The organism is Martelella sp. HB161492 (assembly GCF_013184775.1).
Lineage (GTDB): Bacteria > Pseudomonadota > Alphaproteobacteria > Rhizobiales > Rhizobiaceae > Martelella.
This window is the reverse complement of the sequence record NZ_JAATVV010000010.1, coordinates 115,344-171,293: the sequence shown is the minus strand read 5'-3', so window position 1 is coordinate 171,293 and position 55,950 is coordinate 115,344. Positions and strand designations below refer to the sequence as shown.

Genomic DNA, 55,950 nt, shown 5'->3' with positions numbered 1-55,950 from the left:
CTGGTGCGGGATGGTGCGGGCCGGGCAATTTTCTATGTCGATACGGTTTCCACCAATGGCCGGATGATCGTCTCGTCTCTGGATCCGATGTTTCACCACGGCTCGCATTTCATGCCGGCAACGACCCGGTTTCTCGATCGCTTCATTCCCAATCTGAAAGCCTTCATCCATGCATGACACCATCACCGTTTGCGAAAACGGCACTGAACTGACCTTCTCATTCGATGACATCCTGGCCTATCACGGCGGCGGCTTTCCCGGTGGGGTGGTCCATGGGCTGAAGGCCATGCAGGCCGCCTTTGCGCTGCTGGACGACACGCCGCCCGAACGCCGCGAGATCGGGATCGTCACCGCATTCACCGGTCCGGGTGGCCGCGATGCGCTGGAAATGGTGACGCGTGCGCTCACGGACGGGCGCCTGAGCGTTGAACGCAGCCTTGGCGGTCGCGATGTCATTTCCGATCCGCCCGGCCCGTATCTTTTCCGCTTCAGCTATCGTGGAAAAACCGCCGAAGCCGTGATCAGGCCCGGTCACGTGCTGGAGGAATTCGTCACGCTCGGCGCGAAGAGGGACAAGAGCCCCGCCGAAATCGCTCGTCACGAAAATTTGAAGCGCGAGATGGCAGACCGCTTGCTGCCGCTTGCCGCCAGCGAAATCTACACCGCAAGGCTTTTGCCCGGCTGAAACGCCTCTGCTCTTGCTTTCAGTCAAGATGACGACGCCGGCGCTGCTGCGCCGGCTTTGTCATGGCGCGGTTTTATCGATGCCATAAGGGTGTAAGCGCTAACTTTCATTAATGCAGCCTTTACTAAATTAGGCCGAGCTGCTTTATTTTTGCCTGTTTTCTTTTCTAGAGCGAAAATGCGGCAGGGGTGACACCATCACGCCGCATCACAAAGGACAGACAACTAAGGACAACGGAATGGCGGACTTATTGTTCCGCGCCGGCCGGAAAAGACGGTGCGTGTTCAGAGCAGTCATACATCGCATAAGGATTTATTTACCCTGTTTCTCTTATCCTCATCTCGGCGGCTGGTTCGCCACCTTCGAGTAATGCGTAGAGAGTTTTGCGACGTGGCGTTGAAAAACAACGAAATCCCGGGACGGACCCGAAAAGCGAAAAGCGGCCTGATGGGCCTTGCCGCCGCAGCATCCGCCTTTATCGTGGTCGGCGGTGCGTTTATCACCATAGCGGCAGCGCCCGTGCTGATCGGCAGCGTTGCCGGGCGCGGTAGCGAAACGGCCGGCCTCTCGCGCCTGATGATCACCCCTTCCTTCCGCGCGCCCGAACGGGCCCAGAGCGACAAGTCGGCCCGCCTCGTTGCCGCCCGCTCCGGACAGGATCGCGTCGGTGGCCTGACGGCTGACGAGATTCGCACCTCGGCACTTGAGAAGCAGCTGGCCCAGTTCGGCCAGATCGCCCTTGCCAATCACCAGCGCGACGCCATCAACAAGCAGGTCGAGGAAAACGGGGCAGCCGTGCAGCTTGCCCTGGCCAGTCCGCCGCCGGAGCTTCAGACCAGGTCCACAACCAGCCGCACCATTGCCGAAAGCAGGCCCGCGGCTGCCCCTGCCGCAAAGGCCGAACCCGAAACGGCGGCGACCGCGCTCGTCGCCAGTGCCGATACCGGCACCGATGCAGGCAATGCCTTCAAGCTGGTCCTGCAGGGGGCTGACAAGAACCGCATGGCGCCAGGCGAGGTCCCCGTCCCCGAGCCGCGGCCGGCCGGAACGGCTCTGGCCTATGCCGCGCTCAAGACCGACAGTCTTGGCACGCTCTTCAACGCCGTGCCTGAAACGACCACCAAGGTCGCCGTCTACGATATCTCCACCGCAAAGGTCTATATGCCCGATGGCACTGTTCTCGAGGCGCATTCCGGCCGCGGCAAATATCGCGACAACCCGGATTATACCCATCTGAAGATGGCCGGCGCCGTGCCGGCAGCAACCTACAAGCTGACCTTGCGCGAATCGCTGTTCCACGGTGTCCAGGCACTGCGCATGACCTCCGTCGACGGCACTGATCCGCTTGGTCGCACAGGGCTTCTCGCCCATACCTATATGCTGTCAACGCCCGGCGATTCGCACGGCTGCCTCGTGTTCAAGAACTACAACAAGTTCCTCGAAGCCTTCAGAAAGAACGAGGTCGATTACATCGTCGCGGTTCCAAGCTTGCAGAAGAGCATGCTGGCGCAGCTGAACCGCCGCACGGTCTGATCTTCTCCTGCCTTCATGACAAACGCCGCCCCCGACCGGGCGGCGTTTTTGTTCGTCTGGCGCCTTCTACTTCACCGCCGCCAGCATGCCGACCGTCGCGCCACCGTCGATGACGAATTCGGTGCCCGTCGAGAAGGTCGCTTCCGTGACAAGAAAGCGGACCAGACGCGCGACCTCCTCCGGCTTGCCGAAACGCGGCAGCGGCTGGCCCGCAAGCGCGGCCTCATTCATGCCTTCCGTCATCGCCGTGGCGATGGGGCCGGGATGAATGGAGCAGACGCGGACATTGTCGCGCGCCAGATCCAGCGCCGCTGCCTTGGTCATGCCACGCACCGCGAATTTCGAAGCGGTATAGCCGATCAGCGAGGCATAGCCCTGCAGGCCCGCCGTGGAGGAGGTGTTGACGATCGCACCGCCGCCGGCGCGGATGATGGCGGGTGCGGCAAAATGCATGCCGTAAAACACCCCATTGGCATTGATGTCCATGATCTTGCGGAAATCCTCGGGCGTGGATTCCACCACGCCGGTGAAGAAGGAAATTCCGGCATTGTTGAACAGGGCATTGATGCCGCCAAAGGCCTCTTCCGCGGCGGCAACAATTGCCTCCCAGTCTTCCGGCCGGGTAACATCGAGATGGCAGAATCGGGCGTTCTCACCAAGTTCGGCAACCAGCGTCGCTCCGGCTGCGTCATTCAGGTCACCGATCATGACCTTTGCACCTGCGGCCACCAGAAGCCGCGCCGTCGCCGCGCCAATACCGCCCGTGCCACCACTGATGATGATCTTGATGTCGCTGGTCTCGGCCATGATGGGTCTCCTTGTTTTTCTGTCTCTAAGGCGTGAAAGCCGATCCGCCTCTCCGGTGATGTCACCATCATGCGCTACCGAGGCTTCCGGTCTTTGATTCCCGTCAACTAATATGACAGAAATCGCTGACATTTCCGGTTTTCGGCAAAACCACATTCTGATGAATGGCCAGACGTCAAAAGGCCCGCCAATGGCGGGCCCTGATCGTCAAATCGTCGGATCAGACAGAAGGATCAGAAATCCCAGTCCTCGTCTTCGGTCGCAACAGCCTTACCGATGACATAGGACGAACCCGAGCCGGAGAAGAAGTCGTGATTTTCATCGGCATTGGGGGAAAGCGCAGAGAGAATGGCCGGATTGACCTTGCAGGCCTCGGCCGGGAACAGCGCTTCATAACCGAGATTCATCAGCGCCTTGTTGGCATTGTAATGCAGGAAGGCCTTCACGTCCTCGGTCAGGCCGACACTGTCATAGAGCGCCTCGGTATATTTGGATTCGATCTCGTAGAGTTCGAACAACAGGGAGAAGGCGAAATCCTTGATTGCCTGCTGCTCGGCCTCGCTGACCTTCTTCAGGCCCTGCTGGAACTTGTAGCCGATATAATAGCCATGCACGGCCTCGTCACGGATGATCAGGCGAATGAGGTCGGCGGTATTGGTCAGCTTGGCGCGGCTCGACCAGTACATCGGCAGATAGAAGCCCGAATAGAACAGGAAGCTTTCCAGGAAGACGCTGGCAACCTTCTTGCGCAGCGGATCACCGGCGCGATATTCCGACAGGACAAGCTTTGATTTTTCCTGCAGGAAAGCATTTTCCTCCGACCAGCGATAAGCATCATCCACCTCGGCCATGGAGCAGAGCGTGGAGAAGATCGAGGAATAGGAGCGGGCATGGACCGCTTCCATGAAGGAAATGTTCGACAGCACCGCCTCTTCATGCGGGGTCACCGCATCGGGCATCAGCGTGATCGAACCAACCGTGTTCTGGATCGTGTCGAGCAGCGTCAGACCGGTGAAAACGCGGATGGTGAGCTGCTGCTCGTTTTCCTTCAAGGTCGCCCAGGAGGGAATGTCGTTGGACAGCGGCACCTTTTCCGGCAGCCAGAAATTGCCGGTCAGACGGTTCCAGACCTCAAGGTCCTTGTCATCCTCGATGCGGTTCCAGTTGACCGCGCGGATGCCGGCTGAGGGTTTGACCTGAAAATTCATGTTTCTCTCCGTCAATCAGGTCTTACAGGCTGCAGGAAACGCAGCCTTCAACCTCGGTGCCCGAAAGCGCCATCTGACGCAGGCGGATGTAATAGATGGTCTTGATGCCCTTCTTCCAGGCATAGATCTGCGCCTTGTTGACATCGCGCGTGGTCGCGGTGTCGCGGAAGAACAGCGTCAGCGACAGGCCCTGATCGACATGCTGGGTGGCAGCGGCATAGGTGTCGATGATCTTTTCCGGCCCGATCTCATAGGCATCCTGATAATAATCGAGATTGTCGTTCGACATGAACGGCGCCGGATAATAGACGCGGCCGATCTTGCCTTCCTTGCGGATTTCAATCTTCGAGACGATCGGATGGATCGAGGCGGTCGAGTTGTTGATATAGGAGATCGAACCCGTCGGCGGCACGGCCTGGAGGTTGCGGTTATAAAGCCCGCCCGCCATGACATCGGCCTTGAGCTGTTCCCAGTCGGCCCGCGTCGGCAGTTCGATGCCCGCCTTCTCAAACAGCGCCCGCACGGTTTCGGTCGCCGGTGCCCAGTCCTGCTCGGTATATTTGTCGAAATATTCACCGCTGGCATATTTCGAATTCTCGAAGCCTGAAAAACTGACGCCGCGTTCAACGGCGATGCGATTCGACGCCTTCAGCGCGTGATAGGTCACGGCATAGAAATACATATTGGTGAAATCGACGCCTTCTTCCGAGCCGTAATAGATGCGCTCGCGGGCGAGGAAACCATGCAGGTTCATCTGGCCGAGGCCGATGGCGTGGCTTTCATCATTGCCCTTCTCAACGGAGGGAACCGACGAAATGTGGCTCATGTCGGAAACGGCGGTCAACGCCCGGATGGCGGTATCGACCGTCCTGCCGAAATCAGGCGTGTCCATGGCCATGGCAATGTTCATAGAGCCAAGATTGCAGGAAATATCCTTGCCGAGATGGGTGTAGGACAGATCATCGGCAAATTCGGATGCTTCCGAGACCTGCAGGATTTCCGAGCACAGATTGCTCATCGAAATCCGGCCGGCGACCGGGTTGGCGCGGTTCACCGTGTCTTCGAACATGATGTAGGGATAGCCGCTTTCGAACTGAAGTTCGGCCAGTGTCTGGAAAAAGGCGCGGGCATTGATCTTCTTCTTGCGGATTTCCGGATTATCGACCATTTCGCGATATTTTTCGGAGACCGAGATCTCGGTCATCGCCTTGCCGTAGACGCGTTCGACGTCATAGGGCGAGAACAGATACATGTCCTCGTTGTTGCGGGCGAGTTCGAAGGTGATATCGGGAATGACGACACCGAGCGACAGCGTCTTGATGCGGATCTTCTCATCCGCATTCTCGCGCTTGGTATCGAGGAAGCGCATGATATCGGGATGGTGGGCATTGAGATAGACCGCGCCGGCGCCCTGGCGCGCACCGAGCTGGTTGGCGTAGGAAAACGAATCTTCCAGAAGCTTCATCACCGGAATGACGCCGGAAGACTGGTTCTCGATCTTCTTGATCGGCGCGCCGGCCTCGCGGATATTGGTGAGCGACAGCGCAACGCCGCCACCGCGCTTGGAGAGCTGCAGCGCCGAATTGATCGAGCGGCCGATGCTTTCCATATTGTCTTCGACGCGCAGCAGGAAGCATGAAACGAGCTCGCCGCGGCTCTTCTTGCCGGCATTGAGGAATGTCGGCGTTGCCGGCTGGAACCGGCCCGACAGCATTTCATCGACAAGCGCGCGCGCCAGCTCTTCATTGCCAGCGGCAAGCGACATGGCGACCATGCAGACGCGGTCTTCGTAGCGCTCGAGATAGCGCTTTCCGTCAAAAGTCTTCAGCGTATAGGCGGTGTAATATTTGAAAGCGCCGAGGAAGGTCTGGAAACGGAACTTCTTGTCATAGGCGTAATCATAGAGATCGCGGACGAAATTGAAGGCATATTGATCAAGCACTTCCTGCTCGTAATAGCCCTCATCGACCAGATAATCGAGCTTTTCGCGAAGATTATGGAAAAACACCGTATTCTGGTTCACATGCTGCAGAAAATACTGCTTCGCCGCCATCCGGTCCTTGTCGAACTGGATGTGACCATCAGCGTCGTAGAGGTTCAGCATGGCGTTGAGCGCGTGGTAATCGAGCGCCGTGCCCTGCGGCTTGGCGGTCTTTTCCGTGCGCTTCGGCGCTTCGGCGCGGCTTGCCGTCGTCAGTTCTGCCGTTTCCAAAATTCTTCCAGTCCCTGTCTGACGTTGATTACATCCTCTTGCGTTCCCAAAAGCTCGAAACGGTAGAGGTACGGCACCTGGCATTTCTTTGCGATGATATCGCCGGCAATGCCAAAGGTTTCGCCGAAGTTGGAATTGCCGCCCGCGATCACACCTTTGATGTGAGCGCGATTTTCCGGCTTGTTGAGAAATTGGATGACGGGCTTGGGAACAGCGCCCCGCCCGTCTCCGCCGGCATAGGTGGGAACCACCAGCACATAAGGCTCATCGACCTCGCTCGTCTCTCCCTGCGGCGGCAGGCGCCGAGCCTTCAGCCCGGTCTTTTCGACGAAGCGATGGGTATTGCCCGTAGCGCTGGAATAATAGACGAGAAGCCCCGCCATTGCCGTTCCCCGATCTGCCGTTTCAATTGTATCAGGCGAGCGAACCGATCATGTCGGGACGGAAGCCGGACCAGTGCTGTTCACCGGCAACCACGACCGGAACCTGGCGATAGCCCATGCCGACGACATAGTCATAGGCGTCACTGTCGACCGAAACGTCGATGATCTCATAATCCAGCCCCTTTCGCTCCAGCGCGCGGGTGGTGGCGTTGCACTGCACACAGGCTGGCTTCGAATAGACAGTGATCTTCATTTCGTCCTCGCAAATTTTATGCATCAACAAGCGGTGACCGTCTTGAATGGCGGTTGTCCCGAACCCGGCAACAGACCACACGCTGAGCGCGATCACGCTTCATGCTGCAAGCCCATCCCCGGCATTGCCCGATCACTCCAAGATCCGTCCCGAGCCACGCAAAAGGCGGCAAAAACCCGCAGGCGGAGAACCGAATACTCGCTACCGCCTGAAAAAGACCGCCGCACACATCACAAAGGGAAGCTGGTGGTCACACAAGGTTACGCTGGGACGAATCGACAGGAACCATCGACAACACAAGATATCGTAATACACCATGCCTGAAGGTCAACATGTTGTTTTAGCGATTATCATATTTCACACAATTCGGTAACAGGAAGATGAATTTTGGCGATTGCGGGTTGAAACGCCGCGGCCGCCTCAAGCCCCCTTCGGAAAGGGTCGCGAATCACCTGACCGGCGATTTTGGCCTGCATGACAGGGACTTGATTTCAGTCATGACCCGTTGTCGCTCCACACCCCGCCCGCACTCCACCGACTGCAGGTTGAACTCACAAAAGGAGGTCAAAAATCCTCCTTTTCCACATGGGCGCCGCTTTGCGCTGATCCAGCTGCACCGAAGAGCGCATTGCAGCAGGCGGCGGCCGAGAGCATGCTTGACAGGCGGGCAGCCAGTGTTTTTATAGCCGCCTGTTTGATGGCGCCGCATTCCCGCAAGAAAAGGCCTGAAACCGGCGCCCTTCCCCTGCTTTTCAATATCAGGCGACACCCTTGCCGAGGATCGATATCATGAGCGCAGACAGGCTGCCGAAGATCTTTGATGGCCATAATGATTTCATGCTGCGGATCTTGACCCGCGCCATCACCATCGACCAGGCGATCGAGGGCGTGGACAGCGGCCAGATCGATCTGCCGCGTGCACGCTCCGGCGGCTTTGGCGGTGGCTTCTTCGCCATATGGGTTCCCTCAAAAGCCGCAGGCGGCCGCTCGAGCAACGAGGCCATGGCCGGCCTTCGCTACGACGTGCCATTGCCGCCAATGGTCGAATGGGGTGATGCCATCAAGACCGTGATCGGCGAGATCGCCGTTTTCCGCCGCCTCGAGGCGGCCGGGATGATCACCGGCTGCACCACCACGGCCGAGATCCGCGCGGCGCTTGAAACCGACCGGCTGGCTGCGATCCTGCATCTGGAAGGCGCCGAAGCCATCGACCCGGATTTCGATACACTGGAGACGCTTTATGCCGCCGGGCTGCGCTCGCTGGGACCGGTCTGGAGCCGGCCGACCATCTTTGCAGATGGCGTGCCCTTCCGTTTCCCGTCGACCGGCGACACCGGCCCGGGCCTCACCGACCTCGGCAAGGAACTGGTGCGCCAGTGCAACCGGCTGAAAGTCATGCTGGACATGTCGCATCTGAACGAGAAAGGCTTTGATGATGTCGCCGCCATCACCGATGCACCGATCGTCGCCACCCATTCCAACGCCCATGCGGTCTCGCCGCATGCCCGCAATCTGACCGACCGGCAGCTTGACGTGATTGCCGAAAGCGACGGCATGGTCGGGCTCAACTTCGCGACCGCCTTCCTGCGCCCGGATGGCCGCATGGTCTCCGAAACGCCGCTGGAGGTGATGCTGCGCCATCTCGACCACCTGATTGCCCGCCTTGGCGAGGACCGGGTCGGTTTCGGTTCCGATTTCGACGGCGCCATGGTGCCGAATGCAATCGGCGATGTCGCCGGCCTGCCGAAACTGCGCGCGGCGATGAAAGCGCATGGCTATGACGACGCGCTGATGAAGAAGCTGTGCCAGGACAACTGGCTGCGGGTTCTGGCCAAGAGCTGGGGCGAGGCCTGAACGGCCTCGATCTGCCCTAATTCACCGGGCCTCTGATCTGAAGCGCCCGATGCGCTAGTGATCGCCGTGCACCAGCCGTCCATCGACAAAGACACGGGCGATATTGGCGCGGCCCGCGGTATAGACGATCTTCTGCAATATGCCTTCCGCGACATCGAGCCCGTCGAACAGACGGATCGTGCCCTGCCTGGCCCTTGTATCCACCACCACGGCATCGAAATGACAGCCTGGCTCGAACCGTCCGACCGGCAGATCCAGCGCTTCAGCGCCACCCGCGGTGGCGATATGGAAGGCATGGCGGAAATCGATCCGCGCCGGCGCGCCGCTGGCCCGCTTCTCCGGGCTCACATCCGGGTCCACGCCGGTCTCCAGCATCCGCGACGCCATGACGGCAGCACGGGCATTTTCCAGCATGAAAGCGCTGGGTCCACCGGAAATATCCGTCCCCAGCCCGACATGAACGCCCTTTTCCAGAGCCCGGCGCAGGGGAAAGACCGCCCCGGCAAAATAGGCATTGGAGAGCGGGCAATGGGCAACAGCGGCGCCGCGCGCCTTCACCCGGTCCATATCGGCAGGTGACATCAGGTTGGAATGGGCCAGCATGGTCTTGCGCGTCAGAAGGCCGAAACGGTCGAGGCTTTCGGTGTCGCTGACGCCGTGCCGTTCCAGCACGTAGCCATGCTCCCAGTCGCTCTCGGAACAATGGGTCTGGACATGGCAGTCGCATTCGGCCGCCAGCTTTCCAAGCCCTTCCAGCGCCGCATCGCTGCAGGCGGGGACAAAACGCGGCGTGACGACGGGCAGAACCCGGTTCTCGCGGTTTTCGGGGTGATTGCGGATGTAATCGATCAGCCGCCGCGTGCCGGCAATGGCAGCCTCGGGCGATGCATCGCGGTAGAAATCGGGGCAGCTTTCGGCATTGTCCATCGCCACCTTGCCGATCAGCGCACGCTGGCCTTTCCCGATGCAGAGATCAGCCAGCAACTCGGTCGCTTCCGCATGTAGGGTGGCGAAATAGAGCGCTGTCGTGGTGCCGCCGGCAATCAGGTCATCGACCAGCAGACGATAGGCCGTTCTGGCAAAATCCAGATCGGCATAACGGGCTTCAAGCGGGAAGGTATAGGTCTTAAGCCAGACTTCGAGCGGGACATCGAGCGCATTGCCGAGCTGGGGATATTGCGGGGCATGAACATGGCAATCGACGAAGCCCGGCAGCAGATATTGCCCGTCACCCAGCCGTTCCAACCGGGCGGACGCTTCCGCTGCGGCCAGCCGCGCGGCATAGTCGGGCGCATCCGGCCGCGTTACCGCGGTGATCACGCCTTTGCCGTCAATGGCGATCAGCACCTTGTCCAGCACATCCACCGCGCCGGCGACGGGGGCATGAAAACCATCGGCGAGGATGAAGCCTCCGCACAGATCCATCGCTCTCAGTCCTCGTCTTCCGGGTCCCGCACCGGCTTGCCCCAGACACCGAACTGGCGCAACACGACGCCGTAGACGATCAGCGTGCCGAGCGCCATGCCGAACCAGGTGATGACATAGCTTAAATGCGCATTGCGGAAGGACACCACCGTCAGCCCGCCGATCGGATAGGTACCCGGATTGGGCGTATTGTCGGCATCGATGAAATAGGGTGCGACGTCGGAAAGCCCCTTGGCCTTGGCGATCGCGCCGACATCACGGCGGTACCAGCGACCTTCCTGCGGCTTGTTGTCCTGCGAAAACAGCCAGCCATGATCCTCCGACATGCGCAGCAGCCCCGTCACGGTCGTTTCGCCGGATACCGGCTGACGCGTCGAGGGATCGCGCTTTTCCTCCGGCACATAGCCGCGATTGATCATCACGATCGTGCCGTCATCGCGCTTCAGCGGCGTCATGACGAAATAGCCAGGACCAAGCGAGGTCGAGTAATAGACCTGTACCTCATCATCATTCAGATAGCTGCCATGGACCGTCACATGGCGGTAGCTGTCCTTTTCGCTGGTGATCCCGGCCCATTCCGCCTTGCCCGGTGCAGGCTGAGCCGGGGCGGTGACGCGGGCATCGACGCGAGCAATCAGATCCAGCTTCCACTGCAGCCGGTAGATCTGCCAGATGCCGAGGCTGGCGAAAACCGCGAAGAAGAATGCGGCAAGCAGCGTGGCAACGGCGATGCGGCGGCGGTTGTTGATGCTGGCAGACATGAGAATTCCTTATCGGTGACGGCGCTGAAATGGCTTATAGCGGCCCGCTGGAGAGAGGGCAAAGCCGATCGGGCCGGCGGACGATTTGCCGCTTCAAACAAAACGCCTCCCCGCGGACGGACCGAAGGGAGGCGCAAGATCGATGGGCCGAAGCAAGCCTTACTGGGCAGGCTTGACGACGATATTGCCGGTAACACCTGCATCGCGCAGCTGCTGTGCGATTTCCGGCGTTTCGCAGATGATCGTGCCATCTTCGAGATAGGTCACGCCCTGCGACGGGATCGGCATCATGTTCTCGTTCATGTTGTGCATGACCCAGAGCGAACCGGCGAGGATGATCAGCAGCAGGATCAGCGCCAGAAGCGCCGCCGCCATGGTGAAGCCTTCTTCCTGCGACGAGGACAGAAGCAGGAAATACTTCAGATGCACCAGGATCTGGGCAACGGCGCAGATCATGATCACCGTCAGCAGGAAGGCCTTGCTGGAGATCGCATCGGCCATGACCAGGCCAAAGGGGATGATGGTGAGCACGATGGCCAGCACAAAGCCGGTCATCAGGCTCTTCATGCTGCCATGGCCGTGGGAAGCGTGTTGGTTGGCACCACTCATAGAACAACTCCCGTGAGGTAGACGAGCGAGAAGACACCAATCCAGACCAAGTCAAGGAAGTGCCAGAACATCGACAGCGTCGCGACGCGGCGGCGCATGGCCTCGCTCAGATTCTTGCGCGACAGCTGAACAAGAAGAATGATCAGCCAGATCGTGCCGAAGGTCACGTGCAGGCCGTGGGTGCCGACCAGGGTGAAATAGGCCGACAGGAAGGCCGAACGGTCAGGACCGGCGCCGATCTCGATGAAGTGATGGAATTCATAGAGTTCCATCGCCAGAAAGCCGATGGCGAAGAGCCCGGCAATCACCAGCCACTTCATCAGGCCGGCCTTGTCGCCCTTGTCCATCTTCAGCATGCCGACGCCGAAGGTGACCGAGGAGAACAGCAGCAACGCGGTTTCAATCAGCGCGAAGTCGAGTTCAAACAGGTCCTGCGGCGCCGGGCCGCCCGCATAGGCGCGGCCGAGCACGGCATAGGTTGCGAAGAGCGTGCCGAAAATCAGGCAGTCGCTCATCAGGTAGATCCAGAAGCCGAGCGCCGTCGGGCTTTCGTGATGGCCCTCGTGCTCGTCGTGGTGAGCGTCAGCCGTGGCGTGTGCACTCGTCATACGTAAGCCTCCTTGGCCTTGGCTTCGGTCTCGGCGACCACTTCGGCCGGGATGTAATAGTCACGATCGAAATTGAAGGTGTGGGCGATGATGGAACCAATCGCACCGAGGAAGGCGACGATCACGAGCCACCAGATATGCCACACCAGAGCAAAGCCGAGGATGAGGCAGATACCCGCCGGGATGATACCGGCCCAGGTGTATTTCGGCATGTGGATCGGCTTGTAGTCGGTCGGCCACTTGAAGCCGTCCTTCTTCATCTGCCAGAAGGCGTCACGGCCATGGACCTCGATGTCGCCCGGAAAGTTGTAGGGCGGGCAAGGAGACGCCGCTGCCCATTCGAGCGTACGGCCGTTCCACGGATCGGGACCACATTTCAGCTGCTCGCGGTTCTTGATCGAGACGAAGAGCTGAATGACCGTGCAGGCGATGCCGCAGGCAATCAGCAGTGCACCGAAGAAGGCGATGACGAAATAGATCTGCCAGGACGTATCCGAGTAGCTCTGCAGGCGGCGGGTGACGCCCATCAGGCCGAGGACGTAGAGCGGCATGAAGGCAAAATAGAAGCCGACAAACCAGAACCAGAAGGACCGGCGGCCCCACTTGTCGTCAAGGCGGAAGCCGAGCATCTTCGGCCACCAGTAGGTATAGCCTGCCATCAGGCCGAAGACCACGCCGCCGATAATGACGTTATGGAAGTGGGCGATCAGGAACAGCGTGTTGTGCAGCTGGAAGTCAGCCGGCGGAACAGCCAGCATGACGCCGGTCATGCCACCGATGGTGAAGGTGATCAGGAAGCCGACCGTCCAGTACATCGGGGTCTCGAAGCGAACCTTGCCGCGATAGAGCGTGAACAGCCAGTTGAAGATCTTGGCACCCGTCGGCACGGCGATGACCATCGTCGCGATACCGAAGAAGGTATTGACGTTGGCGCCCGAGCCCATGGTGAAGAAGTGGTGGAGCCAGACGATAAACGACAGAACCATGATGCAGGCCGTTGCATAGACCATCGAGCGATAGCCAAACAGCGGCTTGCCCGAGAAGGTCGCAACCACTTCGGAGAAGATACCGAAGCAGGGCAGGATCAGGATGTAGACTTCCGGGTGGCCCCAGATCCAGATGAGGTTCACATACATCATCGGATTGCCGCCCATGTCATTCGTGAAGAAATGCATGCCGAAATAACGGTCAAGGGCGAGCATGGCGAGCGTTGCCGTCAGAACCGGGAAGGCTGCGACGATCAGAACATTGGCGCAAAGGGTGGTCCAGGTGAAGACCGGCATGCGCATCAGCGTCATGCCAGGCGCGCGCATCTTGAAGATGGTCGCGATCATGTTCACGCCCGATAGGGTCGTACCTATGCCCGCTATCTGTAGCGCCCATATGTAATAGTCGACACCCACATCCGGTGAATAGGCAATCCCCGACAGTGGCGGCATGGCGAGCCAGCCGGTGCGCGAGAACAGGCCGATGAACAGCGACAGGTTGATCAGGATCGCGCCGGACACCGTCATCCAGAAGGAGAAGTTGTTCAGCCACGGAAAGGCAACGTCGCGCGCGCCGATCTGCAGCGGCATGGCCACGTTCATCACCCCGACCAGCATGGCCATGGCGAAGAAGAAGATCATGATCGTGCCGTGGGCCGAGAAGATCTGGTCAAAGTGGTGCGGCGGCAGATAGCCCTGCGCCCCGCCGGCGGCAATCGCCTGCTGGGCACGCATCATGATGGCGTCCGTAAAGCCGCGGAACAGCATGACCAGGGCCAGAACGATATACATGATACCGATCTTCTTGTGGTCAACCGAGGTGAACCACTCGCTCCAGAGATAGCCCCACTTCTTGTAGTAGGTGATCACGCCGAGGACGGCGAGACCGGCAATGACGACACCGGCAAAGGTGAAGTCGAGAATCAGGACATTATAGGGGATCTGTGACCAGTCCAGCTTGCCCAGCAAGAGGTGTTGAAGGTTTTCAGAGCTCATTCCTGCCTCGCCTTGTCATTGTTGAGCGTCGTGCCGTTCTTGATCAGCATGGCGGTCTGGTCGGGATTGCGGACATCGAGCGGGCCCTTGGTCGGCTCATCAGGATTGCCATGAAGCGTTTCCTGGAACTCGTGGCTGTCAAAGCCTTCGCCAGGGGTAAACTCGTCATAGACGTATTTTTCCTTGTCCTTGATGCCATCAAGGCCACCGCCGCCCATCATGTCCTGCATCATCATGTCACCGAGGCAGACCTTGCCCGGATCGACGCAGAGACCGACGATCTTGTCGAACAGGCCATCAGCAACGCCATTGTAATAGGAAACGCTGTTGGCAACGGAGGGCTTTTCAAGCACGCGGTAATTGTCGATCGAAAGATCAGAGCCCTGGCTCTTCACCTTGTCGACCCAGCTGTTGAAATTGTCCTCGTTCACCGCATAGGTCGTGAAATCCATGTGGGCGAAACCGGGGCCGGAATAATTGGCCGAGCGGCCATAATATTTGCCCGATTCGTCAGCGACGAAATGCAGCTTCGTCTCCATGCCGGCCATGGAATAGATCATGCCGGCGAGGGCCGGAACCGAGAAGGTGTTCATGACCGAGGTCGAGGTCAGCGACATGTTGACCGGACGGCCCGTGGGAACCACCAGCTCGTTGACCGAGGCAATGTTCAGCTCGGGATAGATGAACAGCCATTTCCAGTCCATCGATACCGCTTCGACCTCGATCGGCTTGGCGTCGATATGGGTGAGCGGCTTATAGGGATCGAGCTTGTGGGTGTAGATCCAGGTCAGCGCGCCGAGCGCGATGATGATCAGAACAGGTACGCCCCAGATAAAAGCTTCGAAGACGGAAGAATGTTCGAATTCAGGATCGTAATCATCGGTATTCGGACGCGAGGCGCGATAGCGCCAGGGCATGTAGACGCCCATGATCAGCACCGGAATGATGATGATCAGCATCAGGATCGTCGAGACCACCAGAAGGTCGCGTTCCTGTGCTGCTACCCAACCCGCAGGATTGAGAAGCACCAGCTGACAGCCCGAAAGGAGAAGCGCAAAAGGTAGAAGCAGCGCCGGTTTCAAAAACTTAAGAAGGTTCACAATCGTCTTCACTCTCTAGCGACATGCCGGAACCGCGCGGAGGATCCGGACTGGGTTGTCCCTTAGCACTTGACACTTTCGCGACCGCCGGTCCCCGCGACGGCTGCCATCATGCCAGAATGCACGTGAAAGTTATAATAAAGCCTGTCCCGCCATTCGGAGAGACAAGCGCTTTGCGGCCTCTTACCGCAGTTTTCAAGAAAACGTGAGTCCCGCCACTGTGGCATTTTGGCACAAGGCCGCATTTTCGTCATCCTTGTGACCGGATTTCATCACTCTTTTTCCTGTTTTAAAAGGCGGACTTGACCGATATCAGGAATTTTTCGTTCGTCCACACCTACGATATCGGTCAGCATTGACCCACATCAACCTTAAAGCTGCCACTCTTTGTCGTTCCGGCAAGGCCCATTGCTGCTTACATTTGCAGCGAAATGCTCCGGATTTGACGTTCACGTCATAATAATCGACAAGCGCGCACGGATGTGCGACAATCTGACACATGCGACGATCATCGCATAACAAGAACATCGGGAGGAATTGAAATGTCTGGACTTTTCTTTTTGCCCTATGCGACCAGCGCTGCGGGTGTTCTGATTGGTGTCTTTCTGACGACCGGGAAGTATAAATACAACCGCACCGATTATATTCTGCGCGCCGGGCTGATCTTTGTCGTCAATCTGGTGATTTCCTATCTGCTTGATTTTGCCTTTCCGCTGGAAAGTGCCGTCGGTGGCACCGGCCTGGCACTGTCGACTGCCTATTATGTCGGCCTTTCGGCCTATGCCATCATTCCCGGTCTGGCTTTCGGGCGCTTCACCGTTTTCCGGGCCAATGATATGGGGCACCACAAGGATATCTGCTATCTCTCGGCAATCCCCTTCTTCTTCATCTATTTCATGCTGTTCGCGCACCGGCGCGATGCCGAGGGCAATGCGCATTCGAGGCTGAAGAAGGTCTGAAGCGCCCTTTTTGAACAGGCGGCGCGTGCCGCGCGCCGTTCCACCTTGGGAAAAAGCCCTTTCACCTGGAAAGACCGCGCCATGGGGAGCCTCCGCACAAGCGCGTCAGGCCGCCCCTTTGCCGCCAGAAAAGACGATCGCGGGCTTGATTTTGTCGTTATGGCTGCCTTGAATGTCATGGCGTAAAGGTATTTATCGTTCCGAAGCTGACATTTGTCCATTCAATCGGTTTAATTACAGTCTAGAATTGCAGCGATCTTCCGGCAATTTCCCCGGACATTCCCAAGGAGCTTTCCCATGGACGCAATCATCCAAGAGCTAAAGACGGCCGCCGAAAAGACCGGCGCGACCGACCTGCGCGCCGCTTTTGCCGCCGATCCTGGCCGGTTTTCGCGCTACAGCATCCGTTTTGACGATCTGGTGATGGACTTCTCCAAATCGGCGGTCAATGACGAGATCCTCGCGCTTCTGGAAACGCTTGCCGACAAGGCCGACGTTGCCGGCAAGCGTGCGGCGATGTTTGCCGGTGAGAAAATCAACCTGACCGAGGATCGCGCCGTTCTGCATACCGCGCTGCGCAACCGCTCGAACACACCGGTTCTGGTCGATGGCGCCGATGTGATGCCGGACGTCAATGCCGTGCTCGATGCCATGGGCGTCTTTGCCGAAGCCATCCGCTCCGGCGCCCTGTCAGGTGCCACCGGCAAGGCCTTCACCGATGTCGTCAATATCGGCATTGGCGGCTCCGATCTCGGCCCGGCCATGACCACGCTGGCGCTGGCGCCCTTCCATGACGGCCCGAAGCTCCATTATGTTTCCAATGTCGATGGCGCCCATATCGCCGATACGATCAAGGAACTTGATCCGGCAACGACCCTGTTCATCGTTGCCTCCAAGACCTTCACCACCATCGAGACGATGACCAATGCCAAGACGGCGCGCGCCTTCATCGCCGATGCGCTGGGCGAAGAGGCCGTCGGCGCCCATTTCGCAGCCGTGTCAACGGCACTCGACAAGGTGGCCGCATTCGGCATCGCTTCGGACCGGATCTTCGGTTTCTGGGACTGGGTCGGCGGGCGCTACTCGATCTGGTCGGCCATTGGCCTGCCGCTGATGATCGCCATCGGCAAGGCGGATTTCCTCGCTTTCCTTGACGGCGCCCATGCGATGGACAATCATTTCCGAACCGCGCCGACACGTGAGAACCTGCCCTTCATGCTGGGCCTTCTCGGCTTTTACCAGCGCGTCGTGCTCGGCTATCCGTCGCGCGCGGTCATTCCCTATGACCAGCGTCTGTCGCGCTTTGCCGCCTATCTGCAGCAGCTCGATATGGAATCAAACGGCAAGTCGGTAACGATCGATTCCAAGGATGTCACGACGCCGACGGGCCCGATCGTCTGGGGCGAGCCCGGCACCAATGGCCAGCACGCCTTTTTCCAGCTGCTGCATCAGGGCACCAATATTATCCCGATCGAATTCATGATCGCCGCCAATGGCTTCGAGCCAAAGCTGAGGCATCAGCACCAGCTGTTGATGGCCAATTGCCTGGCCCAGTCAGAAGCGCTGATGAAGGGCCGTTCGCTGGAAGAGGCCAAGGGCCAGCTTCTTGCCAAGGGCGCCGATGCGGCAACGGCAGCAAAGATCGGCCCGCACCGGGTCTTCTCCGGCAACCGCCCGTCGATCACCTTTGTCTATGACAGCCTGACGCCCTTCGCGCTTGGCCGACTGATCGCCCTTTACGAACATCGCGTCTTTGTCGAGGGTGCACTGTTCAACATCAATTCCTTTGATCAGTGGGGCGTGGAACTCGGCAAGGAACTCGCCACCGGACTTCTGCCGGTCGTCTCCGGGACCGAGACCGCCGATGGGCACGACAGCTCGACAAAGGGTCTGGTCGCAACCCTGCTTTCAATGGCGCGATAGCACATACGGAAACAGCCCGTGGCGGTTTCCCGCCACGGGCTATCCCCAGGAGATGAAAAAGACGGCGTCTGCCGCCTTTTTCCAAGGACCACCTGGCAGGCCGGCACGTTCAGTGGCACACCAGGTGATCAATTCAGTCCCTCAACGCATCGGGTCGAAAGTCGGAATCGATTTTCGAAAAGAACGATGCGTCGATTCAATAAGTTAAAGCGTCCTGATGCGTCCAAAAGGACGCACGCCGCCTTAGTCGTTGGTCTGCTGAGCCTGATAGACAAGCTTCAGCGAACCGTCCTGCTGGACCTTGTAGACGTAGTTGGTCGTGTTGCCGAACTGGTTCTGACCGGAGATCTCGACGACGCTGCCAGCGGGGGACTTGGTCAGGTGCGTCGCATTCGGGGCAACCGGCTGAGCGGCAAAAGCGGCAGGGGCGGCGATGAGGCCAGCAACGAGTGCGGCCGAAGCAATCTTCATGTTCATGTTCGTTCTCCTTGGGTGCTCCCACCCTCTGTGACCGGGGCTTGATCGGGAGCCGTACTGGTTCTTGGTTCGGGGCCGGCGGTCATCCGCCGTCGCCGATCAGTTATCGCTGTCGGTAACCGTGTTCTGGAACTCGAGTTTCAGCGAACCGTCCTGCTGAACCTTGTAGACGTAATTGGTTTCATTGCCGAACTGGTTCTGGCCAGTGATTTCGACAACGCTGCCGGCAGGGGACTTGGTCAGGTGCGTCGCATTCGGAGCAACCGGAGCAACCGGCTGAGCGGCAAAAGCGGCAGGGGCGGCAATGAGGCCGGCAACGAGTGCGGCCGAAGCAATCTTCATGTTCATGTTCGTTCTCCTTGGGTGCTCCCACCCTCTGTGACCGGGGCTTGATCGGGAGCCATATTGGTTCTTGGTTCGGGACCGGCGGTCATCCGCCGTCGCCGATCAGTTGTCGCTGTCGGTAACCGGGTTCTGGAACTCGAGCTTCAGCGAACCGTCCTGCTGAACCTTGTAGACGTAGTTGGTTTCATTGCCGAACTGGTTCTGGCCAGTGATTTCGACAACGCTGCCGGCAGGGGACTTGGTCAGGTGCGTCGCATTCGGGGCAACCGGAGCAACCGGCTGGGCGGCAAAAGCGGCAGGGGCAGTGATAAGGCCAGCGGCAAGCGCGGCCGATACAATCTTCATGTTCATTTTATCTCTCCTTGGGTGCTCCCACCCTCTGTGACCGGGGCTTGATCGGGAGCCATCGAGGCGACGGGGATCTTTGCAGGGCCAGAGCCCTGAAGATCAGCGGTCGCTGTCGTTGATCGCTTCCTGGAAGATGAGCTTCAACGAGCCATCAGGCTGGACGCGATAGTAGAAATTGGTCTCATTACCGGCGTTGTTCGTGCCGACGATCGTGACCAAGCTGCCCGGAGGCGATTTGGTCAGATGTGCCGCATCCGGTGCCACCGGGTTGTCTGACTGGGCGGCAAAGGCGAACGGGGCTGCGACAAGAGCGGCAGCAAATGCAGCGGATGCAATCAGCTTATTCATGATGATGCTCCTTATTTGCCTCGCTGTTCCATAAAACGGGGCACAGCGATTAGAGTTCCGATTTGTTACAAGATCAATCAGTCGTTCTGCTGAGCCGCAAAGACGAGCTTCAGCGAGCCGTCCTGCTGAACCTTGTAGACGTAATTGGTCGTGTTGCCATACTGGTTCTGGCCGGAAATCTCGACGACGCTGCCAGCGGGCGACTTGGTCAGGTGGCTGGCATCGGGGGCAACCGGGGAAACAGGCTGAGCGGCGAAAGCAGCCGGAGCAAGCGCAATGCTTGAGACAACGGCGAGCGAAGCAATAATCTTGGTCATTTCCATCTCCTTGGGTGTGCAGGCTCGGTTCGTGCCGTGCTGCACTTGTTCGTTTGTTCGATTGATTAAATAGGAAGGGGAAGCTGCCTTAACAAGTCGAAAATTGTAACCGCATTGTTCACAAAATCTGTGAATGCGCCCAAAGAATAAGCAAATGCACGAACTATGGTCACGCGCCTACGCCACGCCCTCATCCGCTATATTACTGATTCTAAATATTTAATCTGCAATTGCCAAAGATGTGAACAGCAGCACCTGACAATAGCTGGCCAAGCTTGAAAAAAATCAGATCTGGCAAAAAAAACCTGAAATCCGGTTGATCGGGATTAAAAAAAGGCCTGACGAAAACCGTCAGGCCCTTCGATTTGTTACCGAACTTTGCTGAAATCAGGCATCAAGCTTGGCAGAAACGATGGTGCGCAGCTTGCCGAGGTCCTTGGCAAAGTTGCGGATACCCTCTGCCAGCTTCTCGGTGGCCATGGCATCCTCGTTCAGCATCCAGCGGAACGTCTTCTCGTCCATGTCGACCTTGGGCTCGTCGGTGATCTTTTCCGGCGACAGCACCCGCGGCAGATCGCCCTGGTCATTGGCGAGCTCTTCAAGCAGGTTCGGCGCGATGGTCAGACGGTCGCAGCCGGCCAGACCTTCGATTTCGCCGATATTGCGGAAGGAAGCGCCCATGACGACGGTCTTGATGCCGTTGGACTTGTAGTAGTTGTAGATCGAGCGGACGGAAAGCACGCCGGGATCGGTTTCGGTCGTGTAGGTTTCGCCAGTGTCCTTCTTGTACCAGTCGAGGATGCGGCCGACGAAGGGCGAGATCAGAAATGCGCCGGCATCAGCGCAGGCAATGGCCTGGCACTTGGAGAACAGCAGCGTCAGATTGCAGTCAATGCCTTCCTTCTGCAGCACTTCGCAGGCGCGGATACCTTCCCAGGTGGAGGCAAGCTTGATCAGGATGCGATCGCGGGTAATCCCGCGCGCCTCATAGGCAGCGATGATTTCATGCGCCTTGTCAATCGACGCCGCGACATTGAAGGACAGGTCGGCATCAACTTCGGTCGAAACGCGGCCGGGAACGATCTTGACCAGCGCTTCGCCGACATCGATGGCAAGACGGCTGGCGACGGCGCCGATGACAGCTTCCTTGTCGCCGCCCTGGCTTTTGCCCCACTTGACAGCACTTTCAACGGCATCGGCGAACATTTCGGTCGAAAGCGCCTTCAGAACGATGCTGGGATTGGTGGTGCAATCGACCGGCTTGATCCGGGCAACCGCTTCAATGTCGCCGGTATCGGCAACAACCGTGGTCATTTCGCGCAATTGGTCAAGTTTAGAGGTCATGATGATTTCCTTCATATCTCTTGCCGGCAAACCCATTTTGAACGGTCGGGCGCGGCGAGCCTCCCGGGCCGCTATAACAGCAGCAACGCCCTATCCGAGGGATAGCGCGCTGTGATGTTTGTTGCATGACTGTTGGCAATAAAAGGCGCCGGACGCAAGGCCAGGTTTGACAACAAACGGCATCGGGCGGGCGGCTCTCCCGTCATTTCCAAGTCAACGCATCATATCAATCGATTTAGATGACTGTTTGACCGCGCTCAAGTCCATGTAGGGAAATTTTCACCTCACAGATGTCCCTGTTCCCAGCCGAGCATTGCCCGTTTGCGGGTGATACCCCAGTGATAGCCGGTCAGCGCCCCGCTTTTGCCGAGCGCGCGGTGGCAGGGCACGACGAAGGAAACGGGATTGCGGCCAACCGCCGCGCCAACCGCTCGCGAGGCCCTGGGCTGGCCGATATCACCGGCAATAGCGGAATAGGTGACGGCGCGGCCCATGGGGATCTGCAACAGCCGCTCCCAGACTTTCACCTGAAAATCGGTTCCGATCAGCACCACACGCAGCGGCTTGTCTGCCGACCATTCGGCCGGATTGAAGATGCGGGCAGCATAGCCGGCGGCAAGCGCATCATCGGCGATATAGGTCGCCTCCGGCCAGCGGCCCGCCATGTCGTCAAAGGCGGCCTGTTCTTCGCCCGGATCGGCGAAGGCAAGGCCGGCAAGGCCGCGCCGGGTCGCCATGACAAGCGCCTGGCCAAAGGGCGAGGCAGCAAAGCCATAGCGGATTTCGAGCCCGGCGCCGCGCGCCTTCCATTCGCCGGGCGACATCGCCTCATGGGTGACGAAGAGATCATGCAGCCGGCCGGGACCGGACAGGCCGAGCTCATAGGCGGTTTCCAGCAGCGGCAATTGCTCAGCCCCCAAAAGCCGTTTGGCATGGTTGAGCGTCACGGCCTGCAGAAAGGCCTTGGGCGAAAGCCCGGCCCAGCGGCTGAAGGTTTTCTGCAGCACGCTTTGACTGAGGCCGAGACTGGCCGCAATTTCCTCAAGGCCCGGCTGATCGCGGTAATCCTCGCTGATCAGTGCGATCACATCGCAGATGATCCGGTAATCATCGCCGGCGGGCGTAATATCCGTTGCTGGGCCTGTCATGCGTTCCAGATGCGCATTCATCTCACGTTCTCCTGCGGGAATGCGAGCAAAGCACGCCGGTGAACATGCCGCCACCCGTTTCTTGCCGAAGGCTCAGATCCGCCGCGTTACGCTGGCAAGCGCAGTCCGGAAGGCACGCGCGAAGCTCTCGCGATCGGCCGGGTTGAGAAAGGCGCCGATCTCCGTCCCCTCACCTCTTGCCGTGATCCGCATGGCGACGATGCCGATGCCGGCCGAGCGATCGATATCCAGCCGCGCGCCGAAGGGATTGAAGCGCATCTCTTCCAGCCGCCCGGAGGGAAAATGGCGGCGCACCAGAATGGTCTCGCGGCTGACAAAAACGGCCTCGCGCATGCGCGCCGCGCGGTTGGAGACGGCAAAGGCAATGATGATCGCCGCGACCGGCAGCATCGAGAAAAGCGCGATCGGCCAGGCGCCCTGATGAAGAAAGGTGCCGAGCTCGGCCAGAGCGACAAGCCCCGAAACCCCGATCAGGGCGCGAAAACCCTTGCGCCCCAGCGACCGATGGGGGAAAAGTTCCGCCGAAAAGACGGGCGGCTCGCCGGAAATGTCGATAACGTGCTCGCTCATGGGAACTTGAGAATGATCAAAAAAGCCAGACCCGTATCCAGCACCGCCGCCACGCGAAAGTCAAATCCTGCAAGGCGTTCATCCGCAAGGACGAAGCTGACATCCTATACGCCTGAGGAAATCCGCGAGATCTTTCGCCGGTTTTCGATCCAGCGGCCGGAACCCAAGGGCGAACTGGACCACACCAATGCCTTCACGCTTCTGGTGGCGGTGGCGCTTTCGGCGCAGGCCACCGATGTCGGGGTCAACAAGGCGACGCGGGCGCTCTTTGCCGTGGCCGACACACCGCAGAAAATGCTCGATCTCGGCGAGGAACGGCTGATCGGCTATATCAAGACCATCGGGCTTTACCGCAACAAGGCGAAGAATGTCATCGCCATGAGTGAGAAGCTGATGACCGATTTCGGCGGCGAAGTTCCGAAGACGCGAGAAGAACTGGTGACGCTGCCCGGCGTCGGCCGCAAGACCGCCAATGTCGTCATGTCGATGGCCTTTGGCATTCCCACCATCGCCGTCGATACCCATATTTTCCGGATCGCCAACCGGATCGGCCTTGCACCCGGACCAACCCCGGACAAGGTGGAGGCGAGCCTCGAACAGGTGATCCCGCCGGATTACCTGTTTCACGCCCATCACTGGCTGATCCTGCATGGCCGCTATTGCTGCAAGGCGCGCAAGCCGGACTGTCAGGCCTGCGTCATCGCCGATCTCTGCAAGGCGGCGGAAAAAACATCCGAAATGCCAGCGCCGCTGGTTCCGCTTGCCTGATCCTCAGCCATCCAGCAGCGATTGAAGCGCGGCGGCAAGGCCTTTGCTGCCGGGTGGCTGCGTCTCGCGCGGCATGGCTCCAGTTGCGAAAACGGCCTCGGCGCCGGCCTGCAGGCAGTCCACTGCGGCAAAATCCAGCCTTTCGGCGAGGCCTGCCATGGCTGCGCCGCCTAGAATGACCTTTTCAGCGCCCTGCGCCTGCAGCCGCTTCGCCGCCGCGCTGATCTGAACAAGCGCGCCATCGGGATCATTGCGGACATCAAGGCCGTTGCCGCTGAGGATTTCAATCCCCGCACAGTCGTCTTTCCCGCCGGAAAGCGCGATCTGCTCGCAAAGCATGTCCTTCCACGCCGCGCCCGCCGTGACGATGCCGAAGCGGCTGCCCGAAACAGCCTGGAGCGATGCCGCCAGAAGGCCGGTCACGGGAATGCCGGAAAGTGCCCTGAGTGCCGCGAGCCCCGGATCGCCAAAACAGGCGATCACCGCCGCATCGACGCGGCCATGATACGGTGCATAGGCCTCCAGCACGGCGTGAGCGGCAATGGCAAAGCCTGCGCGTGAGGCGATCACCGGCGGACCAAAAGGCGCCGTCTCGGCCAGGATATCTGTGCCTGCGGGAAAATGCGGCGCCATGGCGTCGACGATCGTCGCGGTCATGGCAGCAGTGGTATTGGGATTGATGATCAGCACCCGCATCGGCAAACCGTCAGACCTCTTCAGCAGAAAAGCGGGACTTCGCCGTCTCCACCCCGGTTTCTTCGACCAGCAATCTGGCGATCTCGACACGCAGCAATTCCTCAAGATCGCGACCGTCCTCCGATTGGGACGCGGGACGAAGCCGTGTCTCGATCAGCGAGAGATGCGAGGTCATGGCCCTCACCGCGCCCATGGTTTCACGGCCCTTCAGCGCCGAGACGATGCTGGCATGTTCGCTGCAGGCGCAGCCCGACAGGCTGCCATGTTCGTAAAAGGCCACCAGCATGGCGGTGCGGGACACGAGTTCCTGCATCTGCCGGCCGATGAGATCGGACCCCGTCATCTCGGCCAGACGAAGATGAAAGGCACCAGACAGACGGATTGAAGCCGGGCGGTCGCCGGCTTCCACCGCGCGCGCCTCCTCGGCCACATGCGCCTCAAGCGCCGCTATGTCCCGGTCAGACAGGCTGTCTGTCAGCTTGACAACAATACCGGCCTCGACGACCCGGCGGGCATCATAGATCTTGCGCGCCTCATCCAGCGTCGGCTCAACAACGAAAGCGCCGCGATTGGGGATCAGTTCAAGCAGGCGTTCATGGCCGAGCCGGTGCAAAACCTTGCGGATGCGCTCCCGCGAGACACCGAAAACCCGGGCGATCTTCTGCTCGACCAGCTTGGTGCCGGGCGGCAGGCGGCCGCCAAGCAGAAGCTTTGAGAGAATATCGAAAATCTGCGTCTCATTCACTGCCGTTATCCTGAGGCCTTATCCAAGCTTGTCCATTTCGGCGCGCCAATGGGCGGCAATGGCCGCCCTCGGGGCAATCCAGACATCGCCCTTGCGGCGCATATGCGACAGGATCGTCTGCAGCGCGCCAATCCGTCCCGGCCGGCCGATCATCCTCAGATGCAGGCCGATGGAAAGCATTCGCGGCCGCGTCTTGCCCTCACGCCACAGCCAGTCGAAGGCATCGCTGACATAGGTCGCGAATTCCCAGCCCGTTGAAAAGCGCTGGGTATGCTGAAACTGCATGTCATTGGTGTCGAAGGCATAGGGAAGCACGAGGTGACGATGCCCGTCTATGTTGATCTCATAGGGTGTGTCATCATTATAGGCATCGCTGTCATAAAGAAAACCCGCCTCCACCAGGAGCCGCCGCGTATTCACGCTTGCCGCCGAGCGCGTATGCCAGCCGACCGGGGCAATACCGCATGCCGCTTCGATCGCCTGGCGCGCGGCAGCGATGCGCTGGCGCTCCTCACCGATTTCAAGGCCGGCATGGCTTTCCCAGCGATAGCCATGGGCAGCGATCTCATGGCCACGTTCGCGGGCGTCATGCACCAGCCATGGCGAACGCTCGGCCGCCCGGCCACAGGCTGAAACGGTGATCCTGGCCTTGTATTTCTCCATCAGCTCCATGATCCGCCAATAGCCGACCCGCGTGCCATATTCGAAATGGGACTGGATGCAGCCGTCGGCAACCGGCAGCCCGTCGATCACCTCATAAACGCTTTCATTGCGGTCATCGCCGTCGCCAATGGCAAATTCGCTGCCCTCTTCGAAATTCAGGACAAAAGATACCGCCACGCGGGCGCCGCCCGGCCAACGGACCTGCGGCAGATCGCGTCCGTAACCGTAAAAATCTCGCATTTGCGACCTCATTGACCAATCATGGTTTGCGGGAGAAACAGAACAAGCTCGGGCACCGCCGTGATCAGCACGATGGCGGCGAGCATCAGCATGAGAAAGGGCAGCGACGCCCGGGTGACCGTGGCGATATCGCGCCCTGTCAGCGCCTGAACGATGAAAAGATTGAAACCGACCGGTGGCGTGATCTGGGCGATCTCGACGATGATCACCACGAAAATACCGAACCAGACCGGATCGATGCCGACGGCAGCCACCATCGGCATGACCACCGAAGCGGTGAGCACGATCATCGACACGCCCTCAAGAAAGCAGCCGAGCACGACATAGAGCACGGTCAGCGCCAGCAGCAAGCCGATCGGCCCAAGCTGCATGGCGGTGACGAATGCGGCCACCTTGACCGGGATCTGCGCATAGGCAAGCGCGGTTGAAAGCACCGCAGCGCCCGCCATGATCAGCATGATCAGCGCCGAGGACCGCACCGCCGCCATGAAGCTTTCCAGCAAGGTCTTCAGCGTCAGCGCCCGCTGCGCCAGCGCCAGAAGAAAGGCACCGGCAACGCCGATGGCGGCCGATTCCGTCGGCGTTGCAAGGCCGCCATAGATGGAGCCGATCACGGCAATGATGAGAACAACGGGCGCGGCAATGCGGGCGAGATCAGCCAGCCGCGTTTCCTCGCCCGCCGGGTGCACCGGCGCCCGGTCGCGATGGATCAGCGACCAGATGGCGACATAGCCCATGAACAGCACCACCATGAGAAGGCCCGGCACGACGCCAGCCAGAAACAGCCGTGCCACCGAAGTCTGGGTGGAAATGCCGTAGACGATCATCATGATCGACGGCGGAATCAGCAGGCCGAGCGTTCCGGAACCGGTCAGCGTGCCAATCGCCATGCGCTCATCATAACCACGGGCTTTGAGTTCCGGCAGCGACATCCGACCAACCGTGGCGCAGCAGACCCCCGATGACCCGACGATGGCCGCCAATATGCCGGAGCCGAGAATATTGACATGAAGCAGACCGCCCGGCAGCCGGCGGGTAAGCGGCGCGAGGCCCCTGAACAGGTCTTCGGAAATCTTCGAGCGAAACAGGATCTCGCCCATCAGCAGAAACAGCGGCAACGCCGTCAGCGGCCAGGAATTGATCGCGGAAAACAGCGTCGAGCCGATCAGCCCGCCAATATTGGGCGCGCCCATCAGAAAAAGCCCGGTGATGCCGGTGGCGACCAGCGCAAGACCGACCCAGAAGCCAAGCGACAGAAGCACAGCCAGAACGGCGATCATGAAGAGAAAGACGGCAAGAGCACTCATGCGCGGTCTCCATCGCCGGAGCGGGCAAGCGCCAGCGCCTCGTCCTCATCGCTCAGCGTCGCGGCTGCCGCGCCGCCGCGGATGATCAAAACGGCTTCGCCAAATGTGGCGAGCGCAAACAGCGCCAGGCCGATCGGCACCACACTCATGGGGATCCACAGATGGATCCGCATCACCGTGTCGGTCATGTCGTTGAAGCGCCAGGCGGTATGGACGAGCTTTGCCGATGCAAAGGCCAGCCAGGCGAGCAGCACCGTTGCGCCGATCAATGACAGACATTCGAGCCACCGGCGCGGGCCCGCGGCAAGATGCCGGGTCAGCAGCTCCACCCGGATATGCTTGCCGGAGAGAAAGGTATGAACAAAGCCGAACCAGGCAACCGCAACCATCAGGAAGGTGGCGATGTCGGCGGCGGAATGAATGATCATGCCGAAGGGCCTAACGATGATTTCCGCCAGCAGGATCAGCACCATGGCGGCCAGGCAGAGCGCTGCGACGATGCCGGAGGCATTGGAGAGGATTTTCATGTCATGCTGGCGCAGACGCGCCGCTCCCTGTTGCGACAACCGGCAAGCCGGCAGGCGGAAGCGGGCCTCGGACAAGGCCCGCTTTGAGCACGATTTCAGCCCTTATTTCATCGCCTTGTAGTCTTCGATGACCTTGGCCTGTTCCGGCGTTGCCGCCTTCATCCATTCATCCAGCATGGTGGCGCCAACTTCGCTCATCTTGGTCATGACCGCTTCATCGGCATCACTGACCGTCATCCCCTTGGAAGCGATCAGCGCCAGCTGGTCCTTGGCAAGCGACTGCATCAGCGCAAAGCCGTTCTTCTCGGCATCGGCGGCAGCCGCCAGGATCGCATCCTGGTCTTCCTTCGGCAGGCCGTCAAAGACATCGGCGTTGATGGAAACGAGCTGTTTGGTGAACAGCGCACCGACCATGGTCAGATCCTTGGTGAAATCCCAGGCCTGGGTATCGATACCCGTCTGCGGGCTGGTGAACATCGAGTTGATCAGACCGGTGGAGAAGGCCTGCGCCACTTCAGAAAACGGCACTTCCTTTGGCTCGGCCCCGAGAAGTCCAGCCATCGTCGAGGTTCCGGTGGAATAGATGCGCATCTTCAGCCCGTCGAAATCCTCGGCCGTTTCCAGCGGTTCTTCCGTGAAGAAGCCCTGCGGCGGGTTCCACATGGCAAACAGGACCTTGAGGCCGCGTTTGGCGAAACTGTCGGTGAGATAGGGCCTGGAAGCATCCCATAGCTCCAGCGCGCTGTCATAATCGCCCGCCAGATTGGGGATGGCATCAACCACATAGACCGGATCGTCATTGCCGTAATTGCCCAGACGGACATCGGCCATGGCCACCTGCCCCGTCTGCACGGCACGGATCATGTCGGGCAGCTTCACCAAAGTCTGGTTGTTATGCAGCGTGATGGTGACATCGCCATCGGTGCGCTTTTCGACATCGGCAATAAAGGCCTGGACGGTCTGGGTGAGGAAATTGGTATCGGGATAGCCCGACGCCATCTGCAGCTCCACGGCATTGGCTGCGGCCGGAAGGGCGAACAGGGCAAGGGCCGCGGTCAAGCCACCGAGATGGCGGGCGGGGCGAAATGAAAATGCGGTCATATTGGCTCTCCAGTAAGCGTTTGCGTAAAATTTGAACACGTCACTTTCAAATTGTGCTCATTTCTTATTATTTTGTGCACAATTTCAAAAGCTGACGATCTCGCTGCAATCCGCGTGCCAGATTGCAGGCTGACAGCCGGCAAGGAAAGCCCGACATAACGCTGAAAGCGGCATGCTTCGATATGCCGGGGTGACAAAGCGTCTCTGCTCGGTCATTGAACGGTCAAGGATCATTCCTATGCTCGGAGAAAACGGGAGGACCTCATGGCCGAATTCAGCGATCTCACCGACATGGACGATCTGTGGAGCTTGCATGACCGCGTCTTTGCACTGCGCGGCATGGTGCTGAGCGAGGCGCAGGCGATCCTGACCGGTTTCGGCCCGGACGCCGCCGCGATGCCGGGAATACGCAATCTCGCCCATTATCTGGCGCTGCGCCATCACGACCTCCGCCCCTTGCAGAAGGCGTTGATGCGCCATGGCCTTTCCTCGCTCGGCCGGCTTGAAGCCCGCGTTCTGCCGACGCTTGATGCGGTGCTTGTGGCGCTCGCCGCCCTCGCCGGCCGCGACAGCACCGCTATTTTGCCGGACCAGGGCGATTTCTTTGACGGCGAGCGGCGTCTGGAGGAGGCGGCAGATCTGATGTTTGGCCGGACGGGCGGCGCGCGACGCAGCCGCATCATGGTGACCCTGCCTCAGGACGCTGCTACGGACCCGGCGCTTCTCAGCGATCTTGCCCGGCGCGGCATGGATATTGCCCGGATCAACTGCGCCCATGACAGTGCGCAGGACTGGGAAGCCATGGCGGAAAACCTTGAGACCGCCCGCATGGCGACCGGCCGGCAGCTGCATCTGATGATGGATATTGCCGGACCGAAAATCCGCACCGGCGACGTGGCGATGGCGGAAAAGAAAATGAAGCTCCAGACCGGCGAGAGGATCCGCCTTCTGACCGGCGATGTGCCGCGCATTGACGAGACCATCCGTTTTTCCGCCTGTGTTTCACTGCCGGAAATGGTGACCCGGCTGAAGGTCGGTGACCGGCTGCTCTATGATGACGGCAAGATGGAAGCGGTGGTCGAAAGCATCAGCGACAATGAGGCGATCATCCGCGCCGTGCGGGTCAAGGCCGGTGGGGTGAAGCTGAAACCGGAAAAGGGGCTGAACCTGCCCGACACGGCGCTCGGCCTGTCGCCGCTCACCGCCAAGGACGAGGCGGACATGAAAAGCGTGATCGGCCTGGCCGACATGATCGGCTATTCCTTCGTCTCGCGGCCGGAAGATCTCGACCTTCTCGACCGGGAACTGTCTGCCGGGGGCGCGGCCAATCCCGGCCTTGGCGTGGTGGCCAAGATCGAACGGCCGGAAGCGGTGAAGAACCTGCCGGCGCTGATCGCACGCGCTGCGGGCAAACGCCCCTTCGCGGTGATGATCGCGCGGGGTGATCTGGCCGCCGAAATCGGTTTCGAACGGCTGGCGGAGATGCAGGAAGAGATCCTGTGGATCTGCGAAGCGGCCAGCGTGCCGGTGATCTGGGCCACCCAGGTGCTGGAAAGCCTGGTCAAATCCGGCGTGCCCTCACGCGGCGAGATGACCGATGCCGCCATGGGCGCACGCGCCGAATGCGTGATGCTGAACAAGGGCCCGGCGATCGGCGAAGCCGTTTCCGTGCTCGACCGTCTGCTCACCCGCATGGACGCCCATATCTTCAAGAAGACGCCCGAATTGCGGGCCCTGAAGAGCTGGTAGAAACTTCAACAACAGACCTCCGCCGCCCTCGATCCAAAATTCGGAAAGGCTGCAGCCATGCATTGCTTGCGCATCTATGCCACGCCAGACGGGGAATCTCATTTCGGCGAGATCGATCTGCCGACGACCAAGACCGCCGTGCATCCGGATGCGGTTGCTTTCGACGTCACCGCCAGCTATCCGGCATCGCGTATGCGCATTACCCATATTCCGGCCGGCATGCGCGAAGTTGCCTGGCACACCGTGCCGGAACCGGTTCTGACAGTACGGCTCGACGGTGCGGTTGAATATGAAACAAGCGACGGCGCGGTTCGCCACGTCACCGCCGGAACATTCGTGCTGGTTGAGGACACGCATGGCAAGGGACATCTCTCCCGTCATTCGCCAGAAGCGCAGACCGTGATCTGGATTTCACTGCCGAATGGCCTGGCCCCGCCATCCGCCTGAAACGCTGGGGAAAATTCCTCATCACCCCCTGAGGCTGACCTTTGACAGGGCGGCGAGGTCCTCATTGCCGCGTCCCTCGTCGATACCTTGCGCGATCCGGTCACGCAGAAGCGCAATCAGCGGCACGTCGGCATCGGAACCGGCCGCCGCCAGCGCCAGACGGATATCCTTGGCGGCAAGGGTGAGCGTAAAGCCGACGCTGTCATCGCCGCTGATGATCTTGGCGCCATAACCCTTGTAGACCGGCGCCGAAAACAGCGTATTGAGCATGATATCGAGAAAGGCGGCGCGCGAGACACCATGGGTCTCGGAAATGGCCGCGGCCTCGGCCATCGCCTCCACCGCATTGACCAGCATGGCGTTGCCGGAAAGCTTTACCGCGCTTGCCATTTCGGGTCTTTCGCCGACGACATAGGTCTTCTGGCCGATCAGGTCGAGAACCGGCCTTGCCCTTGCGATGACCGCAGCATCCCCGGCGGCGATGATATTGAGCTTGCCAGCCGCTGCCACATCGGGCCGGCCGAAAACCGGCGCCATCAGAAATTCGAGACCGAGACGGGCATGAAGGCCGGTCAGTTCAGCGGCAAATCCGGTCGAGATCGTCGACATGACGATGTGGATCGCGCTCTTGCCCGCCTTTTCCAGAGCGCCGCTGTCGAGAAGAGCGGCACGGATTGCATCATCATCGGACAGCATGGTGATCACCACATCGGCATCAAAGGCATCGACTGGGTCGCCAAGCACCGCCACACCATCAAGCGTGACGCCGGAGCGGTTCCAGGCGCTGACCTTGCAGGCGCCGGTTTCGGCCAGATGGACGGCGATGGCGCGGCCCATATGACCAAGTCCGATAAGAGCGATATTGAGCATTCTGGGATCCTCTGGCAATGGTCGCTGCCGTCACCTGCGACAGGACGGCGTTTGCCGCAGACTGTAACCCGCAGATGACGAAAAAAGGGCACCTATTCGACAATCGCCACGGATTTCACCTGGGCGAAGACGTCCATGCCGGGACGAAGGCCGAGCAGATCGGCCGAGCGTGCCGTCAGCCGCGCCAGAAGCGGCGTGCCGCCGGCATCGATCTTCACCGCCAGAACCGCCGGATGCTCGCCGGTGGCAATTTCGGTGACCACTGCCGGGAAGCGGTTCATGATGGACGACGGCGTATCGCTGGCGCCAAGGCCAAGCGATACATCGCGGGCCAGCACCATGACCCGGAGCGACGAACCGACCGGTAGTCCGGGATCGCGCACAAAAAGCGTGCCGCCGGAAAAGCTGACCCGTGCCAGATGATATTGCAGGTCGATCGCCTCAACGGTGGCGGTGATGGCAACGCCTGCATTTTCATCACGGCGGATCGGCAGATCGAGCCTTGCAAGCGTCTCGGTCAGCGGGCCGGAGGCCAGCACCCGCCCCGCCTCCACGACCGCCAGATGATCGGCAAGCCGCGCCACCTCGTCCGGCGCATGGGTGACATAGACAACCGGGATCGACAGGTTTTTGCGCAAGGATTCCAGATAGGGCAGGATTTCGCGCTTGGAGGCGAGATCAAGCGCCGACAGCGGTTCATCCATCAACAGAAGTTTCGGCTCGGTCAGCAGTGCGCGGCCGATCGCAACGCGCTGCCGTTCGCCGCCGGACAGATTGCGTGGCGCGCGCTGCAGCAGATGACCGATTCCAAGCAGCAAAACCAGATCGTCAAAACGGGCCTGTGCCTTTTCCCGCGCGGCCCGGTCGAGCCGCTTCAGGCCGAAGACGAGATTGTCCCTGACCGAGAGATGGGCGAACAGATTGGCCTGCTGGAAGACATAACCGACGGCGCGACGGTGGGCCGGCAGGAAGGTTCCGCCGTCCTGCCAGGTCTCGCCGCCGATGGCAAAATGTCCCTCCGGCAGCTGGTTCAGCCCGGCAAAGGCACGCAGGATAGAGGTCTTGCCACAGCCCGACGGACCGAACAGCGCGGTGACGCCATTGGCCGGAAAGACAAAATCGGCATCGAGCCGGAAGGAACCGAGCGGCCCGGCAAAGCGGGCAGAAAGCATGGGATCACTCATGACAGCCGGTTCCTCAGCCGCTTTTCGATCAGCATCATCGACAGGATGACGATGAAGGAGAAGACCACCATGGAGCCGGCGAGGATGTGGGCCTTGCCCCATTCCAGCGTCTCGACATAATCGTAGATCGCCACCGAGAGCACCTTGGTCTTGCCGGGAATATTGCCGCCAATCATCAAGACGACACCGAATTCGCCAACCGTATGGGCAAAACCTAAAATGGCACCGGTGAGAATGCCCGGCCGGGCAAGCGGCAGGGCAACGGTGAAGAAGCGATCGAGCGGGCCTGCCCTGAGGGTTGCCGCCGCTTCCAGCGGTTCCTCGCCGAAAGCCTCGAAGGCATTGCGGATCGGCTGCACGGCAAAGGGCAGCGAATAGATCACCGAACCGACCACGAGACCGGCAAAGGTGAAGGGAAGCGTGAAGCCGATCACCGATTTCAGCGCCTGGCCAAGGGTGCTTTGCGGACTGAAGGCCAGCAGAAGATAAAAGCCGAGCACGGTCGGCGGCAGCACCAACGGCAGGGAGACAATGGCGCCCACCGCCTCCTTCCACCAGGCTTTCGAACGCGCCAGCCACCAGGCGATCGGAATCCCCACCACCAGAAGGAAAAAGGTGGTGAGGACTGCGAGCTTCAAGGTCAGAAAGACGGCTTCGGCCATGGGGAGATCCAACAAGGCGTGGTGACTGGCAACGCGGCGTTATTCGACGGCGTAGCCATAGCTTTCGATGATCTTATGGGCGGTGTCGCTTTTCAGGAAGTCCATAAAGGCCTTCGACGTTTCGTCATCGGCTCCGGTCTTGAGCAGAACGGCATCCTGTTTGATCGGCGTATAGAGATCGGCCGGAACCACCCATTGCGAGCCGCCTTCGGTATCAATCACCTGCGACAAAGCGACAAAGCCGAGCTCAGCATTGCCGGTGGTGACGAACTGATAGGTCTGGGAAATGCTGTCGCCCTGCACGATCTTCGGCGTCAGCGTGTCATAGAGACCGAGCGCCTTCATGGTTTCAACGGCGGCAGCGCCATAAGGTGCGGCATCCGGATTGGCGATGGCAATCTTGTCGAAACCATCCTCGCTTTTGAGAACGGCGCCGTCATCATCCACCAGTCCGGCATCGCTGCTGTAAAGCACCAGCTTGCCGATCGCATAGGTGAATTCCGATCCTTCGACGGCGAGGCCCTCCGTCACGGCCTTTTCCGGACGCTCCTGATCGGCGGCGAGAAAGACGGTGAAGGGCGCGCCGTTGGCGATCTGGGTATAGAGCTTGCCGGTAGAGCCGAAGGACAGCACGGCGTCATCGCCGGTCTGCTGATTGAAGGCGGCGGCAATATCCTTGGCGGCCTCGGTGAAATTGGCGGCAACGGCGACATTGATCTGACCGGCAAAGGCGGAGGCTGGAACAAACGCTGCAACGGCGGCAAGAAGGGCAAATGTGTTTTTCATCGTTTCGGTCCTGATAAAGGGCGCTCAGCCGAGCGCGAGAATGATCTGGGAGGATTTGATCAGCGCGGTGACGCTTTTGCCGGGGACAAGCGCCAGACCTTCGGCGCTGTCATCGGTGACAATGGCGCAGAGCGTCTTGCCCTCGCCGATATCGAGCACGACCTCGGCGTTGACCGCGCCGGGTTCAACCGAGATCACCGTGCCGGTGATCCGGTTGCGCGCCGAAGTCATGATCTTGTCGTCGTCCTCGATCAGGATCGGGGTCGAGGCCTTGATCAGCGCATAGGCCTGAACGCCGGGCGCGATCTTCAGATTGGCGACGCTCTGCTCGGTAATGATCACCGTCAGCGTGACATCGGGTGAGATCTTTAGCAGCACTTCGGCATTGACGGCACCGTGGGTCACGGCCTCGATCGTGCCGTGATAGCAATTGCGGGCACTGGTTCGCATAACGGGGCTCCAGAGAAGCGAGTTGGCGGGAAAGGAAATCGAAGGATCACCCGAAATCGTGGTTTCAAGACCGGATATGATCTCGCCAAGTGTGGCGGTGAGCAGCCGGTGAACGGCAAGCGCGCGCCGGCCCTCCTCCGTCACCTCGGCACCGCCGCCATGGGCACCCCCCGGCCGCTTGATGATCAGCGGACGCGGAAACAGGTTGTTCATGGCGTTCACCGCATCCCAGGCGGCCTTGTAGGAAAGGCCGACTGCCTTTGCGGCTGCCGAAATCGAGCCGAGACGGTCAATCTCGGCCAGAAGGGCGAAACGCTCCTCGCCGGCGCGGTCGCCGGTCTGGTTTTCGAATGTCAGTGCTGGCTGAATGCTGCCCTTGACCATATCCTTCGATCCCCTGGTTTGAGCGTTATGTAGTTCAACTACATAACGCATGACAGACTCAAAGCAAACCCTGTGCCAGAACGGAAACGCTTCGCTCAGGGGCATTCTGCCGGGCGATATCGGCTTTCCGTGTTACAAAGCCTACAATCACGGCCCCCTCAGGTCGGAAACCTGACACCAAGGCCGACATTGCTGCCGAATCATGCCCCGGCGTGAAACAGGCGCTCGGCCGGTGTCGCATTGCGGATCCGTGCCAGGCGGCTTTCCCCATCTTCCGCGCCAAAACAATCGCCGAAATCATCGCATTGTTTGCAGGACGGCGCCGTGCAGAGGACAAAGCCTTCCGCCTCACACAATGCGCGGTAGAAATATTTCTTCCACTTCATGTTTCTGGTGTTTCCCGCCGCAAGGGTCGGAAAATTCCGATAGAGCATTCGCGACAGTTCCGGCCGAGCGAAAAGGCCGAGATCCTGCCAGAGATGGTCGTCATGCATGGCGCGGCGTGCCACGATCCTGGCAAAGAGCGGTGCAAGCTCCAGACCGGGCGCAGCATGGTGGAGCAGCAATTGCCGGAGCATCTCCTCTTCCTCATCCATGACGGGGGCTTCGCAGGCAACGAAATCGAAAAGCCGGCGATCAAGGCCGGGGAAATTGCGATTGATGAGGCGGGAGAGCTCCGAGAGCGTCAGACCGGTTGCCGCACTGATGGAGGGACTTGCCCCCTCTTCCACCTCGTAGCGGGCAAGCGACAGCACGCAGGCCATCACGTGACGGTCAAAACCGGTTTCCGCATCAATCGCCGGCCATTGCGCGGCAAGAAGATAGGCATAGGTATCGGCAAACATTTCGCTCTCCTTCTTCTTAAGACCCGACTTCTGTTGACCCGGCGCTTGAGCCATCGCCTCCAAATCTCGAAAACCTGCTCTCTCTCATGCCGTCAGTCTTCAAACCGGTGCGGAAGCGCTTCGAAGCGCCAGCACGCTTCCGCACCGTTCATCCCCGTCTTGTTGGGGACGTCTCAAGCGGCAAGCGCTGCCGCCGGAACATGCGTCTGGCAACCCTTGGGACAGACCCGCGAACAGGCGCCGCAACCGATACAGGCCCCCGCCTTGTCCACCACCATGATCATGCGGTTCAGCTCACCGTCGAAATCATCATCCTCATCCTCGTCGCAGATGCCGAGAATCGCGCCCTCATCATCAACACCGTAGAGATGCATCACATCGCGCGAGCAGACCTTGTAGCAACGGCCGCAGCCAATGCAGGTCGCCCCGTCAATCGCGGTGAGATAGTCCGGCATCCAGGCCGAGCCGTCGCGGGTCTTGAAATCCTCGCTCATGCCTCGGCCTCCATCGCCGCCAGTTGCTTTTTGGCAGCGTCAAGCTCAGCAAAGACCTTGTAGGTCTTCTCGGCGACGGCGACGATCTCGCCCCAGTTGACCGGCAGATCCTCGGCCAGATCATGCAGCTCCATCTTGGCATTGCCAGCACGCGAGTTCAGCTTGCGGACCTTCTTCTGCATATCATCCAGATCGCTCATCGGTCCGCCCTCAAAGCTTTGCGACATCAGGCCAGGTCGCGACCATCGCCGCCGCCTCGGCCACCAGTTTCGACCCTGCCTCATCCATCTTTTCCAGGCTTTCAAAGCCGAAACGATGCACATCGCGCAGCGATTTCACCAGCACGACAAGCCGCCCGCAGGTCAGCAGCACACGGCCGAAGCCTTCGTGATGCATCTTCATCATCGGCGAGGCGATAATGCCGGTTTCCTTCTCGATGGCGAGACCAATGGCGGAATAGTAAATCTCCAGCCGCCACAGCACATCCGGGTCCGGATCACCGATGATCGGGATAACCTTCCGCTGCGCTTTGGTGACGATGTAATCCTCCAGGATCGAGGCATCACTGCGCCCCTCCCAGGTGTCATAGACATCCTGGGCGCGCATCAGCTGCACCAGGCTTTTCATGAAGGATGTCATTTCTCCATCCGGCGATGTGATGGCCGGCGATGCGGTGGCAAGGGGCGCAGTCTCTGTCATTCTCTCACTCCTGATCATCATCGAAATCGGGTTTCTTTGGCGCAACGCCGGCCTCGGCCAGCACCTTGCGGAGCCAGGGCGGCGGCGCGTTCTTCAGCATGGTCTGGGTGCGGGCGATCACCTCTGAGATCGGACTTTCCCCCGGGACCTTGATCGGGTGGATTTTCGCGGCAACCACTTTCGCCGCGGACGGACCGCCAATCGCCAGGCAGAAGAGCAGATGCGCACTCTTGAGCGCATCGACCTTGGGCGTGATCCGGTCATCGCCATCGGTTTTATGTTCGCCGGTCTCCGCCGAAACATCATCAAAGGCCAGCGCCTCGACAAAGCGCGCCTCCTCCGGTGTCACATCGTAAAGGGCGAAAAACCGCGCCGAGCCGAAATGGGCGTTGAGGTTCTTCATATCCTGCGTCGCAATGGCGATGCGAAGCGCGCCGGCAGGACGCTCGGGCGCAGGCCCGCGCTCGGCATCAGTGACGAGCGAGAGACGGCGGACGGTGGCTGTCATGGTCTTGCTCCCGTTTGAGGAAAGGGTTCAGGTCTTCAGGCGTGGCATGGTGATCGACAGCCTGGAAAATATTGGCGGTTTCGAAGATCAGGTTGCGCGCGCCCTCATAGAGAATGGTCTTGCGGTGCTGGCTGCCAAGCCGGTCGAATACCGGAAAGCCAACCCGCATCAGCGGCAGGTGCAGCCGGGCGGCGGCCTGTCGGCCATGGGCATGGGTGACGAGAAGATCAGCGCCGGCAGCGCCCGCCATGGCCTCGAAATCGGAAAGATCACCCACCTTGACCTTGTCGACCGGCACATGGGGCAGAACCTTCGAGGCGCCCGTGGTGGTGACGGCAGTGACGATTTCGGCGCCAAGCCCGAGAAAGAAGGTCGAGAACTGGTAGAGAAGATCCGGCTCGGCGGCGATGGCGATCTTCTTTCCGGAAAAGAAGAAATGCCCGTCGAGCAGCGCATCCTGCAGCTGCGCCCGGCGACGGCGGATCTTTGCCGGCACCTTTTGCCCTGAAAGGGTGGCCAGCAGCTGAATGAAACGGTCTGCCGCCTTCAGGCCGGTCAGCTGGCGAAACAGCGTGTAATCAAGCCCGGTTCGGCGCTTCAGCGCCTCTGCCGGACCACGCATATGTTCACCGACGGCAATCACATGGGCGCAGCTTCCCAGATCACGGATATCCTCCACGGTGGTGCCGCCATAGGTGGTCGGGATCCAGCGATCCGGCACCGTGCCATCCAGCGCACCGGAAATATCCGGCAGGATAACCGGCGTGAGCGAGAAGGCCTCGGCACTGTCGCGCAGGTCCTCGATATCGGCCACGGTGAGATTGGATCCGGCCAGGATCGCGATTTTCTGCGGATTGCGCGGGGCGATGGTCTCAAGCGTGATGGTCTCAATCATCGCGGTCACGGCCCGCGCCCAGCCCTCCTCGATCGACCCCTCGAAATCGGGCGTCGAGGCAAAGACGACCTCGGTGCCTTCAAGCTCCGCCGCACGCTTTTTCCGGATGCGCGCAAGATCGCCAGCAAAGTCCTCGCCGCGCGTTTCGACAAGTGCCGTCGTGCAAAGCCCGATCAGCTTCGGCTTGGAGCGGTTCTTGATGTTGAGGATCGCCTCTTCCATGTGATCGGCACCGCCGAGAATGGTGGCAACCTCATCCATCGCCGTTGTCTGCAGCGGGATCGCTTCCTTGAAATGGCGGACAAACAGGACAAGCGCAAAGGCCGTACAGCCCTGAGAACCGTGAAACAGCGGCATGGCGCCGTCAACACCGAGATAGGCATAGGCAGCCCCCAGCGTCTGCGAGGATTTCAGCGGATTTTCGGCCGCATATTTGCTCTGGCTGACAATTTCGACCATCAGCAGTCTCCCGTCTCATCGACAACACTGGTCTCGAATTTTCGGAATGCATGAACCGGCGCAGTGATTTCAGCGTCGACAGCCCCGCCATCGTCATCACTGCAGACGACAAGATTGCCGTCGGCATCAAAGGGAGCGGGTTCGCGCACTGCGGCGAAGACCGGGTTGTGAATGGCAAGGTCGATCTGGCGCACCAGTTCGACAATGCCGTCATAGCCGGCATAGGGGTTGTGGCGCTCCTGATTGATGTCGAGCCAGGGCATCTTGGCCTTCAGCGCGATAAACTGGGTGCGCCCGCCCGACAGCATGATATCGGCGCGGTTTTCCTTCAGCATGGCGTAGATCTCCTTCGGTGCCATTGCCTCGAAGGAATGGTTCTCCCCCTTGAAGATCGCCTTGATCCGCTCCTTGTCCTCGTCGGTCGATTTCTTCACCGAGGTGGCGACGATCTCCATGCCGGCATATTGCAGCGCATTGACCACCGACCAGCTTTTCACCCCGCCGGTATTGAGCAGCACCCGCTTGCCGGCCAGACGCGGGCGGAAGGCAGCAAGGCGTTGATTGGCAAGCGCCTCTTCCCCGGCAATCAGCGCCTCGGTGCGGGCGAGAAGATCGCGCGGTGCGCCGCGTGACACCAGCATGGTCGCCAGCTGCCGCAACGCCTCCGACGTATCGGAAACGCCATAGAAAGAGCCTTCGAAATAGGGAATGCCGTAGCGCTCCTCCATCTTGCGGGCGAGGTTGATCAGCGCTGTGGAACAGACCATCATCGTCGCATTGGCACGGTGCGCGGTGGCGATGTCATGATAGCGCGCATCGCCCGGAAAGACGCAGCGAATGCGCATGCCAAGCTTTTCGATCAGCGGCTTCACCGACCAGAATTCGCCCGAAAGGTTATATTCGCCGAGAATGTTGATATCGAGCGGCGAGATGTCGTCAGGCTCACGCGTGCCGATGACATGATCGAGCATCGCCTCGCCGGCAAGCTTGTTGCCGAGATTTTTCGAACCAACAAAGCCCGGTGCATTGACGGGAATGACCGGAAGGCCGAATTTCTCCGCTGCCCGGCGACAGACGGCGTCGATGTCATCACCGATCAGTGCGGTGACACAGGTGGAATAGACGAAGATCGCCGGCGGCGCATATTTCTCGGCAATCTCGCGGATGGCACGAAAGAGCTTTTTCTCCCCCTGGCCCATGACGATATCGAGCTCGGTGAGATCGGTGGTGAAGGAGCGGCGCCACAGATCCGGGCCCGAGGACGCCGCATGACGGTTGTCCCAGCTATTGCCCTCGCAGGCCAGCGGCGCATGGATCAGATGGGCGACATCAGTCACCGGCTGCAGCACGATCTTGGCACCGTCAAAGGCGCAGCCGCCGGCCGCCGCCCCGGGCGTCAGCGGCTTGGAACAGCCTTTCTTTCGGGCTTTTTCACCCTTGGCCTGGTTCTTGTCACAGCCCGGCTCGTTGAAGAGATCGTCCAGTTTCGCCTTCAGTTCCGCCATGTCAGTACACCTTCCGCTTTGATGTCACTTGCGGTGAAAACCGGCCGCACGAAGGGACTGTGCGGCCGGTCGACTACGCCTATCGAGTGAGATCGAAGGAGTAGTCGGTTTTGCCGGGGATTTCCGTTTCGCGGTCGGCGATGTCGAAGAACTTGTCGAGGATCTCGGTCAGCACGCGCAGCCCGCCCTGATAGCCCATGGTGGGGAAGCGGTGATGGTGATGCCGGTCGAAGATCGGGAAGGTCAGCCGCAGCAACGGCGTGCCGGTATCGCGTTCGAGATATTTGCCATAGGACGAGCCGATCAGGAGATCGACCGGTTCCGTGAACATCAGCGAACGCATGGCCCAGAGATCCTTGCCCGGCCAGGCCTTGCAGTCCTTGCCGAAGGCAGAAGTGTCGAACAGATCCTGCATCTCCTGCGCCCAGGCCTTGCCGCCATTGGTGGCCAGGCAATGGACCGGCTCGCCGCCGGTTTCCAGAATGAAGCGGGCCATGGCATAGACGAAATCCGGATCGCCATAGATCGCATAGCGCTTGCCATGCAGATAGGCCTGACTGTCGGCCATGGCATCGACGAGGCGGCCACGCTCCATTCTGAGCGCTTCCGGAATCTCCTTGCCGGTCATTTCCGAGACCTTCATCAGCAGATCATCCGTGCCGCGAACGCCCATCGGATAGTGCAGCGAAGCGGTCTTCTGGCCCTGTTCGGCGCAATATTCCAGCGTCTTTCTGGTGCAGTAATGCTGCAGCGACAACGTCCATTCGGCGTTCAGCGCATCGGCAATATCGTCAAGCTTCGTGCCGCCGTCATACATGCGAAACTCGCCGTCCGAGGGCGTGTCATAGGTGTCGGAGGCATCCTGAATGAAGGTGTAGTCGACACCCATCAGCGCCAGCATGCGCTTCAGCTCGCGATTATTGCCGACGCAATAGCCGTCGAAACCGGGGATCAGATTGAACCGGCCAGTCAATTCCTCGCGGGTCTTGCCCTTCCAGAAATGCTCGAAAACACCGCGCACCATATTGTCATAGCCATCGACATGGGAGCCGACGAAAGCAGGCGTGTGAGCGAAGGGAACATCGAAGTCCTTCGGCACCGAGCCTTCATTCTTGGCATTTTCGATGAAGCCATGCAGGTCATCGCCGATGACTTCGGCCATGCAGGTGGTGGAGACGGCAATCATCTTCGGCTCATAGAGCGAATAGGTGTTGGCGAGACCGTCGATCATGTTCTTCAGCCCGCCGAACACCGCAGCATCCTCGGTCATCGACGAGGAGACGGCCGAAGCCGGCTCCTTGAAGTGGCGCGACAGATGCGAGCGGTAATAGGCGACGCAGCCCTGCGACCCGTGAACGAAGGACATGGTGCGCTCGAAGCCGGCAGCGGCAAACACCGCACCGAGCGGCTGACAGGCCTTGGCCGGATTGACGACGAGCGCCTCGCGGGCGAGGTTCTTCTCGCGATAGTCCCACGACTTGGTGAATTCGCGCTGGTCATCCACCCATTCGCCCGGATGCGGGCATTCGAAGTTTTCCTTCTTGTTCCTGAGCATTTCGACATATTCGGGCTCACGGAACAGGGGCGCGTGGTCGAGTACTTTATCAGCCGACTGTGGCATGACGATCACCTCTTTGCCCGGCAGCTCCATTCGGCGGCACGGGCGCTTGAAAGGGGAATTGATGGGCTTTTCGGAGCCCGGTTCTCATGCATGGCGGGCCGTGACGGGGACGGCCCGGGCCGAAATCATTCCGCCGCCAGAAGCTGCGAGGGATTTGCCTTCTTCTTCCAGGGGGCGTCATAAAGACCCCAGACCGGGTTGTTGATGGCGAGATCCATGTCGCGGGCGAAGATCGCAAAGCCGTCATAGCCGTGATAGGGGCCGGAATAGTCCCAGCTATGCATCTGGCGGAAGGGAACGCCCATCTTCTGGACCGGGTATTTTTCCTTGATGCCGGAGCCGACCAGATCGGGGCGGATACCCTCGATGAACTTTTCCAGCTCATAGCCGGTGACATCGTCATAGATCAGCGTGCCGTCCTTCACGTAATGGCCGGTGCGCTGGTAGTCGTCGTTATGGGCAAACTCGTAACCCGTTCCGACGATCTTCATGCCGAGATCCTCATAGGCTGTCATGACGTGACGCGGGCGCAGGCCGCCGACATAGAGCATCACCGTCTTGCCATCGAGGCGCGGCCTGTATCTGGCGATGACCGCATCGACCATCGGCTGGTACTTGGCGATGACGGCTTCCGCCTTTTCCTCGATTTCCGGGCCGAAATGCTTGGCGATCGCGCGCAGCGAGGCGGCAATCTGCGAGGGGCCGAAGAAATTATATTCCATCCAGGCGATGCCGTATTTTTCTTCCATGTAGCGGCAGATATAGTTCATCGACCGGTAGCAATGGATCAGGTTGAGCTTCGCCTTGGGGGCGCGCTCCATCTCCGCCAGCGTCGCATCACCCGACCAATTGCCGACAACGCGAAGGCCCATTTCCTCCAGCAGAATGCGCGAGGCCCAGGCATCACCACCGATATTGTAGTCGCCGACAATGTTCACATCGTAGGGACCGGTTTCGAAATCGGCGTGCTTGTCTTCGTCTTCCAGCACCCAGTCGCGGATCGCATCATTGGCGATGTGGTGGCCAAGCGACTGGGACACGCCGCGAAAGCCCTCGCAGCGCACCGGAACGATGGTCTTGTTGAGCTCTTTCTTCTTCTTGCGCGACACCGCTTCGATGTCGTCCCCGATGAGGCCAATCGGACATTCGGACTGGACCGAGATCCCCTTGGCAAGCGGAAACAGCTCTTCGATCTCGTCGATCACCTTTTCGAGCTTCTTGTCGCCGCCGAAAACGATGTCCTTCTCCTGAAAGTCGGAGGTGAACTGCATGGTGACGAAACTGTCGATGCCGGTCTGACCGATGTAGTAGTTGCGGCGTTGTGACCAGGAATATTGACCGCAGCCGACAGGACCATGGGAAATATGGACCATGTCCTTGACCGGGCCCCAGACAACGCCCTTGGAACCGGCATAGGCGCAGCCACGGATGGTCATGACGCCGGGAATGGATTTGATGTTGGACTTGACCGAGCATTCCGATACGGGCTCGGCGCTTCCTTCGCCCTCGGTGGCCTTGGCGACCGAGAGGTGCTTCTTGCGGCGCTTGGCCGCCTTGTCGGGATATTTCGACAGCACGTCCTCGATCAGTTTCTCGTGGAGCTGGCTGTCATTTTCGTAATCGAGGCTCATGGCTTTGCCTTTTTCAACGGGTCAGAAAAACGCGCCGTCGGCGCCGGTGGATATGTCGCGGGCGCGGCGGGTCAAGGCCGCCGCCCCCGCTTGCGCCACGCCTATTCGGCGGCAGCTTCCTTGGCGGCGAGCTCGGCAAGCATCTGCTCGTCGGTCTTCATGATGCCGAAGTCGAGCAGCATGTCTTCCAGCTCTTCCATGGTGATCGGGGTCGGGATGGTGCCCTGTCCGGAATTGGCATGGATCTTGTTGGCAAGCTGACGATATTCTTCGGCCTGCTGGCTGTTCGGCGCATATTGGATGACCGTCTGCTTGCGCAGTTCGGCGTGCTGAACGATGTTGTCGCGCGGCACGAAGTGGATCAGCTTGGAGTTCAGGCGTGCAGCAAGCGCTTCGGCCAGATCCAGTTCGCGGTCGGTCTGGCGCTCGTTGCAGATCAGGCCGCCGAGGCGGACGCCGCCGGAATTGGCGTATTTGAGAATGCCCTTGGCAATGTTGTTGGCGGCATAGAGCGCCATCATCTCGCCGGACATGACGATGTAGATTTCCTGCGCCTTGTTTTCGCGGATCGGCATGGCGAAACCGCCACAGACGACGTCGCCGAGCACGTCATAGGAAACATAGTCGACATCATCATAGGCGCCGTTTTCCTCGAGAAAGTTGATCGAGGTGATAACGCCGCGGCCGGCACAGCCGACACCCGGCTCCGGGCCGCCGGATTCAACGCATTTGATGCCCTTGTAGCCCATCTTCAGGACGTCCTCGAGTTCGAGATCCTCGACCGAGCCTTCCTGGGCGGCGAGATGCAGAACCGTGTCCTGGGCCTTGGAATTGAGGATGAGGCGGGTGGAGTCCGCCTTCGGGTCGCAGCCGACAATCAGGATCTTCTGACCCAGATCGACGAGTGCGGCCAGCGTATTCTGGGAGGTGGTGGACTTGCCGATGCCACCCTTGCCGTAAAATGCGATCTGACGCAGACCGGACATATCGTCTTCCTTCCTTCGCTTGTGACAAACGGAGCGGGTTCATTCCCTTGAGCTCCTCCGGCCGGCAGTCTCGACCGCCGCCGATCCATACCTTTCAAGCGCCGTGCCAGTTTGCATTCCGCAGTATCATGACTAAAATTATATGTTTATTTTCAATGATTTAAATTCGTTAAGACGCACGCAACCGCACCCAACAGCCGCCAAACAGTTCCTGTCGCACACCCGACAAAAGCGACAGTTCCTGTCCGTTTGGGCAGTTGCGCAATCGCTGTGGCACTGTCAGACTGGTCCCTGAAAACAGCGAGACAAGCGAGACCCGGGCACCATGACAGAAAGCCTTCACCTGCCGCTGATCCTGCTGGCGGCCTTCATGGCAACCGCCTCGCCGGGACCGGCAACACTTGCCATTGCCGGAACATCCCTGTCGTCCGGCAGGCACGCCGGACTGGCGGTGGCGCTGGGCGTTGCCACCGGCTCGCTCAGCTGGTCGCTTGCCGCAGCCTTCGGCCTTGCCGCCCTTATGGCGGCCAGCGTCACGCTGTTTGAGGTTCTGCGCTATGCCGGTGCGGCCTATCTCGGTTTTCTCGCCTATAAGGCGGCCCGCGCGGCCATGAAAAAGGGTGAGCCTGCCAGCCGCGCGCTCGCCGCTGCCTCGACCAGGCGCCTTTATATAAAGGGGTTGATGCTGCATCTTACCAATCCCAAGGCGATCTTCTTCTTTGCGGCGCTCTATTCCGTCGGCGTGCCAGCACAGGCGGGCGCTGCAACTCTGGCCGAGGTCATCATCGCCGTTGGTCTTCAAAGCACGGCTGTCTTCGTCACCTATGCGATGCTGTTTTCGCTCTCTGGTGTGGCCCGCCTCTATCGCCGGCTCAACCGTGTCTTCGAGGCCTGCTTTGCGGCCGTTTTCGGCCTGGCCGCCATCAAGGTCCTGACGACCCGCCTTGGCTGATGTCGGACTTTTGACAAAAGACATGTTTTCTGTCGCAGACACGACGTTGTCGGATTCTCGACATCCGACAAAATAAGCATAACACACTGACATATAATGCTTATTTCCAGTGGCACGATATCTGCATGGTCATCATCGCGAAAAACCCGTTTCAAGGAGTTGAGCGATGATCACACTGACAGACAACGCGGCAGCCGCCGTCAAATCCGCACTTTCCCAGGCAAAGGGTCCGGCCGAGGGGCTTCGGATCATGGTCGAGGCCGGCGGCTGTGCCGGGTTCAAATATATGATGGGGCTGGAGACGGCGACCCGTGACGGCGACGCCGTGATCGAAAGCGGTGGCGTCAAGGTTTTCGTCGATCAGGCCTCGCAGGCCCATGTGGCCGGCATGACGGTCGATTTCATCACCGGTCTGGAATCCTCAGGCTTCGTGTTCGAGAACCCGAATGCGAGCAACAAGTGCTCCTGCGGCAAGTCGTTCGGTTGAGGAGACGATCATGGACGCGATCATGACCCGCCCGGATGCTGCGGACACATCAGACACCGCAGACGCGCTTGCCGCTGTCAAATACCGGCTGATTGAAAAGGCAATCGACGATTTGCGGCCGCGTCTTGCCCGTGATGGCGGCGATTGCGAGCTCGTCGGCGTCGAGGGCAATACGGTGAAGCTGAAGCTCACCGGCACCTGTGTCGGCTGCCAGCTGGCGGCTCTCACCATGAACGGCATTCGCCAGAAGCTGATCGAGGCAACCAATCTTCCGCTCAGGATCCAGCCGGTGATGAGCGCCTGAGCGGGACGATCACGCCACTTCAACGGGATGACGACGATGCTGACCTATCTCGACAACAATGCCACGACCCGGCCCGATCCGGCCGTCGTCGCAGCCATGCTGCCCTATTTCGGCGCGAATTTCGGCAATGCCTCGGCGAAGCATCAGGCCGGTGCGGCAGCGGCAGCGGCGGTTCGAAAGGCCCGCAGATCGGTGCAGCATCTGGTCGGCGCCCGTTCCGATAGCGAGATCCTGTTCACCTCCGGCGGCAGCGAGGGCGACAACGCCGCCATCCGCGCCGGCCTTGCCGCCATGCCCGGTCGCAGCGAGATCGTCACCACCACCGTCGAGCACCCCGCCATCCTGACGCTGTGCCGCCACCTCGAGGCGCGTGAGGGCGTGCGGCTTCGGCTTGTTCCGGTCGATCGCAATGGCGCGCTCGATCTCGAAGCGCTCAGAGCCGCCATTGGCCCGAAAACCGCACTCGTCAGCACCATGGCCGCCAATAATGAGACCGGGATCACCTTTCCGCTGAAGGCGATCGGCGAGATCGCCCATGCCGCCGGTGCGCTGTTCCATGTCGATGCCGTGCAGGCGGCGGGCCGCATCCCGGTCAATATCGTCGCCGATGATATCGACATGCTGACACTCTCGGCCCACAAACTGCACGGGCCGCAGGGGATCGGCGCGCTCTATCTGCGGAAGGGGATTGGCTTCTCACCGCTGATCCATGGCGGCACGCAGCAGCGCGGCCGCCGCGCCGGCACCGAAAATCTCGCCGGAACCGTTGGCTTCGGCATCGCCGCCGATCTCGCCGTGCTGCGGATGGCTGACGATGCCCGCCGGATGGCGGCACTGCGCGACCGGCTCGAAGCGGGCATTCTCAGCCTCTCGCCGCAGGCGCTTCCGCTCGGCCGCGGGTCTGACCGGCTTGCCAATACATCACTGATCATCTTCCGCCGTTTCGATGCCGATGCGCTGCTCACCAGGCTTGATCGCGCCGGCATCTGCTGTTCCGCCGGCTCGGCCTGCGGGGCCGGGCAATTGCTGCCAAGCCCGGTTCTGCTCGCCATGGGCTTTAGCGAGGCGGATGCGCGCGCCGGCTTGCGCTTTTCGCTGTCACGCGAAACCACGGCTGCGGAGATTGATCACGTCCTTGCCGTTCTGCCGCAAATCCTGAAGGCCGAGACACCTTCCCGTCCTGAAAAGGCTGAAGCCCATGTCTGACGATCCGCTGTCTGAACCGCGCATGATATTCCTCAACGACACCACGCTGCGCGATGGTGAACAGGCGCCAGGCGTCGCCTTCAGCCTGACCGACAAATTGCAGCTTGCAGAGGCGCTGGCGGCAAGCGGCGTGCCGGAACTGGAGATCGGCACACCGGTGATGGGGGCTGACGAGATCGCCGCGATCCGCGCCGTCTCGGCCCTCGACCTGCCGCTCAGGCTGATGGCCTGGTGCCGGATGAGCGAGCGAGACCTGGCAGCCGCCCGGGCTTCCGGCGTGACGGCGGTGAACCTGTCGCTGCCCGCCTCAGACCTGCAGCTTTCCGCCAAGCTCGGCATTGGCCGAGAAGCCGCACTGGCGCGGATTGACCAGATGGTGCGCCAGGCCAAACAGGCCGGGCTTGAGGTGGCGGTTGGCTGCGAGGATGGCTCGCGCGCCGATCCTGCCCATCTTGGCAACGTCATCCGTGTCGCCGCTGAAGCCGGTGCCTTCCGTGTCCGGATCGCCGACACGGTCGGCATTCTTGACCCGTTCTCAACCTTCGGGCTGTTGCAGCCGCTCAGCGAAAACGCGCCGGTTCCGCTGGAATTTCACGCCCATAATGATCTCGGACTGGCAACGGCGAATGCGCTGGCCGCGGTGAAAGCGGGGGTCAGCCACCTTTCAGTCACCGTCGGCGGCCTTGGCGAGCGCGCCGGCAATACGCCGCTTGAGGAGATCGCGGTGGCGCTTTCCACCCGGAATGACTGCGTCACCGGCATAGATCTGCAAAGCCTCACGGCACTGGCCGAACAGGTGGCGGAGGCCTCAGGCCGGGCGATTGCGCCGGGCAAGGCGATCGTCGGCCGCGATGTCTTTACCCATGAAAGCGGCATCCATGTTGCGGGTCTGCTGAAGGACAGCCGCACCTATCAGGGCATCGACCCGGCCATCATCGGCCGCTGCCACCGCATTGTCATCGGCAAGCATTCCGGCGCCGCGGCCGTCTGCCACGTTCTGGCGGAAAAAGGCATTACCGCCGATCCCGAACTTGCCGCCCTTCTCGTCGCGCGGATCCGCCGCCATGCCGTCGATACGCGCCGCACCATCCCGCCGGAGGATCTTGTCCGGCTCTATTCGACCCTTGAACGCGAAAGCCCGGCTTCCGCCGGCAGCAGGGAGACTGGTCCATGAGTTCATGTTCATCGACACCACAAATCGATGTGAAGGATATATTGAAGCGGCTGAAGCAGTTGTCCTCGGCAGAGGATTTCTTCATGGCACTTGGTGTCTTCTACGATCCGAAAGTGCTGGATGTGGCGCGGCTGCATATTCTGAAGCGCATGGGACAATATCTGGCGGAAGAGGATTTTGACGACCTTCCCGACAGCATCATTGCCGCCCGTGCCCGCGCGACGCTGGAGCGCGCCTATGGCGAATTTGAAAGCGCCTCACCATTGTCGAAGCGGGTTTTCAAGGTGCTGAAAGACCATGATCCCGACCGGCCGGCAGAGGAACGCGGTGCCTTCGTGCCGCTTTCGGCCATCCTCGGCCCGATCGACGACATTTAGGTTCGCTGAAGCGCAGGCTGTGCCAACTTGGGCGGGTTCTTCGGGACCCGCCCTTTTTTCACCCCGGACGCTGGCTGTCGCTGATCCGACGCGGCTGTGTCGCAAGGCCGACAAAGACCAGCCCGTCCTGCCACACTCCGAAAATAAACATATAAAAATCAATAATTTAATCCATAGGCCGAGGCGTGGCACGCTTTATGCTTTTTCTTTGCCAGAGATATTTCAAGCGCGAAAGGCGGACAAACATGCATATTGTCGTCTGTATCAAGCAGGTTCCAGACTCAGCGCAGATCCGTGTCCACCCGGTCACCAATACGATCATGCGACAGGGCGTGCCGACCATCATCAATCCCTATGATCTCTTCTCGCTGGAAGAGGCACTGCGCCTTCGCGATACCCATGGCGGCGCCGTGACCGTTCTGAGCATGGGGCCTCCGATGGCGGCTGACGCGCTGCGCAAGGCACTCGCCTATGGCGCTGACCGCGCCGTGCTGCTGACGGACCGCTATTTCGCCGGCTCCGACACGCTGGCCACCTCGTTTGCGCTGTCGGCGGCCATCGAAAAGATCGGCCGCGATTTCGGCACCCCCGATGTCGTGTTCACCGGCAAGCAGACGATTGACGGCGACACCGCGCAGGTTGGCCCCGGCATTGCCAAGCGGCTCGGTCTCAACCAGCTCACCTATGTCGCCAGGATCGGATCGCTTCAGCTGGAAGAGCGCACCATCACTGTCGAGCGCCGTGCCGAAGGCGGCGTGCAGGTGCTGAAGACGCAACTGCCCTGCCTCATCACCATGCTGGAAGGCACCAATGATATCCGCCGCGGATCGTTGAACGACGCATTGCGCGCTGCCCGCGCCGAGGTGATCACCTGGTCGGCGGCAGAGGCTGGCATCGAGGATCTGCTGAAATGCGGCCTGCGCGGCTCGCCCACCGTGGTGAAGCGGATTTTCTCGCCGCAGCCGCGCTCGGAAAAAGCGGCCATCCTTGCCGTTGCCGATGACAATCCCCGCGATCTCGCCGAGGCGCTGATCGAAGATCTGATGAAACGACAGCCCCATCTCGAAGCCGATCTGGCCGAGCTGGCCCAGCGCTGAAAGGGACAAGACCATGCCCGAGGCAAAACCCGCCCCCCGTCCTGCTGCCGGTCGCGGCGGCATGAAGAAAGAACTGCCGGACCATTTCAAGGCCTATCGCCATGTCTGGGTTGCCGTCGAGATGGAACGTGGCATCGTCCATCCGGTTTCCTTCGAGCTTTTGGGCGAAGGCCGCAAGCTCGCCGACAAGCTTGGTGTCGAGCTGGCCGCCGTCGTCATGGGACCGCCGGGCGAAGCAACACGCCATGCCATGGCCGAAGCCTTCTGCCATGGCGCCGACATGGCCTATCTGGTGGAAGACGACATCCTCCATGACTATCGCAACGAACCCTATACCAGGGCGCTGACCGATCTGGTCAACGCTCACAAGCCCGAGATCCTGCTGCTTGGCGCCACCACGCTTGGCCGCGACCTTGCCGGATCGGTTGCCACCACGCTGAAGACGGGCCTCACCGCCGACTGCACCGAGCTCGATGTCGACGATGACAAGTCGCTGGCCGCCACCCGGCCGACTTTCGGCGGCTCGCTGCTCTGCACCATCTATACACTGAATTTCCGGCCGCAGATGGCAACCGTCCGCCCCCGCGTGATGTCGATGCCCGAACGCGTCGAACGCCCGGTCGGCAAGGTCGTCGAGGTGAAGCTTGATCTCAAGGAAGAAAGCATCATCACCAAGATCCTGGATTTTATTCCCGATGCCCAGTCGCACAAGGCCAATCTTGCCTATGCCGATGTCGTCGTTGCCGGCGGCATGGGACTTGGCGCGCTGGAAAACATGCAGCTGGTCAAGAACCTGGCGGCGGCGCTCGGCGCCGAATATGGCTGTTCGCGGCCCGTGGTGCAGAAAGGCTGGATGCCGGCGGAACGTCAGGTCGGACAGACCGGCAAGACTATCCGCCCGAAACTCTATATCGCCGCCGGCATTTCCGGCGCGATCCAGCATCGCGTGGGCGTCGAGGGCGCCGATCTGATCGTCGCCATCAATACCGATCCCTCGGCGCCGATCTTCGATTTCGCCCATGTCGGGCTCGTAACCGATGCCGTCAGGTTCCTGCCGGCACTGACGGAAGCCTTCAAGCGGCGCCTGTCGCCGCATAACCGCGACAAGCTCGCAAGCTGACGGAGAGTGGACCATGATTGATGAAAAATTCGATGCCATCGTCGTTGGCGCCGGCATGGCCGGCAATGCGGCAGCCTATGTCATGGCCAAGAAGGGCATGAAGGTGCTGCAACTGGAACGCGGCGAATATTCCGGCTCCAAGAATGTCCAGGGTGCCATCATGTATGCCAACATGCTGGAAAAGATCATTCCGGATTTTCGCGAGGATGCGCCGCTGGAGCGTCACATCGTCGAGCAGCGATTCTTCATGATGAATGATACCTCCCATACCGGCATGCAGTATCGTTCGGATGATTTCAACGAAGAGAAGCCGAACCGTTACACCATCATCCGCTCGCAATTTGACAAGTGGTTCAATGCCAAGGTCCGTGAGGCCGGCGCCACCGTGCTCTGCGAGACGACGGTGACCGAACTGGTGCGCGACACCAAAGGCAAGGTGATCGGGGTCAAGACCGACCGCACCGGCGGCGCGATCATGGCTGATGTCGTTGTGCTCGCCGAAGGCGTCAACGGACTGCTTGCCACCCGCGCCGGGCTGCGCCACACGCCAAAGGCGGAAACGGTGGCGCTGGCGGTGAAGGAAATGCATTTCCTCCCCGAAGAGGTGATCTGCCAGCGTTTCGGCCTGACCGGCAATGAGGGCGTCGTGGTCGAGGCGATCGGCACCTTTTCCAAGGGCATGACCGGTCTTGCCTTCCTCTACACCAACCGGGAATCGATCTCGCTCGGCGTCGGCTGCCTGGTCTCCGAATTCGCCGAACAGCAGGAAAGCCCCTATGACATGCTGGAGGTGCTGAAGCGCCATCCCTCGATCAAGCCGCTGATCGCCGGTTCCGAGGTGAAGGAATATTCGGCGCATCTGATCCCGGAGGGCGGGTTCAAGGCCGTGCCGCAGCTCTATGGCGATGGCTGGGTGCAGGTGGGGGATGCGGCGCATTTCAACAATGCCGTCCACCGCGAGGGCTCCAATCTGGCGATGACCTCTGGCCGGATGGCGGCGGAGGCCATCTTCGATATCAAGACCCGGCATGAGCCGATGACAAGCGCCAATCTGGCGCTCTACAAGAAGAAGCTCGACAATTCCTTTGTCATGAAGGACCTGAAGAAGCTGAAGCAGATGCCGGCGCTGATGCATACCAATTCGAAGAACTTCTTCCTCACCTATCCCGAGCTTACCAACAAGGCGATGCAGAATTTCCTGCGCGTCGACGGCACGCCGAAACGCACTGCCGAGCTTTCGATCATGAAGAATTTCATCCGCGGGCGCTCCGCCGTCGGACTGATGTCCGATGCCGTGCGCTTTGCCTTTGCCTGGCGTTGAAACCAACCAGATCCCGGAGACGACAATGACAACCATGGTGAAAAAGGTCCGCGTCGAGGACAAGCTCTACCAGAACCGCTATCTGGTCGATGTCGGACGCCCGCATATCAAGGTCATGCCGCATGAGACGCCGAGCGCCAATCTTCTGGCCCTCACCAAGGTCTGCCCGGCCAAATGCTATGAACTCAACGACAAGGGCCAGGTGGAAATCACCGCCGATGGCTGCATGGAATGCGGGACCTGTCGGGTTCTGTGTGAGGCCGCCGGCGACATTCAGTGGGACTGGCCGCGCGGCGGCTACGGCGTGCTGTTCAAGTTCGGCTGACGGCTATTGCGCCGCTGAAAAGCCGGCATCTGATCGGACGACAGCGCTTGCACGCTCTGGTCGAGCGCGGTCGCACCATCGGTCCGGATCGAAATTTGCGCATTGCGGCATAAATTTCAGCCGGGCATCAGGTTCGAAAATCGATCTTTCCGTGAGACTTTATCCTGTTCGAATATCTGGTGAATTGGCCGTCCCGGCACGAATATTTTTACATTGCACTGCGCAAAAATCCCGTAATTTCGGGCTTTTTGACGATTCATAATTGACAATAATGAGAACCATTCTATCCTTGTCAGAAATCAGAAAAATACAACCCTTGAGGACACTGCCCGGGACTTTTCGCTGTCGAATGGCATCCAGGTTGATGCGGTCGCGAAGCGCCTGTTGCGCTCTTTGCACCGCAAAAGGCGGTGTCCATGGCAAATGCTAATACAACTCAGCGCCCGGCGCGAACGGCCGATATTTCACTGAGCGGCATTTACGAGATTTCCAAGATTCTCGCCGAGCCCGCCCGGCTTGAGCTGACGCTTGCCAATGTCGTCAACATCCTGTCGTCGTTCCTGCAGATGCGCGGCGGCGCCATTGTCGTGATTGATGAGAACGGCCTGCCGGAGCTTTCTGCCATTGCCGGAACGTCGCTGCCGACGGATACGGAGCACAGCCCGCCGGTGCCGCAGGCCGTGATTGACGAGATCGTCGCCACGGCAACGCCACTGGTGATACCCGATGTCGCGGAAAGCGGCCTGTTTCACAAACAGCGCGACGGCAAGCCCATTGCCTTCATCGGTGTGCCGGTCAAGGCGGCCTACAAGGTGCTTGGGACACTGTCGATCGACCGCGAGCGCGATGGCTCCAATCTCTTTCGCTATGACGACGATGTGCGCTTTCTCACCATGGTCGCCAATCTGGTCGGCCAGACCATCCGCCTGCACCGGCTTTTGAGCGAGGACCGGCAGCGCATGCTGGAACAGCAGCGGCGGCTGGAAAAATCGCTGGAAGATGGCTCGCGCCGGCGGTTGCGCAAGGCGGGCCTTGACGGAATGGCCAGCGGCATCGTCGGATCGTCACCTGCGGTCAAGCGCGTCCTTGAAATGGTCGAGATCGTTGCCGGCACCAATTCCACCGTGCTTTTGCGCGGTGAAAGCGGCACCGGCAAGGAGCTTTTCGCCCAGACCATTCATGCGCTGTCGAAGCGCAAGGACGCCCCCTTCATCAAGCTCAACTGTGCTGCCCTGCCCGAAAGCGTGCTGGAATCGGAGCTTTTCGGCCATGAAAAGGGTGCCTTTACCGGTGCCACCAGCCAGCGCATGGGCCGCTTCGAAATCGCCAATGGCGGTACGCTTCTGCTGGACGAGATCGGCGAGATTTCCCCGGCCTTTCAGGCCAAGCTGCTGCGCGTGCTGCAGGAGGGCGAGTTCGAACGCGTCGGCGGCAACAAGACGATCAAGGTTGATGTGCGGCTGATCTGCGCCACCAACAAGGATCTCGAAGAAGCGGTGCGCAAGGGCGATTTCCGCGCCGATCTCTACTACCGCATCAATGTCGTGCCGATCATCCTGCCGCCGCTGCGGGAGCGGTCCGGTGATATTCCGCCGCTGGCCGAAAGCTTCCTCACCCGCTTCAATCAGGAGAACCGCCGTCATTTGAGCTTTGACGGGCGCGCGCTCGACCTGATGTCGAAATGCTTCTTCCCCGGCAATGTCCGTGAACTGGAAAACTGCGTCCAGCGCACCGCAACCCTTGCCCGCGACGAGGTGATCCAGGCGCGCGATCTCGCCTGCTCCAGTGGCCACTGTCTGTCCGCCCTGCTCTGGACCGGGCCGGGCCAACAGATGAGCGGCGGCGAACAGATCTCAGCGCTCGCCGAGGGCCGGACCATGCCGATGGGCGCGACACCGCCGCGCCCCGATCCCCATCCCCATAACGATCCCAGCAAGGCCTGCGATCCGGATGATCCGAGCTGTCCCGCCAAGGGCGCAAGGCTGACGGAGCGCGAGAGACTGATTGAGGCGATGGAAAAATCTGGCTGGGTGCAGGCCAAGGCCGCCAGGCTCCTGGGCCTGACACCGCGCCAGGTTGGCTATGCGCTGCGCCGCCATGACATACCGGTGAAACGGTTTTGATCGCGCTTTCCCCGGCGACGGT

60 protein-coding genes (1 of these 60 cut by a window edge) are annotated in these 55,950 nt (G+C 60.2%); 20 read left to right on the top strand and 40 right to left on the bottom strand.

Annotated features, from left to right (window positions below; genetic code table 11):
• The 3 genes from HCK86_RS23965 to HCK86_RS17215 all read left to right on the top strand — a co-directional run.
• Nucleotides 1-177: the 3' end of a hypothetical protein gene (locus HCK86_RS23965; RefSeq protein WP_210259946.1), read on the top strand. The gene continues 1,128 nt to the left of window position 1, outside the view; only the last 177 of its 1,305 coding nucleotides appear in the window; the start codon falls outside the window, past its left edge; the stop codon is at nt 175-177.
• Nucleotides 170-685 (top strand): hypothetical protein, encoded by a 516-nt coding sequence (locus HCK86_RS17220; protein ID WP_176085711.1) that lies wholly within the window; start codon nt 170-172, stop codon nt 683-685. The genes HCK86_RS23965 and HCK86_RS17220 overlap by 8 nt, the downstream gene beginning before the upstream one ends.
• A gap of 396 nt (nt 686-1,081) precedes the next feature.
• Nucleotides 1,082-2,218 carry a DUF2778 domain-containing protein gene (locus HCK86_RS17215; RefSeq protein ID WP_210259945.1) on the top strand — a complete coding sequence of 379 codons (1,137 nt, stop codon included), beginning with the start codon at nt 1,082-1,084 and terminating at the stop codon, nt 2,216-2,218.
• Nucleotides 2,219-2,284: 66 nt separating this feature from the next.
• Here the strand turns inward: HCK86_RS17215 and HCK86_RS17210 are convergent, their stop codons facing one another.
• From HCK86_RS17210 to nrdH, 5 genes are all read right to left on the bottom strand, one after another.
• Nucleotides 2,285-3,025: an SDR family oxidoreductase gene (locus HCK86_RS17210; RefSeq protein ID WP_176085709.1), complete on the bottom strand. Its 741-nt coding sequence runs from the start codon at nt 3,023-3,025 to the stop codon at nt 2,285-2,287.
• Between the two features lie 233 nt (nt 3,026-3,258).
• Nucleotides 3,259-4,233, bottom strand: a complete 975-nt coding sequence (gene nrdF / locus HCK86_RS17205; RefSeq protein ID WP_176085708.1) for a class 1b ribonucleoside-diphosphate reductase subunit beta — start codon at nt 4,231-4,233, stop codon at nt 3,259-3,261.
• 22 nt (nt 4,234-4,255) lie between these two features.
• On the bottom strand, nt 4,256-6,445 hold the full coding sequence (nrdE, locus tag HCK86_RS17200) for a class 1b ribonucleoside-diphosphate reductase subunit alpha (protein ID WP_176085707.1): 2,190 nt from the start codon (nt 6,443-6,445) through the stop codon (nt 4,256-4,258).
• Nucleotides 6,427-6,828 carry a class Ib ribonucleoside-diphosphate reductase assembly flavoprotein NrdI gene (gene nrdI, locus HCK86_RS17195; protein ID WP_176085706.1) on the bottom strand — a complete coding sequence of 134 codons (402 nt, stop codon included), beginning with the start codon at nt 6,826-6,828 and terminating at the stop codon, nt 6,427-6,429. Before nrdI ends, nrdE begins: the two co-directional genes overlap by 19 nt.
• A gap of 31 nt (nt 6,829-6,859) precedes the next feature.
• Nucleotides 6,860-7,081 carry a glutaredoxin-like protein NrdH gene (nrdH, locus tag HCK86_RS17190; RefSeq protein WP_176085705.1) on the bottom strand — a complete coding sequence of 74 codons (222 nt, stop codon included), beginning with the start codon at nt 7,079-7,081 and terminating at the stop codon, nt 6,860-6,862.
• Between the two features lie 789 nt (nt 7,082-7,870).
• Between nrdH and HCK86_RS17185 the strand changes: the two genes are divergently transcribed.
• Nucleotides 7,871-8,935, top strand: a complete 1,065-nt coding sequence (locus HCK86_RS17185) for a dipeptidase (RefSeq protein WP_176085704.1) — start codon at nt 7,871-7,873, stop codon at nt 8,933-8,935.
• A gap of 54 nt (nt 8,936-8,989) precedes the next feature.
• On the opposite strand, the gene guaD is transcribed toward HCK86_RS17185, so the two are convergent.
• The 6 genes from guaD to cyoA form a co-directional block, all read right to left on the bottom strand.
• The gene (gene guaD / locus HCK86_RS17180; RefSeq protein WP_176085703.1) at nt 8,990-10,360 is read right to left on the bottom strand and encodes a guanine deaminase; all 1,371 of its coding nucleotides are present in this window, start codon (nt 10,358-10,360) and stop codon (nt 8,990-8,992) included.
• Between the two features lie 5 nt (nt 10,361-10,365).
• Entirely contained in the window at nt 10,366-11,121 is a 756-nt protein-coding gene (locus HCK86_RS17175; protein ID WP_176085702.1) for an SURF1 family protein, read from the bottom strand.
• 159 nt (nt 11,122-11,280) lie between these two features.
• Nucleotides 11,281-11,730: a cytochrome o ubiquinol oxidase subunit IV gene (cyoD, locus tag HCK86_RS17170; RefSeq protein ID WP_176085701.1), complete on the bottom strand. Its 450-nt coding sequence runs from the start codon at nt 11,728-11,730 to the stop codon at nt 11,281-11,283.
• On the bottom strand, nt 11,727-12,338 hold the full coding sequence (gene cyoC / locus HCK86_RS17165) for a cytochrome o ubiquinol oxidase subunit III (RefSeq protein ID WP_176085700.1): 612 nt from the start codon (nt 12,336-12,338) through the stop codon (nt 11,727-11,729). Before cyoC ends, cyoD begins: the two co-directional genes overlap by 4 nt.
• Entirely contained in the window at nt 12,335-14,320 is a 1,986-nt protein-coding gene (cyoB, locus tag HCK86_RS17160; protein WP_176085699.1) for a cytochrome o ubiquinol oxidase subunit I, read from the bottom strand. The genes cyoC and cyoB overlap by 4 nt, the downstream gene beginning before the upstream one ends.
• Entirely contained in the window at nt 14,317-15,420 is a 1,104-nt protein-coding gene (gene cyoA / locus HCK86_RS17155; protein ID WP_348641091.1) for a ubiquinol oxidase subunit II, read from the bottom strand. Before cyoA ends, cyoB begins: the two co-directional genes overlap by 4 nt.
• Nucleotides 15,421-15,962: 542 nt before the next feature.
• On the opposite strand from cyoA, the gene HCK86_RS17150 reads away from it, so the two are divergent.
• The gene (locus HCK86_RS17150) at nt 15,963-16,379 is read left to right on the top strand and encodes a hypothetical protein (protein ID WP_176085698.1); all 417 of its coding nucleotides are present in this window, start codon (nt 15,963-15,965) and stop codon (nt 16,377-16,379) included.
• A 297-nt stretch (nt 16,380-16,676) separates the two neighbouring features.
• Nucleotides 16,677-18,302, top strand: a complete 1,626-nt coding sequence (gene pgi, locus HCK86_RS17145; protein ID WP_176085697.1) for a glucose-6-phosphate isomerase — start codon at nt 16,677-16,679, stop codon at nt 18,300-18,302.
• A gap of 243 nt (nt 18,303-18,545) precedes the next feature.
• Here the strand turns inward: pgi and HCK86_RS17140 are convergent, their stop codons facing one another.
• From HCK86_RS17140 to HCK86_RS17105, 8 genes are all read right to left on the bottom strand, one after another.
• Nucleotides 18,546-18,779, bottom strand: coding sequence for a hypothetical protein (locus tag HCK86_RS17140; protein ID WP_176085696.1), 234 nt, complete (start codon nt 18,777-18,779; stop codon nt 18,546-18,548).
• 99 nt (nt 18,780-18,878) lie between these two features.
• Entirely contained in the window at nt 18,879-19,127 is a 249-nt protein-coding gene (locus tag HCK86_RS17135; RefSeq protein WP_176085695.1) for a hypothetical protein, read from the bottom strand.
• Nucleotides 19,128-19,226: 99 nt separating this feature from the next.
• A complete protein-coding gene (locus HCK86_RS17130; protein ID WP_176085694.1) occupies nt 19,227-19,475 on the bottom strand; it encodes a hypothetical protein in 249 nt (82 codons plus the stop codon).
• Between the two features lie 96 nt (nt 19,476-19,571).
• Entirely contained in the window at nt 19,572-19,820 is a 249-nt protein-coding gene (locus tag HCK86_RS17125; protein WP_176085693.1) for a hypothetical protein, read from the bottom strand.
• A gap of 77 nt (nt 19,821-19,897) precedes the next feature.
• Nucleotides 19,898-20,137 (bottom strand): hypothetical protein, encoded by a 240-nt coding sequence (locus HCK86_RS17120; protein ID WP_141150257.1) that lies wholly within the window; start codon nt 20,135-20,137, stop codon nt 19,898-19,900.
• Nucleotides 20,138-20,524: 387 nt separating this feature from the next.
• Nucleotides 20,525-21,481, bottom strand: a complete 957-nt coding sequence (gene tal / locus HCK86_RS17115) for a transaldolase (protein ID WP_176085692.1) — start codon at nt 21,479-21,481, stop codon at nt 20,525-20,527.
• 284 nt (nt 21,482-21,765) lie between these two features.
• Entirely contained in the window at nt 21,766-22,650 is an 885-nt protein-coding gene (locus HCK86_RS17110; protein WP_176085691.1) for a bifunctional helix-turn-helix domain-containing protein/methylated-DNA--[protein]-cysteine S-methyltransferase, read from the bottom strand.
• 72 nt (nt 22,651-22,722) lie between these two features.
• On the bottom strand, nt 22,723-23,220 hold the full coding sequence (locus HCK86_RS17105) for a DUF2244 domain-containing protein (RefSeq protein WP_176085690.1): 498 nt from the start codon (nt 23,218-23,220) through the stop codon (nt 22,723-22,725).
• Nucleotides 23,221-23,235: 15 nt separating this feature from the next.
• Here HCK86_RS17105 and nth point away from each other — a divergent pair, with 15 nt between their 5' ends.
• On the top strand, nt 23,236-23,988 hold the full coding sequence (nth, locus tag HCK86_RS17100) for an endonuclease III (RefSeq protein WP_348641093.1): 753 nt from the start codon (nt 23,236-23,238) through the stop codon (nt 23,986-23,988).
• 3 nt (nt 23,989-23,991) lie between these two features.
• Here the strand turns inward: nth and HCK86_RS17095 are convergent, their stop codons facing one another.
• The 6 genes from HCK86_RS17095 to HCK86_RS17070 are packed head-to-tail and all read right to left on the bottom strand — an operon-like array spanning nt 23,992 to nt 29,267.
• A complete protein-coding gene (locus HCK86_RS17095) occupies nt 23,992-24,684 on the bottom strand; it encodes an aspartate/glutamate racemase family protein (RefSeq protein WP_176085688.1) in 693 nt (230 codons plus the stop codon).
• 10 nt (nt 24,685-24,694) lie between these two features.
• Nucleotides 24,695-25,429, bottom strand: a complete 735-nt coding sequence (locus tag HCK86_RS17090) for a GntR family transcriptional regulator (RefSeq protein WP_176085687.1) — start codon at nt 25,427-25,429, stop codon at nt 24,695-24,697.
• 18 nt (nt 25,430-25,447) lie between these two features.
• Nucleotides 25,448-26,332, bottom strand: a complete 885-nt coding sequence (locus HCK86_RS17085; protein WP_246739650.1) for a polysaccharide deacetylase family protein — start codon at nt 26,330-26,332, stop codon at nt 25,448-25,450.
• A gap of 8 nt (nt 26,333-26,340) precedes the next feature.
• Nucleotides 26,341-27,639, bottom strand: coding sequence for a TRAP transporter large permease subunit (locus HCK86_RS17080; protein WP_176085685.1), 1,299 nt, complete (start codon nt 27,637-27,639; stop codon nt 26,341-26,343).
• Nucleotides 27,636-28,241: a TRAP transporter small permease gene (locus tag HCK86_RS17075; protein ID WP_176085684.1), complete on the bottom strand. Its 606-nt coding sequence runs from the start codon at nt 28,239-28,241 to the stop codon at nt 27,636-27,638. Before HCK86_RS17075 ends, HCK86_RS17080 begins: the two co-directional genes overlap by 4 nt.
• Before the next feature lie 27 nt (nt 28,242-28,268).
• Nucleotides 28,269-29,267: a TRAP transporter substrate-binding protein gene (locus HCK86_RS17070; protein WP_176085683.1), complete on the bottom strand. Its 999-nt coding sequence runs from the start codon at nt 29,265-29,267 to the stop codon at nt 28,269-28,271.
• Between the two features lie 264 nt (nt 29,268-29,531).
• Between HCK86_RS17070 and HCK86_RS17065 the strand changes: the two genes are divergently transcribed.
• A complete protein-coding gene (locus tag HCK86_RS17065; protein ID WP_246739649.1) occupies nt 29,532-31,016 on the top strand; it encodes a pyruvate kinase in 1,485 nt (494 codons plus the stop codon).
• A gap of 57 nt (nt 31,017-31,073) precedes the next feature.
• Nucleotides 31,074-31,463 carry a hypothetical protein gene (locus tag HCK86_RS17060; RefSeq protein ID WP_141150253.1) on the top strand — a complete coding sequence of 130 codons (390 nt, stop codon included), beginning with the start codon at nt 31,074-31,076 and terminating at the stop codon, nt 31,461-31,463.
• 21 nt (nt 31,464-31,484) lie between these two features.
• Here the strand turns inward: HCK86_RS17060 and HCK86_RS17055 are convergent, their stop codons facing one another.
• The 15 genes from HCK86_RS17055 to nifH form a co-directional block, all read right to left on the bottom strand.
• Nucleotides 31,485-32,333, bottom strand: a complete 849-nt coding sequence (locus HCK86_RS17055) for an NAD(P)-dependent oxidoreductase (RefSeq protein WP_176085682.1) — start codon at nt 32,331-32,333, stop codon at nt 31,485-31,487.
• Nucleotides 32,334-32,425: 92 nt separating this feature from the next.
• Nucleotides 32,426-33,517: a molybdenum ABC transporter ATP-binding protein gene (modC, locus tag HCK86_RS17050; protein WP_176085681.1), complete on the bottom strand. Its 1,092-nt coding sequence runs from the start codon at nt 33,515-33,517 to the stop codon at nt 32,426-32,428.
• Complete coding sequence (modB, locus tag HCK86_RS17045) at nt 33,514-34,179, bottom strand: molybdate ABC transporter permease subunit (RefSeq protein WP_176085680.1); 666 nt, start codon at nt 34,177-34,179, stop codon at nt 33,514-33,516. The genes modC and modB overlap by 4 nt, the downstream gene beginning before the upstream one ends.
• A gap of 39 nt (nt 34,180-34,218) precedes the next feature.
• Nucleotides 34,219-34,965 (bottom strand): molybdate ABC transporter substrate-binding protein, encoded by a 747-nt coding sequence (gene modA, locus HCK86_RS17040; protein ID WP_176085679.1) that lies wholly within the window; start codon nt 34,963-34,965, stop codon nt 34,219-34,221.
• 24 nt (nt 34,966-34,989) lie between these two features.
• Nucleotides 34,990-35,799 carry a TOBE domain-containing protein gene (locus HCK86_RS17035; protein WP_176085678.1) on the bottom strand — a complete coding sequence of 270 codons (810 nt, stop codon included), beginning with the start codon at nt 35,797-35,799 and terminating at the stop codon, nt 34,990-34,992.
• A 200-nt stretch (nt 35,800-35,999) separates the two neighbouring features.
• Entirely contained in the window at nt 36,000-36,644 is a 645-nt protein-coding gene (locus HCK86_RS17030) for a nitrogen fixation protein NifQ (RefSeq protein ID WP_176085677.1), read from the bottom strand.
• A gap of 173 nt (nt 36,645-36,817) precedes the next feature.
• Nucleotides 36,818-37,138, bottom strand: a complete 321-nt coding sequence (gene fdxB, locus HCK86_RS17025) for a ferredoxin III, nif-specific (protein ID WP_176085676.1) — start codon at nt 37,136-37,138, stop codon at nt 36,818-36,820.
• Nucleotides 37,135-37,338 (bottom strand): CCE_0567 family metalloprotein, encoded by a 204-nt coding sequence (locus HCK86_RS17020; RefSeq protein WP_176085675.1) that lies wholly within the window; start codon nt 37,336-37,338, stop codon nt 37,135-37,137. Before HCK86_RS17020 ends, fdxB begins: the two co-directional genes overlap by 4 nt.
• A gap of 10 nt (nt 37,339-37,348) precedes the next feature.
• Complete coding sequence (locus HCK86_RS17015; protein ID WP_176085674.1) at nt 37,349-37,837, bottom strand: NifX-associated nitrogen fixation protein; 489 nt, start codon at nt 37,835-37,837, stop codon at nt 37,349-37,351.
• A gap of 4 nt (nt 37,838-37,841) precedes the next feature.
• Nucleotides 37,842-38,345, bottom strand: a complete 504-nt coding sequence (nifX, locus tag HCK86_RS17010) for a nitrogen fixation protein NifX (protein ID WP_176085673.1) — start codon at nt 38,343-38,345, stop codon at nt 37,842-37,844.
• Nucleotides 38,308-39,699 (bottom strand): nitrogenase iron-molybdenum cofactor biosynthesis protein NifN, encoded by a 1,392-nt coding sequence (gene nifN / locus HCK86_RS17005; protein WP_176085672.1) that lies wholly within the window; start codon nt 39,697-39,699, stop codon nt 38,308-38,310. Before nifN ends, nifX begins: the two co-directional genes overlap by 38 nt.
• Nucleotides 39,699-41,204, bottom strand: coding sequence for a nitrogenase iron-molybdenum cofactor biosynthesis protein NifE (nifE, locus tag HCK86_RS17000; RefSeq protein ID WP_176085671.1), 1,506 nt, complete (start codon nt 41,202-41,204; stop codon nt 39,699-39,701). The genes nifN and nifE overlap by 1 nt, the downstream gene beginning before the upstream one ends.
• 79 nt (nt 41,205-41,283) lie before the next feature.
• Complete coding sequence (nifK, locus tag HCK86_RS16995) at nt 41,284-42,825, bottom strand: nitrogenase molybdenum-iron protein subunit beta (protein WP_176085670.1); 1,542 nt, start codon at nt 42,823-42,825, stop codon at nt 41,284-41,286.
• 125 nt (nt 42,826-42,950) lie between these two features.
• Nucleotides 42,951-44,456, bottom strand: coding sequence for a nitrogenase molybdenum-iron protein alpha chain (gene nifD, locus HCK86_RS16990; protein ID WP_176085669.1), 1,506 nt, complete (start codon nt 44,454-44,456; stop codon nt 42,951-42,953).
• Nucleotides 44,457-44,557: 101 nt separating this feature from the next.
• Nucleotides 44,558-45,442, bottom strand: coding sequence for a nitrogenase iron protein (gene nifH, locus HCK86_RS16985; protein WP_176085668.1), 885 nt, complete (start codon nt 45,440-45,442; stop codon nt 44,558-44,560).
• A 325-nt stretch (nt 45,443-45,767) separates the two neighbouring features.
• Between nifH and HCK86_RS16980 the strand changes: the two genes are divergently transcribed.
• The 11 genes from HCK86_RS16980 to nifA all read left to right on the top strand — a co-directional run bounded on the left by HCK86_RS16980 (nt 45,768) and on the right by nifA (nt 55,928).
• Nucleotides 45,768-46,394, top strand: a complete 627-nt coding sequence (locus tag HCK86_RS16980; protein WP_176085667.1) for a LysE family translocator — start codon at nt 45,768-45,770, stop codon at nt 46,392-46,394.
• A gap of 166 nt (nt 46,395-46,560) precedes the next feature.
• A complete protein-coding gene (locus HCK86_RS16975) occupies nt 46,561-46,881 on the top strand; it encodes an iron-sulfur cluster assembly accessory protein (RefSeq protein WP_176085666.1) in 321 nt (106 codons plus the stop codon).
• Nucleotides 46,882-46,891: 10 nt separating this feature from the next.
• On the top strand, nt 46,892-47,185 hold the full coding sequence (locus HCK86_RS16970) for a NifU family protein (protein WP_246739648.1): 294 nt from the start codon (nt 46,892-46,894) through the stop codon (nt 47,183-47,185).
• A 36-nt stretch (nt 47,186-47,221) separates the two neighbouring features.
• Nucleotides 47,222-48,391, top strand: coding sequence for an aminotransferase class V-fold PLP-dependent enzyme (locus tag HCK86_RS16965; protein ID WP_176085664.1), 1,170 nt, complete (start codon nt 47,222-47,224; stop codon nt 48,389-48,391).
• On the top strand, nt 48,384-49,565 hold the full coding sequence (nifV, locus tag HCK86_RS16960; protein WP_246739647.1) for a homocitrate synthase: 1,182 nt from the start codon (nt 48,384-48,386) through the stop codon (nt 49,563-49,565). The genes HCK86_RS16965 and nifV overlap by 8 nt, the downstream gene beginning before the upstream one ends.
• A complete protein-coding gene (gene nifW / locus HCK86_RS16955; protein WP_176085663.1) occupies nt 49,562-49,942 on the top strand; it encodes a nitrogenase stabilizing/protective protein NifW in 381 nt (126 codons plus the stop codon). The genes nifV and nifW overlap by 4 nt, the downstream gene beginning before the upstream one ends.
• Before the next feature lie 245 nt (nt 49,943-50,187).
• Nucleotides 50,188-51,039: an electron transfer flavoprotein subunit beta/FixA family protein gene (locus HCK86_RS16950; protein ID WP_176085662.1), complete on the top strand. Its 852-nt coding sequence runs from the start codon at nt 50,188-50,190 to the stop codon at nt 51,037-51,039.
• Between the two features lie 13 nt (nt 51,040-51,052).
• The gene (locus HCK86_RS16945; RefSeq protein WP_176085661.1) at nt 51,053-52,159 is read left to right on the top strand and encodes an electron transfer flavoprotein subunit alpha/FixB family protein; all 1,107 of its coding nucleotides are present in this window, start codon (nt 51,053-51,055) and stop codon (nt 52,157-52,159) included.
• Between the two features lie 13 nt (nt 52,160-52,172).
• Nucleotides 52,173-53,480 carry an FAD-dependent oxidoreductase gene (locus tag HCK86_RS16940; protein WP_176085660.1) on the top strand — a complete coding sequence of 436 codons (1,308 nt, stop codon included), beginning with the start codon at nt 52,173-52,175 and terminating at the stop codon, nt 53,478-53,480.
• A gap of 25 nt (nt 53,481-53,505) precedes the next feature.
• Complete coding sequence (locus tag HCK86_RS16935) at nt 53,506-53,805, top strand: ferredoxin family protein (protein WP_176085659.1); 300 nt, start codon at nt 53,506-53,508, stop codon at nt 53,803-53,805.
• A gap of 416 nt (nt 53,806-54,221) precedes the next feature.
• Nucleotides 54,222-55,928, top strand: a complete 1,707-nt coding sequence (gene nifA / locus HCK86_RS16930; protein ID WP_176085658.1) for a nif-specific transcriptional activator NifA — start codon at nt 54,222-54,224, stop codon at nt 55,926-55,928.
• Nucleotides 55,929-55,950 lie beyond the last annotated feature (22 nt).

Excerpts from the sequence above, each read along its gene's own strand:
- nrdH (WP_176085705.1), bottom strand. The coding sequence starts at position 7,081 with ATGAAGATCACTGTCTATTCGAAGCCAGCCTGTGTGCAGTGCAACGCC.
- HCK86_RS17030 (WP_176085677.1), bottom strand. The coding sequence starts at position 36,644 with ATGTTTGCCGATACCTATGCCTATCTTCTTGCCGCGCAATGGCCGGCG.
- nifV (WP_246739647.1), top strand. The coding sequence starts at position 48,384 with ATGTCTGACGATCCGCTGTCTGAACCGCGCATGATATTCCTCAACGAC.
- HCK86_RS17035 (WP_176085678.1), bottom strand. The coding sequence starts at position 35,799 with ATGGTCAAGGGCAGCATTCAGCCAGCACTGACATTCGAAAACCAGACC.
- fdxB (WP_176085676.1), bottom strand. The coding sequence starts at position 37,138 with ATGAGCGAGGATTTCAAGACCCGCGACGGCTCGGCCTGGATGCCGGAC.
- HCK86_RS16950 (WP_176085662.1), top strand. The coding sequence starts at position 50,188 with ATGCATATTGTCGTCTGTATCAAGCAGGTTCCAGACTCAGCGCAGATC.
- HCK86_RS17135 (WP_176085695.1), bottom strand. The coding sequence starts at position 19,127 with ATGAACATGAAGATTGCTTCGGCCGCACTCGTTGCCGGCCTCATTGCC.
- cyoB (WP_176085699.1), bottom strand. The coding sequence starts at position 14,320 with ATGAGCTCTGAAAACCTTCAACACCTCTTGCTGGGCAAGCTGGACTGG.
- nrdF (WP_176085708.1), bottom strand. The coding sequence starts at position 4,233 with ATGAATTTTCAGGTCAAACCCTCAGCCGGCATCCGCGCGGTCAACTGG.
- HCK86_RS16980 (WP_176085667.1), top strand. The coding sequence starts at position 45,768 with ATGACAGAAAGCCTTCACCTGCCGCTGATCCTGCTGGCGGCCTTCATG.
- pgi (WP_176085697.1), top strand. The coding sequence starts at position 16,677 with ATGGACGCAATCATCCAAGAGCTAAAGACGGCCGCCGAAAAGACCGGC.
- HCK86_RS17060 (WP_141150253.1), top strand. The coding sequence starts at position 31,074 with ATGCATTGCTTGCGCATCTATGCCACGCCAGACGGGGAATCTCATTTC.
- cyoC (WP_176085700.1), bottom strand. The coding sequence starts at position 12,338 with ATGACGAGTGCACACGCCACGGCTGACGCTCACCACGACGAGCACGAG.
- HCK86_RS17140 (WP_176085696.1), bottom strand. The coding sequence starts at position 18,779 with ATGAACATGAAGATTGCTTCGGCCGCACTCGTTGCTGGCCTCATCGCC.
- HCK86_RS16935 (WP_176085659.1), top strand. The coding sequence starts at position 53,506 with ATGACAACCATGGTGAAAAAGGTCCGCGTCGAGGACAAGCTCTACCAG.
- HCK86_RS17080 (WP_176085685.1), bottom strand. The coding sequence starts at position 27,639 with ATGAGTGCTCTTGCCGTCTTTCTCTTCATGATCGCCGTTCTGGCTGTG.
- HCK86_RS17150 (WP_176085698.1), top strand. The coding sequence starts at position 15,963 with ATGTCTGGACTTTTCTTTTTGCCCTATGCGACCAGCGCTGCGGGTGTT.
- HCK86_RS16970 (WP_246739648.1), top strand. The coding sequence starts at position 46,892 with ATGGACGCGATCATGACCCGCCCGGATGCTGCGGACACATCAGACACC.
- HCK86_RS16945 (WP_176085661.1), top strand. The coding sequence starts at position 51,053 with ATGCCCGAGGCAAAACCCGCCCCCCGTCCTGCTGCCGGTCGCGGCGGC.
- nifD (WP_176085669.1), bottom strand. The coding sequence starts at position 44,456 with ATGAGCCTCGATTACGAAAATGACAGCCAGCTCCACGAGAAACTGATC.
- cyoD (WP_176085701.1), bottom strand. The coding sequence starts at position 11,730 with ATGAGTGGTGCCAACCAACACGCTTCCCACGGCCATGGCAGCATGAAG.
- nifX (WP_176085673.1), bottom strand. The coding sequence starts at position 38,345 with ATGACAGCCACCGTCCGCCGTCTCTCGCTCGTCACTGATGCCGAGCGC.
- modA (WP_176085679.1), bottom strand. The coding sequence starts at position 34,965 with ATGAAAAACACATTTGCCCTTCTTGCCGCCGTTGCAGCGTTTGTTCCA.
- HCK86_RS17065 (WP_246739649.1), top strand. The coding sequence starts at position 29,532 with ATGGCCGAATTCAGCGATCTCACCGACATGGACGATCTGTGGAGCTTG.
- HCK86_RS16975 (WP_176085666.1), top strand. The coding sequence starts at position 46,561 with ATGATCACACTGACAGACAACGCGGCAGCCGCCGTCAAATCCGCACTT.
- nrdI (WP_176085706.1), bottom strand. The coding sequence starts at position 6,828 with ATGGCGGGGCTTCTCGTCTATTATTCCAGCGCTACGGGCAATACCCAT.
- modC (WP_176085681.1), bottom strand. The coding sequence starts at position 33,517 with ATGAGTGATCCCATGCTTTCTGCCCGCTTTGCCGGGCCGCTCGGTTCC.
- HCK86_RS17175 (WP_176085702.1), bottom strand. The coding sequence starts at position 11,121 with ATGTCTGCCAGCATCAACAACCGCCGCCGCATCGCCGTTGCCACGCTG.
- nifA (WP_176085658.1), top strand. The coding sequence starts at position 54,222 with ATGGCAAATGCTAATACAACTCAGCGCCCGGCGCGAACGGCCGATATT.
- HCK86_RS17085 (WP_246739650.1), bottom strand. The coding sequence starts at position 26,332 with ATGCGAGATTTTTACGGTTACGGACGCGATCTGCCGCAGGTCCGTTGG.
- HCK86_RS17070 (WP_176085683.1), bottom strand. The coding sequence starts at position 29,267 with ATGACCGCATTTTCATTTCGCCCCGCCCGCCATCTCGGTGGCTTGACC.
- HCK86_RS17095 (WP_176085688.1), bottom strand. The coding sequence starts at position 24,684 with ATGCGGGTGCTGATCATCAATCCCAATACCACTGCTGCCATGACCGCG.
- HCK86_RS16940 (WP_176085660.1), top strand. The coding sequence starts at position 52,173 with ATGATTGATGAAAAATTCGATGCCATCGTCGTTGGCGCCGGCATGGCC.
- HCK86_RS17125 (WP_176085693.1), bottom strand. The coding sequence starts at position 19,820 with ATGAATAAGCTGATTGCATCCGCTGCATTTGCTGCCGCTCTTGTCGCA.
- HCK86_RS17105 (WP_176085690.1), bottom strand. The coding sequence starts at position 23,220 with ATGAGCGAGCACGTTATCGACATTTCCGGCGAGCCGCCCGTCTTTTCG.
- HCK86_RS17015 (WP_176085674.1), bottom strand. The coding sequence starts at position 37,837 with ATGACAGAGACTGCGCCCCTTGCCACCGCATCGCCGGCCATCACATCG.
- HCK86_RS17055 (WP_176085682.1), bottom strand. The coding sequence starts at position 32,333 with ATGCTCAATATCGCTCTTATCGGACTTGGTCATATGGGCCGCGCCATC.
- guaD (WP_176085703.1), bottom strand. The coding sequence starts at position 10,360 with ATGGATCTGTGCGGAGGCTTCATCCTCGCCGATGGTTTTCATGCCCCC.
- HCK86_RS16965 (WP_176085664.1), top strand. The coding sequence starts at position 47,222 with ATGCTGACCTATCTCGACAACAATGCCACGACCCGGCCCGATCCGGCC.
- HCK86_RS17120 (WP_141150257.1), bottom strand. The coding sequence starts at position 20,137 with ATGACCAAGATTATTGCTTCGCTCGCCGTTGTCTCAAGCATTGCGCTT.
- modB (WP_176085680.1), bottom strand. The coding sequence starts at position 34,179 with ATGGCCGAAGCCGTCTTTCTGACCTTGAAGCTCGCAGTCCTCACCACC.
- nifW (WP_176085663.1), top strand. The coding sequence starts at position 49,562 with ATGAGTTCATGTTCATCGACACCACAAATCGATGTGAAGGATATATTG.
- HCK86_RS17185 (WP_176085704.1), top strand. The coding sequence starts at position 7,871 with ATGAGCGCAGACAGGCTGCCGAAGATCTTTGATGGCCATAATGATTTC.
- nifK (WP_176085670.1), bottom strand. The coding sequence starts at position 42,825 with ATGCCACAGTCGGCTGATAAAGTACTCGACCACGCGCCCCTGTTCCGT.
- HCK86_RS17020 (WP_176085675.1), bottom strand. The coding sequence starts at position 37,338 with ATGAGCGATCTGGATGATATGCAGAAGAAGGTCCGCAAGCTGAACTCG.
- nifH (WP_176085668.1), bottom strand. The coding sequence starts at position 45,442 with ATGTCCGGTCTGCGTCAGATCGCATTTTACGGCAAGGGTGGCATCGGC.
- HCK86_RS17110 (WP_176085691.1), bottom strand. The coding sequence starts at position 22,650 with ATGAATGCGCATCTGGAACGCATGACAGGCCCAGCAACGGATATTACG.
- HCK86_RS17210 (WP_176085709.1), bottom strand. The coding sequence starts at position 3,025 with ATGGCCGAGACCAGCGACATCAAGATCATCATCAGTGGTGGCACGGGC.
- nifE (WP_176085671.1), bottom strand. The coding sequence starts at position 41,204 with ATGGCGGAACTGAAGGCGAAACTGGACGATCTCTTCAACGAGCCGGGC.
- HCK86_RS17130 (WP_176085694.1), bottom strand. The coding sequence starts at position 19,475 with ATGAACATGAAGATTGTATCGGCCGCGCTTGCCGCTGGCCTTATCACT.
- tal (WP_176085692.1), bottom strand. The coding sequence starts at position 21,481 with ATGACCTCTAAACTTGACCAATTGCGCGAAATGACCACGGTTGTTGCC.
- HCK86_RS17220 (WP_176085711.1), top strand. The coding sequence starts at position 170 with ATGCATGACACCATCACCGTTTGCGAAAACGGCACTGAACTGACCTTC.
- nifN (WP_176085672.1), bottom strand. The coding sequence starts at position 39,699 with ATGGTCGAAATTGTCAGCCAGAGCAAATATGCGGCCGAAAATCCGCTG.